The 55,285-nt window shown below is 74.2% G+C and carries 49 protein-coding genes and 1 riboswitch (1 of these 50 only partly in view); of the genes, 16 read left to right on the top strand and 33 right to left on the bottom strand.

Going from position 1 to position 55,285, the window contains the following annotated elements; translation table 11 throughout:
* Nucleotides 1-169: 169 nt before the first annotated feature.
* Together D5H75_RS29165 and D5H75_RS29160 are read right to left on the bottom strand one after the other, a co-directional pair.
* Nucleotides 170-1,093 carry a cation diffusion facilitator family transporter gene (locus D5H75_RS29165; RefSeq protein WP_119929761.1) on the bottom strand — a complete coding sequence of 308 codons (924 nt, stop codon included), beginning with the start codon at nt 1,091-1,093 and terminating at the stop codon, nt 170-172.
* Nucleotides 1,094-1,252: 159 nt separating this feature from the next.
* Nucleotides 1,253-1,843: a TetR/AcrR family transcriptional regulator gene (locus D5H75_RS29160; protein WP_119929760.1), complete on the bottom strand. Its 591-nt coding sequence runs from the start codon at nt 1,841-1,843 to the stop codon at nt 1,253-1,255.
* A 95-nt stretch (nt 1,844-1,938) separates the two neighbouring features.
* On the opposite strand from D5H75_RS29160, the gene D5H75_RS29155 reads away from it, so the two are divergent.
* Nucleotides 1,939-2,706, top strand: coding sequence for an alpha/beta fold hydrolase (locus D5H75_RS29155; RefSeq protein WP_119929759.1), 768 nt, complete (start codon nt 1,939-1,941; stop codon nt 2,704-2,706).
* Nucleotides 2,707-3,175: 469 nt separating this feature from the next.
* On the opposite strand, the gene bluB is transcribed toward D5H75_RS29155, so the two are convergent.
* The 9 genes from bluB to D5H75_RS43555 form a co-directional block, all read right to left on the bottom strand.
* Nucleotides 3,176-3,808, bottom strand: coding sequence for a 5,6-dimethylbenzimidazole synthase (gene bluB, locus D5H75_RS29150; RefSeq protein WP_119929758.1), 633 nt, complete (start codon nt 3,806-3,808; stop codon nt 3,176-3,178).
* A gap of 106 nt (nt 3,809-3,914) precedes the next feature.
* The gene (locus tag D5H75_RS29145) at nt 3,915-5,321 is read right to left on the bottom strand and encodes an NADH-quinone oxidoreductase subunit N (protein ID WP_119929757.1); all 1,407 of its coding nucleotides are present in this window, start codon (nt 5,319-5,321) and stop codon (nt 3,915-3,917) included.
* Between the two features lie 91 nt (nt 5,322-5,412).
* Complete coding sequence (locus D5H75_RS29140) at nt 5,413-6,897, bottom strand: complex I subunit 4 family protein (protein WP_119929756.1); 1,485 nt, start codon at nt 6,895-6,897, stop codon at nt 5,413-5,415.
* Nucleotides 6,885-8,969 carry a proton-conducting transporter transmembrane domain-containing protein gene (locus tag D5H75_RS29135; protein WP_119929755.1) on the bottom strand — a complete coding sequence of 695 codons (2,085 nt, stop codon included), beginning with the start codon at nt 8,967-8,969 and terminating at the stop codon, nt 6,885-6,887. Before D5H75_RS29135 ends, D5H75_RS29140 begins: the two co-directional genes overlap by 13 nt.
* Nucleotides 8,966-9,271, bottom strand: a complete 306-nt coding sequence (gene nuoK / locus D5H75_RS29130) for an NADH-quinone oxidoreductase subunit NuoK (RefSeq protein ID WP_119929754.1) — start codon at nt 9,269-9,271, stop codon at nt 8,966-8,968. The genes D5H75_RS29135 and nuoK overlap by 4 nt, the downstream gene beginning before the upstream one ends.
* A 4-nt stretch (nt 9,272-9,275) precedes the next feature.
* Nucleotides 9,276-9,803 (bottom strand): NADH-quinone oxidoreductase subunit J, encoded by a 528-nt coding sequence (locus tag D5H75_RS29125; RefSeq protein WP_119929753.1) that lies wholly within the window; start codon nt 9,801-9,803, stop codon nt 9,276-9,278.
* Entirely contained in the window at nt 9,796-10,710 is a 915-nt protein-coding gene (locus D5H75_RS29120) for a complex I subunit 1 family protein (protein WP_202638602.1), read from the bottom strand. Before D5H75_RS29120 ends, D5H75_RS29125 begins: the two co-directional genes overlap by 8 nt.
* Nucleotides 10,703-12,433, bottom strand: a complete 1,731-nt coding sequence (locus D5H75_RS44315) for a hypothetical protein (protein WP_277949979.1) — start codon at nt 12,431-12,433, stop codon at nt 10,703-10,705. The genes D5H75_RS29120 and D5H75_RS44315 overlap by 8 nt, the downstream gene beginning before the upstream one ends.
* A complete protein-coding gene (locus tag D5H75_RS43555; RefSeq protein ID WP_242454591.1) occupies nt 12,424-12,609 on the bottom strand; it encodes an NADH-quinone oxidoreductase subunit A in 186 nt (61 codons plus the stop codon). The genes D5H75_RS44315 and D5H75_RS43555 overlap by 10 nt, the downstream gene beginning before the upstream one ends.
* 339 nt (nt 12,610-12,948) lie before the next feature.
* On the opposite strand from D5H75_RS43555, the gene D5H75_RS29100 reads away from it, so the two are divergent.
* A complete protein-coding gene (locus D5H75_RS29100; protein ID WP_202638601.1) occupies nt 12,949-14,403 on the top strand; it encodes an MFS transporter in 1,455 nt (484 codons plus the stop codon).
* 21 nt (nt 14,404-14,424) lie between these two features.
* A complete protein-coding gene (locus D5H75_RS29095) occupies nt 14,425-15,039 on the top strand; it encodes a TetR/AcrR family transcriptional regulator (protein WP_119929750.1) in 615 nt (204 codons plus the stop codon).
* 190 nt (nt 15,040-15,229) lie between these two features.
* On the opposite strand, the gene D5H75_RS29090 is transcribed toward D5H75_RS29095, so the two are convergent.
* Nucleotides 15,230-16,399: a 4-hydroxybenzoate 3-monooxygenase gene (locus tag D5H75_RS29090; protein WP_119929749.1), complete on the bottom strand. Its 1,170-nt coding sequence runs from the start codon at nt 16,397-16,399 to the stop codon at nt 15,230-15,232.
* 79 nt (nt 16,400-16,478) lie between these two features.
* Here D5H75_RS29090 and D5H75_RS29085 point away from each other — a divergent pair, with 79 nt between their 5' ends.
* On the top strand, nt 16,479-17,225 hold the full coding sequence (locus tag D5H75_RS29085) for an IclR family transcriptional regulator (RefSeq protein ID WP_119929748.1): 747 nt from the start codon (nt 16,479-16,481) through the stop codon (nt 17,223-17,225).
* A gap of 165 nt (nt 17,226-17,390) precedes the next feature.
* Here D5H75_RS29085 and D5H75_RS29080 read toward each other — a convergent pair whose 3' ends face one another.
* The gene (locus tag D5H75_RS29080; RefSeq protein WP_202638600.1) at nt 17,391-19,193 is read right to left on the bottom strand and encodes a serine/threonine-protein kinase; all 1,803 of its coding nucleotides are present in this window, start codon (nt 19,191-19,193) and stop codon (nt 17,391-17,393) included.
* Between the two features lie 225 nt (nt 19,194-19,418).
* On the opposite strand from D5H75_RS29080, the gene D5H75_RS29075 reads away from it, so the two are divergent.
* Both D5H75_RS29075 and D5H75_RS41995 read left to right on the top strand, forming a co-directional pair.
* Nucleotides 19,419-20,039: a mycothiol-dependent nitroreductase Rv2466c family protein gene (locus tag D5H75_RS29075; protein ID WP_119929746.1), complete on the top strand. Its 621-nt coding sequence runs from the start codon at nt 19,419-19,421 to the stop codon at nt 20,037-20,039.
* Nucleotides 20,040-20,334: 295 nt separating this feature from the next.
* A complete protein-coding gene (locus D5H75_RS41995) occupies nt 20,335-20,478 on the top strand; it encodes a hypothetical protein (protein ID WP_202638599.1) in 144 nt (47 codons plus the stop codon).
* Here the strand turns inward: D5H75_RS41995 and D5H75_RS29070 are convergent, their stop codons facing one another.
* The 3 genes from D5H75_RS29070 to thiC form a co-directional block, all read right to left on the bottom strand.
* A complete protein-coding gene (locus D5H75_RS29070; RefSeq protein ID WP_119929745.1) occupies nt 20,479-21,384 on the bottom strand; it encodes a hypothetical protein in 906 nt (301 codons plus the stop codon). It lies immediately after the preceding gene.
* Between the two features lie 291 nt (nt 21,385-21,675).
* Nucleotides 21,676-23,271 (bottom strand): OmpA family protein, encoded by a 1,596-nt coding sequence (locus D5H75_RS29065; protein ID WP_202638598.1) that lies wholly within the window; start codon nt 23,269-23,271, stop codon nt 21,676-21,678.
* Nucleotides 23,272-23,450: 179 nt separating this feature from the next.
* Nucleotides 23,451-25,067, bottom strand: a complete 1,617-nt coding sequence (gene thiC / locus D5H75_RS29060) for a phosphomethylpyrimidine synthase ThiC (RefSeq protein WP_119929743.1) — start codon at nt 25,065-25,067, stop codon at nt 23,451-23,453.
* Nucleotides 25,056-25,172, bottom strand: a riboswitch (TPP riboswitch). It overlaps the preceding gene by 12 nt.
* A gap of 554 nt (nt 25,173-25,726) precedes the next feature.
* Between thiC and D5H75_RS29055 the strand changes: the two genes are divergently transcribed.
* Nucleotides 25,727-26,599, top strand: coding sequence for a hypothetical protein (locus tag D5H75_RS29055; RefSeq protein WP_147425303.1), 873 nt, complete (start codon nt 25,727-25,729; stop codon nt 26,597-26,599).
* A 23-nt stretch (nt 26,600-26,622) separates the two neighbouring features.
* Here the strand turns inward: D5H75_RS29055 and D5H75_RS29050 are convergent, their stop codons facing one another.
* Nucleotides 26,623-28,635: a hypothetical protein gene (locus D5H75_RS29050; protein ID WP_119929741.1), complete on the bottom strand. Its 2,013-nt coding sequence runs from the start codon at nt 28,633-28,635 to the stop codon at nt 26,623-26,625.
* Nucleotides 28,636-28,796: 161 nt separating this feature from the next.
* On the opposite strand from D5H75_RS29050, the gene D5H75_RS29045 reads away from it, so the two are divergent.
* Nucleotides 28,797-29,042, top strand: a complete 246-nt coding sequence (locus D5H75_RS29045) for a hypothetical protein (protein ID WP_119929740.1) — start codon at nt 28,797-28,799, stop codon at nt 29,040-29,042.
* A 296-nt stretch (nt 29,043-29,338) separates the two neighbouring features.
* The gene (locus D5H75_RS40965; protein WP_147425302.1) at nt 29,339-30,337 is read left to right on the top strand and encodes a lactonase family protein; all 999 of its coding nucleotides are present in this window, start codon (nt 29,339-29,341) and stop codon (nt 30,335-30,337) included.
* Here the strand turns inward: D5H75_RS40965 and D5H75_RS41990 are convergent.
* The gene (locus tag D5H75_RS41990) at nt 30,334-32,334 is read right to left on the bottom strand and encodes a hypothetical protein (RefSeq protein WP_202638597.1); all 2,001 of its coding nucleotides are present in this window, start codon (nt 32,332-32,334) and stop codon (nt 30,334-30,336) included. The two genes, D5H75_RS40965 and D5H75_RS41990, sit on opposite strands and share 4 nt — an antisense overlap.
* A gap of 194 nt (nt 32,335-32,528) precedes the next feature.
* On the opposite strand from D5H75_RS41990, the gene D5H75_RS29030 reads away from it, so the two are divergent.
* Nucleotides 32,529-32,774: a hypothetical protein gene (locus D5H75_RS29030; RefSeq protein WP_119929738.1), complete on the top strand. Its 246-nt coding sequence runs from the start codon at nt 32,529-32,531 to the stop codon at nt 32,772-32,774.
* Nucleotides 32,775-32,907: 133 nt separating this feature from the next.
* Here D5H75_RS29030 and D5H75_RS29025 read toward each other — a convergent pair whose 3' ends face one another.
* Both D5H75_RS29025 and D5H75_RS29020 read right to left on the bottom strand, forming a co-directional pair.
* Nucleotides 32,908-34,338, bottom strand: coding sequence for a pyridoxal phosphate-dependent decarboxylase family protein (locus D5H75_RS29025; RefSeq protein ID WP_119929737.1), 1,431 nt, complete (start codon nt 34,336-34,338; stop codon nt 32,908-32,910).
* A 242-nt stretch (nt 34,339-34,580) separates the two neighbouring features.
* Nucleotides 34,581-35,117: a hypothetical protein gene (locus D5H75_RS29020; protein ID WP_119929736.1), complete on the bottom strand. Its 537-nt coding sequence runs from the start codon at nt 35,115-35,117 to the stop codon at nt 34,581-34,583.
* 58 nt (nt 35,118-35,175) lie between these two features.
* On the opposite strand from D5H75_RS29020, the gene D5H75_RS29015 reads away from it, so the two are divergent.
* From D5H75_RS29015 to D5H75_RS29005, 3 genes are all read left to right on the top strand, one after another.
* Nucleotides 35,176-35,622 carry a MarR family winged helix-turn-helix transcriptional regulator gene (locus D5H75_RS29015; protein WP_119929735.1) on the top strand — a complete coding sequence of 149 codons (447 nt, stop codon included), beginning with the start codon at nt 35,176-35,178 and terminating at the stop codon, nt 35,620-35,622.
* 251 nt (nt 35,623-35,873) lie between these two features.
* The gene (locus D5H75_RS29010) at nt 35,874-39,188 is read left to right on the top strand and encodes an RHS repeat-associated core domain-containing protein (protein ID WP_119929734.1); all 3,315 of its coding nucleotides are present in this window, start codon (nt 35,874-35,876) and stop codon (nt 39,186-39,188) included.
* Between the two features lie 34 nt (nt 39,189-39,222).
* Entirely contained in the window at nt 39,223-39,435 is a 213-nt protein-coding gene (locus D5H75_RS29005; protein WP_119929733.1) for a hypothetical protein, read from the top strand.
* Between the two features lie 51 nt (nt 39,436-39,486).
* On the opposite strand, the gene D5H75_RS29000 is transcribed toward D5H75_RS29005, so the two are convergent.
* Entirely contained in the window at nt 39,487-39,765 is a 279-nt protein-coding gene (locus D5H75_RS29000) for a hypothetical protein (protein WP_119929732.1), read from the bottom strand.
* A gap of 89 nt (nt 39,766-39,854) precedes the next feature.
* Between D5H75_RS29000 and D5H75_RS28995 the strand changes: the two genes are divergently transcribed.
* The gene (locus D5H75_RS28995) at nt 39,855-40,034 is read left to right on the top strand and encodes a hypothetical protein (protein WP_119929731.1); all 180 of its coding nucleotides are present in this window, start codon (nt 39,855-39,857) and stop codon (nt 40,032-40,034) included.
* Nucleotides 40,035-40,058: 24 nt separating this feature from the next.
* On the opposite strand, the gene D5H75_RS28990 is transcribed toward D5H75_RS28995, so the two are convergent.
* The 3 genes from D5H75_RS28990 to D5H75_RS28980 form a co-directional block, all read right to left on the bottom strand.
* Complete coding sequence (locus tag D5H75_RS28990; protein WP_242454583.1) at nt 40,059-41,945, bottom strand: helix-turn-helix domain-containing protein; 1,887 nt, start codon at nt 41,943-41,945, stop codon at nt 40,059-40,061.
* On the bottom strand, nt 41,942-42,736 hold the full coding sequence (locus D5H75_RS28985; RefSeq protein ID WP_119929730.1) for a 3-hydroxybutyrate dehydrogenase: 795 nt from the start codon (nt 42,734-42,736) through the stop codon (nt 41,942-41,944). The genes D5H75_RS28990 and D5H75_RS28985 overlap by 4 nt, the downstream gene beginning before the upstream one ends.
* Before the next feature lie 76 nt (nt 42,737-42,812).
* Nucleotides 42,813-44,153 carry an MFS transporter gene (locus D5H75_RS28980; protein WP_119929729.1) on the bottom strand — a complete coding sequence of 447 codons (1,341 nt, stop codon included), beginning with the start codon at nt 44,151-44,153 and terminating at the stop codon, nt 42,813-42,815.
* A gap of 388 nt (nt 44,154-44,541) precedes the next feature.
* Between D5H75_RS28980 and D5H75_RS28975 the strand changes: the two genes are divergently transcribed.
* Nucleotides 44,542-47,004: a Tex family protein gene (locus D5H75_RS28975; protein ID WP_242454582.1), complete on the top strand. Its 2,463-nt coding sequence runs from the start codon at nt 44,542-44,544 to the stop codon at nt 47,002-47,004.
* Nucleotides 47,005-47,079: 75 nt separating this feature from the next.
* Here D5H75_RS28975 and D5H75_RS28970 read toward each other — a convergent pair whose 3' ends face one another.
* A complete protein-coding gene (locus D5H75_RS28970; protein ID WP_119929728.1) occupies nt 47,080-48,066 on the bottom strand; it encodes a GlxA family transcriptional regulator in 987 nt (328 codons plus the stop codon).
* 165 nt (nt 48,067-48,231) lie between these two features.
* On the opposite strand from D5H75_RS28970, the gene D5H75_RS28965 reads away from it, so the two are divergent.
* Complete coding sequence (locus D5H75_RS28965; protein WP_119929727.1) at nt 48,232-48,822, top strand: isochorismatase family protein; 591 nt, start codon at nt 48,232-48,234, stop codon at nt 48,820-48,822.
* 323 nt (nt 48,823-49,145) lie between these two features.
* Here the strand turns inward: D5H75_RS28965 and D5H75_RS28960 are convergent, their stop codons facing one another.
* From D5H75_RS28960 to D5H75_RS28925, 8 genes are all read right to left on the bottom strand, one after another.
* The gene (locus D5H75_RS28960) at nt 49,146-50,351 is read right to left on the bottom strand and encodes a WD40 repeat domain-containing protein (RefSeq protein ID WP_119929726.1); all 1,206 of its coding nucleotides are present in this window, start codon (nt 50,349-50,351) and stop codon (nt 49,146-49,148) included.
* 75 nt (nt 50,352-50,426) lie between these two features.
* Nucleotides 50,427-51,143 carry a maleylpyruvate isomerase family mycothiol-dependent enzyme gene (locus tag D5H75_RS28955; protein ID WP_119929725.1) on the bottom strand — a complete coding sequence of 239 codons (717 nt, stop codon included), beginning with the start codon at nt 51,141-51,143 and terminating at the stop codon, nt 50,427-50,429.
* Nucleotides 51,144-51,204: 61 nt separating this feature from the next.
* The gene (locus tag D5H75_RS28950) at nt 51,205-51,720 is read right to left on the bottom strand and encodes a nitroreductase family protein (RefSeq protein WP_119929724.1); all 516 of its coding nucleotides are present in this window, start codon (nt 51,718-51,720) and stop codon (nt 51,205-51,207) included.
* 113 nt (nt 51,721-51,833) lie between these two features.
* Nucleotides 51,834-52,379: a hypothetical protein gene (locus D5H75_RS28945; protein ID WP_147425301.1), complete on the bottom strand. Its 546-nt coding sequence runs from the start codon at nt 52,377-52,379 to the stop codon at nt 51,834-51,836.
* On the bottom strand, nt 52,376-52,627 hold the full coding sequence (locus D5H75_RS28940) for a helix-turn-helix domain-containing protein (RefSeq protein WP_119929722.1): 252 nt from the start codon (nt 52,625-52,627) through the stop codon (nt 52,376-52,378). The genes D5H75_RS28945 and D5H75_RS28940 overlap by 4 nt, the downstream gene beginning before the upstream one ends.
* A gap of 91 nt (nt 52,628-52,718) precedes the next feature.
* On the bottom strand, nt 52,719-53,372 hold the full coding sequence (locus D5H75_RS28935; protein ID WP_119929721.1) for an esterase: 654 nt from the start codon (nt 53,370-53,372) through the stop codon (nt 52,719-52,721).
* A 342-nt stretch (nt 53,373-53,714) separates the two neighbouring features.
* The gene (locus D5H75_RS28930) at nt 53,715-54,881 is read right to left on the bottom strand and encodes an epoxide hydrolase family protein (protein WP_119929720.1); all 1,167 of its coding nucleotides are present in this window, start codon (nt 54,879-54,881) and stop codon (nt 53,715-53,717) included.
* A gap of 84 nt (nt 54,882-54,965) precedes the next feature.
* Nucleotides 54,966-55,285, bottom strand: partial view of an FAD-dependent oxidoreductase gene (locus D5H75_RS28925; protein WP_119929719.1) — the end only. 1,123 nt of this gene lie beyond the right edge of the window; 320 of the gene's 1,443 nt are visible here — the last part of the coding sequence; its start codon lies off the right edge, out of view; it ends in the stop codon at nt 54,966-54,968.

The following is a 55,285-nucleotide window of genomic DNA, read 5'->3' as shown; positions in this document are numbered from 1 at the left end:
CCCAAGCCCTTCTCCACCGGCGCCTACGCCCACACCAACAGCTGACCCCCCGAGGTCACCCCCCACACACCCGCACGCGAAGGCCCCCGCCACCGGAACCACCCGGCAGCGGGGGCCTTCGCCTGCGCATACCCCGGCACCCACCGCCCCCGGCCGTACCGGAGCCGGGTCAGGCGTGGCGGGCGCCTTCGTGGTGGATGTGGCCCGCGGGTTCCAGTTGGAGGGTGGAGTGCTCGACGTCGAAGTGGCCGGCCAGGCACTGGTGGAGAAGGTCCAGGACCCGGCCGAAGTCGCCGTTCGACAGGCAGCGTTCGTCCACCACCACGTGGGCGGACAGGACGGGGACGCCCGAGGTGATGGTCCAGGCGTGCAGGTCGTGCACGTCGGTGACGGACTCCACCGAGAGGAGGTGGCGGCGGACCTCGTCCAGGTCCACGCCCTTGGGGACGGCTTCGAGGAGGATGTCCACGGCGTCGCGGAGGAGGCGCCAGGCCCGGGGGACGATCAGGAGCGCGATGGCGATGGAGACGGCGGGGTCGGCGTAGGTCCAGCCGGTGAGGGCGATGACGACGGCGGCGGCGATCACGGCGATGGAGCCGAGGAGGTCGCCGAGCACCTCCAGATAGGCGCCGCGCAGGTTCAGGCTCTCGGACTGGCCGCCGTGGAGCAGGGCCAGGCCGACGGCGTTGGCGATCAGGCCGGTGACCGCCGCGGCGAGCATGACGGGGCCGCCGACGGGTTCGGGGTCGAGGAGGCGGCCCGCGGCCTCGTACAGGATGTAGACGCTGAGGCCGAGCAGCACCACCGAGTTGATCGCGGCGGCCAGGATCTCGGCGCGCTGGTAGCCGAAGGTGCGGCGGGCGCTAGCGGGGCGGGCGCCGATCCAGATCGCGAACAGGGCGATGGCGATCCCGGCGGCGTCGGTGGCCATGTGCCCGGCGTCGGCGAGCAGCGCGAGGCTGCCCGACACCAGGGCGCCCACGACCTCGACCACCAGGACGACGCAGGTCAGGGCGAGGACGATCGCGAGGCGGGCGCGGTGCCGCCCGGCGGCGGTCACCCCGGCCTGGCCGTGGCCGTGGCCGTGTCCCATGCGCCTCGCCTCCCCCGCGCCAGGCCGTGCTCCGGTGATTCCCCCGGACACCTACCGCGTGAACGGGGCCGCGACACGTCCATCGTGCCCGGAACGCCCCCTCTTCGGACCCCACCCGCCCCCGATCCGGCCCCGGCGCACCCCGGGAACGACCCCGCCTCAGGCGGGCCAGGCGCGCATCGCCAGGTCCGCGACCTGTTCCAGTTCCTCGCGGGTGGCGCCGTCGCATGACTGGGTGGACATGCCCTGCACCACGGCGGCGTAGTACGTGGCCAGGGCGTGGGCGTCGGTGTCCGGGGGGAGGCGGCCCGCGTCGACGTCCGCCTGGATCTTCTGCTCGAAGGCCCGCTTGCTCGCGGCGCGGCCTTCCCGGAGTTCGGCCTTGACCTCCTCCGACGTGACGTTCACGGCGGCGGTGATCACCAGGCAGCCGGGCGGGTGCGAGGGGTCGGAGTAGACACGGGCGGCCTCACGCAGCAGCCGCGCCATCGCGTCCCGCGCGACCGGCTCCTCGGCCAGGGCGCGCACGGTGACCATTCCGTGGGTGCCGGCGTACCGTTCGACGGCCTCGTGGAAGAGCTTGCGCTTGTCGCCGAAGGCGGCGTACAGGCTGGGCGGGTTGATGCCCATGGCCGAGGTGAGCGTGGCGATCGAGGTCGCCTCGTACCCCCGGCTCCAGAACTCGATCATCGCCCGTTCCAGCGCCGCGTCCCGGTCGAACCCCCGCGGCCGGCCCTGCGTCTTCGTCATGGCGCCCATTCTATAGCGGCAGTTACAAAATTGGCGGGAGGTGTGCTACGGTCCTTTTCGTATCGATCACTACAGATCTTTCCCGGAGGGTTCCCATGACCGCCTACGCACGCACCGTTCGCGGCTCCGGTCCCGGCCTGCTCCTCGCCCACGGCGCCGGCGGGGGCGTCGAGGCCAACTTCGGCCCGATCCTGGACGGCCTCGCCCAGGACCACACGGTGGTCGCGATCGACTACCCGGGCACCGGCGCCACGCCCCGGTCCGACCGGCCGCTGGAGCTGGACGATCTGTCCGACCAGCTCGTCGCCGCGGCCGACGCCGAGGGCCTGGACACGTTCGCCATCGCCGGGTACTCCCTGGGCGGCCTGGTCGCGATGCGCACCGCCGCACGCCATCCGGAGCGGGTGACCAGGCTCGTGCTGACCGCCGCCTACCTGCGCCCCGACCACCGGTTCCGGCTCGCCGCCGAGGTCTGGCGCGACCTCTACCGCTCGGGCGACCACGCGACGCTGGCCAGGACCCTCGTCCCCATCAACTTCAGCGCCCCCGCGCTGGACGCCCTGAGCGCCGAGGAGCTGGAGTCCGTCATCGACGGCGCCGCCGCGACCCTGCCGCCCGGCAGCGCCGAGCACGCCGACCTGGCCTCCCGCGCCGACGTCTCCGCCGACGCCCCGGGCATCACCGCCCCCACCCTGGTGATCTCCACGGCCTACGACCGCCTGGTCGAGCCGCACCACCACCGCGCGGTGGCCGCCGCCCTCCCCAACGCCGAGCTGACCGAGATCGCCACCGGCCACCTCCCCTTCATCGAGCGGCCGGACGAGTGGCGCAAGCTCATCAGCGACTTCCTGTCCATAGGCTGACCGGCTCCGGCCGTCTTCATGCGCGGATTGACACGTGTTCGCGCGCGCATCGCCAATCCGGCCGCGGCGCCGCCCGGCAGCATTCGGGGTGTCGGTCCCGCCCCGCCCAAGGAGAAGATCATGCGCCGTCGCTTCGCCGCCGCCATCCTCGCCGTCCTGATGTCCGCCGGTGTCGCCGCCGCCGTCACCGTCACCACGGCCGGTCCCGCCGCCGCCGACAACTCCGACTGCTGCTGACCCACACCCGGCGGATCCCGGAAGGCGGCCCCGCCGAGGCGTTCCTGGAGCCTCGGCGGGGCCGCCTTTCCGCGTCCGGCGGGCGGCGGGCCCCTTTCCGCGTCCGGCGGGCGGTGGGCCCCTTTCCGCGTCTGGCGGGCGGCGGGCCCGCGGCCGTGAGGCGGCGAGCCCGCCGATCCCGTCCGGCGCGGCCGGAGGCCCCGCCGGTCACGTCCGGCGCGGCGGGCGGCCGTCAGGACCACCGTTCGAGCCGGATGTGGTCCTCGACGGCGGACCGCCGCCGCCAGCCGTGCCGTTCCAGGTCCGGCGTCCGCTCCACGTGCGTCACGGGCCCCAGGCAGAGCCAGGCCACGGGCCGCACGTCCGCGGGGATGCCGAGGAGGTCGCGCACGAACTCCTCGCGGTAGAACGACACCCAGCCCACGCCCAGGCCCTCGGCGGTCGCCGCCAGCCACAGGTTCTGCACCGCGAGGCAGACCGAGTACAGGCCGGCGTCGTCGATGGCGTGCCGCCCGAGGACGGCGGGCGCGCCCCGGCCCGCGTCGTACGTCACGACGACGGACAACGTGGACTCCCGGACGCCCTCGATCTTGATGCGCTCGAACAGCGCGGCCCGCTCCCCCTCCAGCGACGCCGCGAACACCCGCCGCTCCCCCTCGACGTGCTCGGCGAACGCCTTCCGGGTGCCCGGATCCCGCACCAGGATGAAGTCCCACGGCTGCGACAGCCCCACGCTGGGCGCGGCGTGCGCGGCGGCGAGCACCCGCCGCAGCGCGTCCTCCGGCACCTCCTCCCCCGTGAACTGCCCCCGCACGTCCCGCCGCCCGAACACCACGTCGTAGAAGTCCCGCATGTCCAGCAGCATGCCGGAAAACCCGGCGCGTCCGAGATCGCCCGCCCGGCATGGTCACGCGAACCCTGGCGGATCGCCGGGCCCGCGTCCGCGTACCGGCCGGCCTTCCCCGGCCCGGCTAGGCGAGGAAGAGCCCGGCCCCGACGCCCAGGAGCACGGAGGCCGCGGCGGCGAGGACGGCCACGCCGTACGGCCCGGCGGCGGGGCGCGGTGAGCGCCCGGGATCCTCCAAGGACCGGGCGGGCCCCGGCGGCGCGGCGGGGGCCGCGCGGAAGGCGGGGGTGAGCCAGCGGAGGTAGTAGAAGAGGCTGGCGACGGTGTTCAGGACGAGGAGGACGGCCAGCCAGGCCAGGCCGGACTCCCAGGCGGAGGCGATGACCAGGACCTTGGCGGCGAAGACGGCGGTGGGCGGGGTGCCGACCAGGCCGAGGAGGCAGACGGCCAGGGCGAGCGCGAGGGCGGGGGCGCGGCGGGCCAGGCCGGCGTGGTCCGCCAGGCGGTCGCGGCCCACGGCGACCACGACCGCGAACGCGCCCACGTTCGTGACGGCGTAGGCCGCCAGGTAGAAGAGCAGGGCGGGGGCCGACAGGGGACCTCCGGCCGCGACCGGGACGAGGATGTACCCGGCCTGGCCGATCGTGGAGTACGCCAGCAGGCGGCGCGCGTCGTCCTGGCGGAACGCCGCCAGGTTGCCCAGCGTCATCGTCGCGGCGGCGACCAGCGCCAGCGCGACCCGCCAGCCCTCGATCCCCGCGAACGGCTCGGCGGCCAGCCGGTACAGCGCGGCGAACGCGCCGATCTTGGGGACGGTGGTGAGGAACGCGGCGACCGGCCGGGACGCGCCCTGCGCCGCGTCGGGCACCCAGAACTGCGCGGGCACGGCCCCGGCCTTCGTGAGCGGCCCCGCGAGCAGGAGCACCAGGCCGCAGCCGACCGCCGCCGCCGGGGCCTGCCCGAGGCGTCCGGCCAGGTCGCGGTAGGCGGTGACGCCGCTCAGGCCGTACAGGAGGGTGACGCCGGCGAGCATGAGGACGCCGAGGAAGGCGCCCATCAGGTAGTACTTCAGCGCGGCCTCGGTGCCCCGCGCGTCCCTCGCGAACCCGGCGAGGGCGTAGCCGGGGACGCCGGCCAGCAGGTACGCCGCGACGAGCACGAGCAGGTCGTCCGCCCCGGCCAGCGCGATCGAGCCCAGCGCGGCGAGCAGGCACAGCGCGTACAGCTCGCTCTCGCGGCGGTTCCCCCGTGCCCACGGGGCGGCGAGGACGAGCACGAGCAGGGTGGACCCGGCCACGACGGCGCGGGCGGTGTGGGTGATCGGGTCCAGCGCGTACGCGCCGAACGCCATGCCGTCGGGACGCCCGGCGGCGAGCCCGGTCGCGGCGAGCGCGGCGGCCAGGGCGAGCCCGCAGATCCAGGCGACGGCCCGCTGCCGCTCGCGGGCCAGGAAGGACCCGGTGAGCAGCCCGGCGACCGCCCCCGCGAGCACGAGCAGCTCGGGCAGCAGATCGAGCGGGTTCTCGGTCACGCCCCGCCCCCGGGCCGTACGGCGGGCGGGGTGCGGCGGCCGGGGCGCGCGGGCGCCGCGCCGGGCCGCCGCGCGGTCTCGGTGGCGGCCATCAGCGGCTCACGAGGGTGACGACGGCGGCGGCGGCCGGCTCCACCAGGTCGAGCAGGGGGCGCGGGGCGATGCCCACCGCCAGGGACAGCGCGAGCAGCGGCGCGACGGCCAGCAGCTCGCGCGGCCGCACGTCGGTGAAGCGCGCGGTCAGCTCGCCGGGGCCGCCCAGGAAGGCCCGCTGGAGCACCCGCAGGAACAGCGCGGCCGTCACCAGCACGCCGGCCACCGCGATCGCGCCCGCCACCGCCGCGCCGGGGATCCCGGTGCCGATCACCCCGGCGAAGATCTGGAACTCGGCGATGAACCCCGACAGTCCCGGCAGCCCGAGCGAGGCGAACGCCGCCACCGCCGTGAGCGCGGTGAGGACCGGCGCGGGCCCGGCCAGCCCGCCCAGCCGGGTCAGGTCGTAGTCGTGCGCCCGGTCCCACACCACGCCCGCGAGCAGGAACAGCGCCCCGGTGACCAGCCCGTGGCTGACCATCTGCGTCACCGCGCCGGTCACCGCCAGGTCCCGCGCCCGTTCGTCCCCGGCGGCGAGCCCGGCCGCGCCGAGGGCGAGCACGATGTACCCCATGTGGTTCACGGAGGTGTAGGCGATCAGCCGCTTCAGGTCCCGCTGCGCCAGCGCCACGAACGCGCCGTAGACCACGCTCACCACGCCGATCGCGATCACCACCCAGGCGTGCCGCTGCCAGGCGCCGGGGAGCACCGGCAGGGCCACGCGCGCCAGGCCGTACGCGCCCATCTTGAGCAGGATCCCGGCCAGGATCGCGGACCCGGCGGCGGGCGCGTCGGTGTGCGCCGGGGGCAGCCACGTGTGCACGGGCACGACCGGCGTCTTCACGGCGAACCCGATCCCGACCGCGAGCAGCACCAGCCCCGCGATCCCCGGCTCGGCCCGGAACGGCGGGCGCGCGGCCAGCTCCACCAGGTCGAACGTGCCGCCGCCGAGGAACAGCCCGATGAACCCGAGCAGCAGCGCGAGCGAGCCGAGGAACGTGTAGAGGAAGAACCGGAGGGCCGACCTCGCCCGGTCGCCGTGCCCCCAGCCGACGATCACGAAGTACATCCCGACGATCGACAGGTCGAAGAACACGAAGAACAGCAGCAGGTCCAGCGCCGCGAACAGCCCCAGCGACACGGCCTCAAGGAACAGGAAGAACGCCGCGTAGGCCGGCATCCGGGGCGTGTCGCGGCCGGTGTAGACGGCGCAGACCAGGAACAGCAGCGCGGTCAGCGCGACCAGCGGCAGGGACATCCCGTCCACGCCCACGTGGTAGCCCGCCCCCAGCGACGGGATCCATCGCAGCCGCTGCTCGTAGGCGACGCCGCCGGGATACCCCGCCCACATCGCCGCCGCCAGCCCGAGGACGGCAGCCGAGACCAGGATCCAGACGGCGCGCGCGGCGGAGGCCCCCAGCCGGGGCAGCGCAGCCAGCACGCACGCCGCCGCCAGCGGCAGGAAGATCGCTACGGAGAGCACGCCGCGCCCACCGCCCCGATGACCACGGCCAGCACGACCAGCGCCACCGCCGCCTGCGCGAAGTAGGTGTGCGCCTGCCCGGTCTGCGGCCGCCGCGCCACCCCGCCCAGCCAGGCCACGCCCCCCGCGACGCCCCGCACCACCCCGTCGAGCACCCCTTCCCCCTCCCGCCCGGACACCCGGGCCACCGCGACCGCCGCGCGGGCCACGCCCCGCACGGCCCCGTCGATCACCCGGTCGTCCACCCAGGCCAGCGCCCGCGCCACCGCCGGCAGCGGGCGCCACGCCACCGCGACCGCCGCCCGCTCCAGCCACAACCACTCCCCCAGCGCCCGCCGCCCATACCGCCCATACCGCCCATACCGCCCGGCCTGCCACCCGCCGCCCGCCGTCCCGCCGCCGGTCCGCCCGCGCCGTACGGCTCCCGCCCGGTCCCCGCGATGCCGCCCGGCCCTCCGCGCGTCGCCGTGCCGTACGGCGTCCGGCCGCGCGTCGCCGTGCCGTACGGCGGGCGGGGCGGCGGGCGCCGGGCGGGCATGACGCCGTACGGCGACGGCGGCGAGGACGGCCAGGGCGAGGACGGCGGAGACGGCGAGCTCGGCGGGCGAGACGAACTCGCCGCGCGGCGGGGAGCCGGTCAGCCGGGACCAGGCGTCCGCCACCGGCGGCAGCGCGACCGCCCCGAACCCGAGCGCCCCCAGCGCCAGCCCCGCCAGGGAGACGCGCCCCGCCGGGGAGATCCCGCGCGCTCTGAGGCGAGGCGGAGACCCGGGGAGCGGTGCCGCCCCGGCCCGCCGGTCGCGGGGCGGGCCCGCCGGCGCGCCCGGGGCGGGCCGCGCCCAGAGGATGAGGAGGGCCCTGGCGGAGTAGGCGGCGGCCGTCAGGGACGCGGCGAGCGCGACGCCGTACAGCGGGAGGGAGAGGGGGGTGACGGCGGTGAGGACGGCGCCCTTGGTGACCCACAGGGCCAGGGGCGGGATCCCGGCGAGGGACAGGGCGCCGGCCGCGAAGGCGAGGCCGGCGAGGCGGTCGCGGCGGGCGGCGCCGCGCAGGGCGGCCAGGGACTCGGTGCCGAGCGTGGCGAGCCAGGCGCCGGCGCAGAGGAAGAGGAGGCTCTTGACGGCGGCGTGGGCGGCCAGGTGGGCGGCTCCGGCCGAGATCGCGGCGGCCCCGGCGGCGAGCACCAGGAAGCCGATCTGGGCGCAGGTCGAGGCGGCGAGCAGTTGCTTCAGGTCGCGCTGGGCCAGGGCGACCAGCCCCAGGGCGAGGGCGGTGAGCGCGCCCGCCCACGCGACCAGGGTGGCGGCCCAGCCGGTGGCGGCGAGGAGGGGCTGGACGCGGAGCAGGAGGTACGCCCCGGCGGCGACCATCGTGGCCGAGTGCAGCAGCGCGGACACCGGGCTGGGGCCGGCCATCGCGCGCGAGAGCCAGAAGGAGAACGGGAGCTGGGCGGACTTGCCCAGCGCGGCCAGCACGATCCCCGCCGCGGCCAGGTCCCGCCACGGGCGCGCGGCCCCGGCGAGCCCGGCGAGCTCCAGCCCCCCGGCCCCGGCGACGGCGAACCCGGCGGCGGCGTACAACCCCAGGTCCCCGGCCCGGGTGGTGACGAAGGCCAGGCCGCCCGCCCGGACGCGCCCGGGGTCGCGCCACCAGAAGCCGATCAGGGCGTACGACATGGCGCCCATGACCTCCCAGCCCATGAGCAGCAGCAGGAGGTCGGTGGCGGTGACCGTGAGCAGCATGGCCGCCGTGAAGATCAGCATGAGGCCGGTGAAGCGGGCCTCGGCGCCCGGGCGGTCCCCGGTGGCGAACAGGAGCACGGCGAACGCGGCCACCGCGACCGTCACCGCCAGCGCCGCCGACAGCCCGTCCACGGCCAGGCCGGACGCGAACCCGCCGACGAGGCGCACGGTTCCGGCGGGCCGGGTCACGGCGGCGGCGACCGCGAGCGCGACGGTCACGGCGGCGGCCAGCGCCCCGAGGGCGGGCGCGGCCCGGTCGGCGCGGCGGCCCGCGACGGCGAGCGCCGCCCCGGCCACCGCCGGGACGCCGGGCAGCAGCCACGCGTTCATCCTTTGAGGTCCCCCGCGTCGTCGGTGGTGTCCACGTCGCGCGCCCGGAAGATCGCGGTGACGACGGCGAAGCCCATCGCCATCTCCAGCGCCATGACGGTGATCACGACGAGCAGCAGCACCTGGCCGTCGGCGGTCCCGGGGGCGAGGAAGTACCAGAAGGCGGCCCCGGCGGCGAGCAGGCCGTTGATCATCAGTTCCAGCCCCATCATCAGCATGACGACGGACTGCTGGGACAGCGCGCCGTACAGCCCGACGGCGAAGAGCGCGGCGGCGAGCAGCAGGTACGCCTCAAGGCCCATGCGCTCACCGGCCCCGGGGGCGGTCGCCGTACCGGTCGTAGCGGCCGCGGTCGGCGGCGAGCACGACGGCGGAGACGATCGTGGCCAGGATCGCCAGGCCGACGACCATCATGACCAGCATCTTCGGTCCCATGATCGACATGCCCAGGTCGCGGGTGGGGTCGGCGGCCGGGACCCCGCGCCGGGCCGGCCACGGAGTCAGGAAGATCCCCGCGACGAGCAGCGCGAACACCGCGCCGGAGATCGCCAGCGCGCCCCGGTGGTTGTGGACCATGGTCATCGGCATGAACCCGGCGGGGTTCATCATGTACATGATCATGAAGACGGCCATGATCATCATTTCCATGACCATCATGAGCACGACCAGAACGCCCAGGTAGGCCAGGTCGATCAGCAGCAGCGCGAGCCCGACGCAGAGGAACGACGCCAGCAGCGCGAACGTCGCCCGCGCCATCGAGTCCACCACGAACACCGCGACGCCGCCCGCCACCGCCGCGACCGCCAGCGCCCAGAAGGCCACCGCCTCAGCCACCGGCCACCACCATGACCGACACGCCCAGCAGTTGCAGCAGCGCCAGCGGGATCAGCGCCAGCCACCCGAACGCCAGGAACCGGTCCACCCGCACCACCGGCAGCCGCCCCCGCGCCCACACCAGCAGCGCCAGCACTGCCGCCGTCTTCACCGGCGACCACGCCCACGCGGGCAGCAGCGGCCCGGCTCCCCCGCCGAGGAACAGCGGCACGGCCATCGCCGCCGCGACGGTGAGCAGCAGGTACCGCCCGGCGAGGAAGACCAGGCGGTCCGGCCCCGACAGCTCCGCCGGGACCCCGCCCGCGACGTCCGCCCCGAGCGGCTGGCCCAGCGGCCCCCAGAAGGCCATGGCCAGCGCCGACACCAGGTAGACGGCGAACGCCACCGGCATCGTCACCGCGAACCACACCCTCTCCTGCGCCGCGACGATCTCCCCCACGCGCAGCGACCCCGCCCCCAGCGCGGGCGCCATCAGCGCGAACATGTGCGGGAGCTCGTAGGCGATCCCCTGCGCCAGGAACCGGTACCCGCCGACCAGCGGATACACCGAGTTCGCGCCCCAGCCGGTCAGCCACAGCGCGGCCCAGCCGCACACCTCCATCGCGTTGAACCACACCACCCCCACGCCGAGGTCCGCGACCGGCTCCCCGCCGAGGGGCACGACCACGCCCGCCAGCGCCGCGACCACCGGCAGCGTGACGATCCCGGCGCGCATCAGCGTCGTGTCCGGCAGCGGCGTCCGCCGCCGCCGCTGGGTGAGCAGCCGCGCCACCTCGCGCAGCGGGCGGGCCGCCTCCCGCCACGGCCGCGCCGCCCCCGCGCCCTCCGGCGAGAGCACCGCCCGCAACGCCGCCGCGCCGTACGCCAGGGCGAGCAGGACGGCCGCGAACGCGAGCACGCTAGACACGCGCCGCCGCCAGTTGCTCCAGGTCCGGGTCCAGGCTCGCCACGATCAGCCGCGCCGCCGCCAGCTCGGCCCCGGTCAGCAGCGCGGGCAGCGCGGCCAGCAGCGCCGCGCTCGGCGCCTCCCCCACCGGCCCCCGGGGGCCGTCCTCGCCCGTCAGCGGCCTCTCGTCCGCCAGCCGCCCCAGCGCGCGGCCGATCCCGTCCAGCCATGTCCCCAGCCGGGCCAGCGCGTCCCCCGGCGTCCCCGCGGGCCCGGTGATCCCGTACGACGCCACGTCCGCGGCCTCGACGACGCCCACCCCGCGGAGCATCCAGCGGAGCACCGCGGACCGCCGCACCCGGCGCGCGAACGCCGCGAACTCCCGGCGCGACCCCGCGCCGCCGCCCCCGCCGCCCCCGCTCCCGCCTCCGCCGCCGCCGCCGAGCAGCGAGTCCCGCATCCGGCGCGCCCGCGACGCCTCCCGCTCCCACCCGGCCACCGCGAGCAGCCGCCCCACCGAGTCCAGATGCGCCGCGGCCCGCCGCCGCTCCCCCTCCCCGACGGTCACGGCCTCCCCCGACCGCGCCCGCAGCCAGGGCTCGTCCCAGTACGACCCCGTGCGGTCCCCGCCGTCGCCGGTTCCGGCTCCGGTTCCGGCCGTGGCCGCGGCGGTGGCCGTGGCCTCCGGCCGTACCGCCGCCTCCTGGACGACGTCCCCCTGCAGCACGAGCTCGACGACCAGCCCCGCCGGCCAGTCCGCCAGCACCGGCCCGAGCGGCACGTGCAGCACGTCCAGCCTCAGCCCATCCCGGTCCCCCGCCCGCCCCGCCATGGGCAGACCCCCCGGCGCCATCCCCGCCATATGCCCCTCATGCCCCTCATGCCCCTCATGCCCCTCATGCCCGCCGTGGCCTCCGTGGCCTCCGTGGCCTCCGTGGCCTCCGTGGCCTCCGTGGCCCCCGTGGCCCCCGTGGCCCCCGTGGCCCCCGTGGCCCCCGTGGCCCCCGTGGCCTTCGTGCTCCTCGTGGCCTCCGTGGGCATCGTGGGTCTCGTGGGCTTCGTCGCCCGGGTGGTCACGGCGGCCCGCATGGTCGCTGTGGCCGTCGCGGCCTTCAGGGTCTCCATCGTCTTCGTGATCGCCATGGTCTCGGTGATCGCCGTGGCGGGTGGGGCCCTCGTGATCGGTGCGACTGTGGCGACGAGGATGGTCGTGACCGGCATGGCCGTCGTGAGCGGCGGCGGCGTTGGCGGGGCTTGTGTGCTGGCCCTGCGGGGCGTCCTGGCGGGGGTGGCCGCCGGGCCAGGAGTGCGGGTGATGCCCTTCGGCCTCGTCCGAGGCCGGGCGGCCGTGGTGGTGCTGGGGGCGTTCGTCGCGGGGAAGGCCGGGGCCGTCAGGGGCGGCGCCGCCGGAGCGGGCGTCGGCGCCGGGGTGGGTCAGGTGGGTGGCGGCGGCGTCGAGGGCGGCGGTGATGTCGTCGGCGGTGGCGGTGGCGGGGAGGGCGGCGCGGGCGCGGGGGCCGGGGAGCTGGTTCCAGACGCGAGAGAGGGCGTCGGCCAGGTCCGGGGCGGGGTCGCCACAGGTGAGGAGGACGCTCGCGGCGGCGGGCGACAGGGCGGCGGGCCAGCGGCGGCGGGCCAGCTCGGCCTCGGCGAGGACGCGCGCGCGAGTCCCTCCGGGGGCCGTCACGAGCAGCACGTGGGGCCGCCGCGCGCCCTGGCGGAGGAGGAACCGCGTCAGGCCCACTCGAACGCCCCCTCCCGCCAGGCGTACACGACCCCGACCATGAGCAGCGCGAGGAAGACGAACATCTCGACCACCGCGGCCACGCCCATCTCCGCGACGACGAGCACCCACGGGTACATGAACACCATCTCCATGTCGAAGGCGAGGAAGACCAGCGTCGCGACGTACCACCGCACGTGAAACCGCGACAGGGCGTGCTCCCGGGCCCGCTCCCCCGAGAGGAAGGCCCCACCCCCGCCAAGGCCGCGAGGGGCGAGCAACGCGCCCAAGGCGTACACCCCCGCGACCACCGCGCCCACCCCCAGCCCCACCGCCGGCACGCTCACCCAACCCCCCACCCAGCGCCTCCTCCCGCGTCTGCCCCCGCTGCTATCCCCCACCCACCCCCCTAAACCCCACAGGGCGGTGAGCCGCGCCGGGCTGGCGTGCGGTGGCGTTCGCTCAAGCCGTACATACCTGTTCGGATTCCTGTGTTACCTTAACGCGAACATCAGTGTTCGAGTTAAGGAGTGGGGATGATGACGGGTCATTCCGGGGGGCACCACCAGCACCCGCACGGGGAAGCGGCGGCCGTGGGGGCGGGGCGGTGGTGGGTGCTGGGGTTGCTGTGCCTGGCGCAGTTCATGGTGATCCTGGACGTCACCGTGGTGAACATCGCGTTGCCCGCCATCGGGGCGGATCTTGCGCTCGGGCGGGAGGCGGTGACCTGGGTGGTGACCGCGTACACGCTGCTCTTCGGGGGGCTGCTGATGTTCGGCGGGCGGCTGGCCGACCTGCTGGGGCGGCGGCGGGTGTTCCTCGCCGGGCTCGTGCTGTTCACCGCCGCGTCGCTCGCCGCCGGGGTCGCCGGGTCCGGCGCCGGCCTGATCGCCGCGCGAGCCGTACAGGGCGTGGGCGCGGCGCTGCTCTCCCCGGCGGCGCTGTCCATCGTGACCACGACGTTCCACGGCGCGGAGCGGCACCGCGCGCTCGGCGTGTGGGCGGCGATCGGCGGCGGCGGGGCGGCCGCCGGGGTGCTCCTCGGCGGCGTGCTCACCTCCGGGCCCGGCTGGTCGTGGGCGTTCTTCGTGAACGTGCCCGTCGGGGCGCTGGTGGCCGGCCTCGTGCCGGTGTTCGTGCGCCGCGACGCCGCGCGGCCCGGGCGGCCCGGGCGGCGCGGCATCGACCTGCCGGGGGCGCTCCTCGTGACCGGGGCCACCGCGCTGGTCATCTACGGGCTCGTCCGCGCGGGTGACGGCGGCTGGGCGTCCGCCGCCGTGCCGCTGCTCGCCGGGATCGCGGTGGCCGGGGTGTTCGTGCTGGTGGAGCGGCGTACGGCGGAGCCGCTGGTACGGCTCGCGCTGCTCGCCCGACGGCCGGTGGTCGCGGGGAACCTGGTCATGCTGGGCGCGTCCGCGCTGCTGTTGTCGGCGTTCTTCCTGACCTCGCAGTACCTCCAGCACACGGCGGGGCTGAGCGCGCTCGGCACCGGGTTCGCGTTCCTGCCCGTCGCCGTCGCCACCGTGGCCGGGGCGCACCTCGCGGGGCGGCTGATCCCGCGGACCGGCGCGCGTCCGGTCGCCGCCGCCGGGTTCCTGCTGGCGGCGGCGGGGCTGTGGCTGCTGTCGCGGCTGCCCGCCGCACCGGACGTGCTCGCCGACGTGGAGCCGGGGTTCACGCTCACCGGGCTCGGGCTGGGGGCGGCCTTCGTCACCGCGACCACCACGGCGATGTCGCACGTGTCGCACGAGGAGGCGGGCCTGGCCTCCGGGCTGATCAACACCGGGCACGAGCTGGGGGCGAGCCTGGGCGTGGCGATCATGTCCACGGCCGCCGCCCCGGCCGTCGCCACCGCCGCCGCGCCGGCGTCCGCGTTCGGCGACGCCTACCTCGCCGCCGCCGTGATCGCCGCCGCCGTCACGCTCGCCGCGTCCGTCCTGCTGCCCAAGGGCCGCCCGCCCGCGCACGACGGCCCGATCTTCGCCCACTGAACAGGCCATATCGTTCTGTCCATGGCCAACGACAGCGCCCCCCGCCGCTCCGCCGCCCGTACGGCCGAGCGGCGGCGGCGGGCGGACGCCGAGCGGAGCATCGCGGCGATCCTGGACGCCGCGCTGGACGCCGTGAGCGAGCGCGGCGACGTGAACATGAGCGAGCTGGCGCGGGCGGCGGGGGTCGGCCGGGTCACCCTCTACACCCACTTCCCGGGCAAGGAGGACCTGCTCGACGCGGTCATGACCCGCGCGATCGAGGACGCGAACGCCGTGCTCGCGGAGGCGGAGCCCCCGGGCGGCCTCCCGGCCCGCGACGCCCTCGCCCAGGTCATCCGCCGCGCGTGGCCCGTCCTCGACCGGTACCGCCGCCTCCACACGGCCGCCGCCCGCGTCCTCGGCGCCGAGCGCATGCGCGCCCACCACGACGCGCCGATGCGCCTGGTCGCCGGCCTCATCGACCGGGGCCGCGAGGAGGGCGGCATCCGCGCCGACCTCCCCCGCGACTGGCTCATCACCGTCGTCTACAGCACCCTCCACGCCGCCGCCCTGGAGGTCGACGCCGGCCGCCTCACTCCCGCCGAGGCTCCCGAAATCCTGGTCGCCACCCTCCTCCCGGCCCTCTCCCCCACCTGACCCCGGCCCCCTCCGAAGGACGCCTCCCCACCCCCGGGGCCTCCCGCCTCCGCCCCGCGCCCTGTGCCCTGCGCCCCGTCCCCTCCCGCCCGTGATCTCGCGATTCCGCCGCCACGCCGGCACCACGCCAGGCTCCGGCCGGGGAGGGGCCGGGCGGAAACGCACGATCACGGGATGGGTGGGGGCAGGGTCACGGCCTGTCGAAGGGGAGGCCCACGTAGTTCTCGGCGAGGGTGGTGGCGGCGGCGCGGGAGGAGGTGACGTAGTCGAGGTGGGAGCGCTGGAGACGGCGGCCGTAGGCGTCGTCGGAGTCGAACGTGTGCAGGAGGGTCGTCATCCACCAGGAGAAGTGCTGGGCCCGCCAGACCCGCGACAGGCACGTCTCCGAGTAGCCGTCGAGGAGGTCCGTCGTGCCGTCCTCGTAGAAGCGGGCCAGCGCCTCCGTCAGGACTCGCACGTCGGCGACCGCCAGGTTCAGCCCCTTCGCGCCGGTCGGGGGCACGATGTGCGCGGCGTCCCCGGCGAGGTACAGCCTGCCGTACTGCATGGGCTCGGCCACGTAGCTCCGCATCGGGGTGACGCCGCGCTCGATGATCTCGCCGGTGGCCAGCGTGAACCCCGGCACGGTCTCCAGCCGGGCCTTCAGCTCCGCCCAGACGCGCTCGTCCGGCCACTCCTCCAGCCGCTCGTCGGGGCCGACCTGGAGGTAGAAGCGGCTGATCTCCGGCGACCGCATGCTGTGCAGCGCGAACCCCCGGTCGTCGCGCGCGTAGATCAGCTCCTCCGAGGACGGCTTGACCCGCGCCAGGATGCCCAGCCACGCGAACGGGTAGTCGCGCTCATACTCCGTCAGGACCCCCTCGGGTATGGCCCGCCTGGAGATCCCGTGGAACCCGTCACAGCCCGCCAGGAAGTCGCAGTCCAGCCGCTCGTCCCCGAAGGTGATGTACGGCGAGGCGGTGCCGATGTCGTGGACCGCCACGTCCTCCACCTCGAACCGGATGTCGCCGCCGTACGACAGCCGCGCCGCGATCAGGTCCTTGACCACCTCCTGCTGGCCGTACACCGTGATCGCCCGGCCGGGCACCAGGTCCTCGAAGGCGACGCGGTGCCCGGCCCCGCCGTACCGCAGCTCGATGCCGTGGTGCCGCAGGCCCTCCCGCAGCAGCCGGTCCGCCACGCCCGCCTCGACCAGCGTGTCCACCGTGCCCTGCTCCAGCACGCCCGCGCGCACGCGGCGCTCGACGTACTCCCGGCTCCGCAGCTCCAGCACCACGGAGGAGACGCCGCGCAGGTGCAGCAGGTGCGCCAGCAGGAGCCCCGCGGGCCCGGCGCCGATGATTCCGACCTGAGTTCGCATGGCCCCAGCATTCCGCGTACGGCGGGGCGCGGCGGAGGGCCCGCTTCCACTGGACGGAAGAGTCCCCCATAATCCCGCTATGTCCGGCGGTTCGCGCGAACCGGGGCGGTCGGTGACGTCCCGCGTCCTCGCCATCCTCAGCGCCTTCGACGGCGACCACCGCCGCCTCACCCTGACCGAGATCGCCCGGCGCTCCGGGCTGGCCCTGAGCACCGCCCACCGTCTCGTGGCGGAACTGGAGGCCGGGCGGGCGCTGCGCCGTACCTCCGACGGATCCTTCTGCGTCGGGCCGCGCCTGTGGGAGCTCGGCCAGCTCGCCCCGGGCAGGCTCCAGCGGGCCGCCCATCCCTGGCTGCTCGAACTCTTCTCCGCCACCGGCGAGAACGTCCACCTCGCGGTCCGCGACGGCATGGAGGTCCTCTACCTGGACAAGGTGTACGGCCGCCGGGCCGTCCCCATCGTCTCCCGCCCCGGGGGCCGCCTCCCCATGCATCCGACCGGGGTGGGACGCGCCCTGCTGGCGTACGAGCAGGACTGGTTCATCGCCTCCTACCTGTCCCGGACCCTGGAGCGGCCCACGCCCCACACCGTCACCGAGCCGGGCCGCCTGTCCCGCGAGCTGGCGGCGATCCGCGCGCAGGGCTACGCCCTCACGTACGAGGAGATGACCGTCGGCTCCTGCTCGGCGGCGGCCCCGATCCTCGTCGAGGGCCACCCCGTGGCCGCCGTCGGCGTGGTCCTGTCCAGCCACCGGTCCCGGGAGCTCCCCCGCCTGGTCAGCCCGCTCCTGAGCACGGCCAGGAACATCGCCGCCGCCCTGGCCTGACCCCCGGCGCGATCGCCCCGCCCCCGGCCCCGCCCCGCACGGGTCCCGCGCCCGGCCGTCCGGCCACCGGGGCCGCCAGAGCCACGCTGAGCCAGGGCCGCGTTGAGCCGCCATGGCCGCGTTGAGCGGCCAGAGCCGCCGGGACGCCGGCCGCCGGGACGCCGATCAGAGGAAGCCGAAGGAGCCCCCCACCGCGTCGGCGAGGGCCTGGAACCTCTTCTCCTGCTCGCGCCCGACCCCCGTCGCGGTGAGGGCGACGACGATCCGCCGCTCCGTCGCCTCGCTGACGAGCATGCGGGCGAAGACGAACCTGCGGCCGCCGTCCTTGAGCGTGTAGGTCGCGTGCCAGTCCGCCCGGGTCCAGCCCGGCGGCATGTCCGACTCCACCAGGGACTCCTCCGCGGGCCGCCGGCCGCCGGGCGCGGGCAGGTGCTCCTTCCGCCACCGCTCCAGCTCGGAGAAGGCCGTGCCCCCGGCGCGCTCCAGGTCGCCGGACTGCGCCTCCAGCCGCCAGTCGCCCGCCTCGGCGCCCTCGTCGTCGAAGAACACGTGGACGCCGTCCGTGTCCCGCACCTCGACGCTGCCCCACTCCCTGGGCACCTTGAGGGTGAACTCCCGGTCGTCGTCCCGGTACGCCGTGAGCTCCGGCAGGCTCCGCGTCGCGCCCCGGTCGCCGCCCGTCTTGCCGCCCGAACCGGGCAGGCGGGAGGCGTCCGCCCCCGCCGCGCTCCCCCTCGGCCGCTCGCCCGCCGGCGGGGCGGCCGTCGCGGACGGCCCGGCCTTCGCGCCGTCCCCGGGGTCCTCGTCGCCGCCCAGGGTCAGCCCGGCCAGGCCGGCCGCCGCGAGCACGAGGACGGTCGCCACGCTGCCCAGCACCACGCCGCGCCGGGACCGTTCCGGGTCGCGCCGCCGCCTCCGGCCCCCGGGCACCCGACCGGCGCGCGCGGCCCGTACGGCCCGCCCGGGGCGCGCTCGCGCTCCCGGAGCCGCCTCCGCGGGCTCTTCGCCCGCCGCGGCCGTCCCATCGGGAGGGGTGGGGGCATCCGTCCCGGCCGCGGCCCCGGCGGCGGAGGTGGGCCGGGCGCTCGCGAGGTGCGGCACGCCGTCCACGACGGCCAGGACGGGCGCGCCCGGCAGGTGCGGCACGGCCTGGAGATGCGGAGACCCCGCCGCGTCGTTGGCGGCCACGAAGCGGCGCAGCTCCTCCGCGGCGGCCTCGGCCGTGAGGCGGAGCGCCGGGTCCGGATGCAGCAGCCCCCCGATGACCGGGCGCAGGCCGGCCGCGCGCGAGAACGTGAGGGGCTCGGCGTTGACGATCGCCGCGAGCGTCGCGGGCAGGCTCTCCCGCTGGAACGGCGGGACGCCCTCGACCGCCGCGTACAACGTCGCGCCCACCGACCACAGGTCGGCGGCGGCGGTGGCCGGGCGCCCGCGCAGCCGTTCGGGCGACATGTAGGCGGGCGAGCCGAGCATCTGCCCGGTGGCCGTGAGACTCGGATCCTCCTCGGCCACCGCGATCCCGAAGTCGGTCAGCACCACGCGGGAATCGCTGAGCAGGATGTTCGCGGGCTTGATGTCGCGGTGCAGCACGCCGGCCCGGTGCGCGGCCTCCAGCGCGTCCAGCACCTTCAGGACGATCTTGGCCGCCTGCGTCTCCGAGCGGGGGATCACCGCCTCCAGGGCGTGCCCGTCCACCAGCTCCATCACGATCCACGGCCGCCCGCTCGACTCCACCACGTCGTGCACCGTGATGATCCCGGGGTGGTTCAGCCGCGCCGCCGACCGCGCCTCGCGCAGGGTCCGCTCGACGGACTCCGAGGACAGCGCCGCGCCCGGCGGCAGCCGTACCTCCTTGACCGCCACCTGCCGCCCCAGCAGCTCGTCCCGGGCACGCCACACCGAGCCCATCCCGCCCGCGCCGACGACGTCGAGCAGGCGGTAGCGACCCACCAGGAGCGATTCCGACATATCGCTGTTATATACAGCAAAGATCAGAAGACAGTCCACGCGCGCACATCCCCTCCCACCGCTCAGGCTCATGCCGTACGGCGAATGCCGGACCAGGCTCATGCCGTACGGCCCGCGGGGCTTCCCCGGCGCGGGCCGTACCGGGGGCTCATGGCGTACGCGGGCTCAGGCCGTACGGCGGGCGCGGGCTTTGTGGCGCGGGGGCGGAGGAAGGATCATGGGGGGATGAGCGCGGAGCGGCGGTGGACGGCGGACTTCTGGTTCGATCCCTCGTGCCCGTACACCTGGCTGGTGTCGCGGTGGCTGGTCGAGGCGGCCGGGGCGCGCGGGGCCGAGGTGCGGTGGCACGTGATGAGCCTGTCGGTGCTGAACGAGGGGCGGGACGACGACCCCGAGGGGGACCCGGAGGGTTACCTGTGGGTGCCGGTGCGGATCTGCGCCGCCGTGCGGGAGCGGTACGGGCAGGAGGCGCTCGGGAGGTTCTACACCGCGCTGTGGACCGTCGGCCGGTCCGGCGACTGGCTCGGGGACCTGGAGGGCTCGCTGGAGCACGCCGGGCTGCCGCGCGAGCTGGCCGCCGCCGGGATGAGCGAGGAGTACGACGGGGTCGTGCGGGCGTCGCACGCCGAGGCGATGGCGCTGCTGCCGGGGTCGGGGACGCCGGTGACGGCGGTGACCGGCCCGGACGGGACGCGGGCGGCGTTCTTCGGGCCGGTGGTTTCACGGGTGCCGCGCGGGGAAGAGGCCGGTCGGCTGTGGGACGCGGCGGTGGCGATGGCCTCGGTGCCGGGGTTCCACGAGTTCCGGGGACAGCCGCACGCCGAGCCGGTGTTCGAGGAGGGGTGACCGGGCCCGGGACCGGCGCGGGCCCTGCGGACCCGCGGCCCCGATCCGGGTCAGGCCCCTGCCAACCCGGATGGATGCCGCTTGGAGGTATGAATCCGGACCTTCCGGGGATTTAGCAACCATCTACCCTCAACCGCCTCCGGCCGGGGTTATAGAAACCTTCCGTTTTAGCTACCTATAACGTGCTGACCTGCGGGAATGTACCGAGCCTCACATTCCCCGCGTTGCTCGCACATCCTTCCGAGGAGGGAGTGCCAGGCGACCTCCGGGGGATCGGACACGGGGGGAGGCCACAGTGCCGCCAACGGGGTTCAGCGACCAGGGATTCAGCGACCAGGAGTCGCGTTACTGGAAGATCAGAACCGTTCTCGAATGGGCGAAGTTCGGCCTGCACATCGGGTTCACGGTCCTGAAGGAGTGGTGGAGGCCCCGGGACTGATCACCGGTTCACGTCGTCGGAGCCGAACGTGATCGGATCGGTGATCTCGACCGGGAACGCCTCCAGGCGCGGGTCGGCCAGCAGGTCCTCGACCAGCGCGGCCGGCCCGCCCAGGTAGGCGGAGTCCAGGTCGATCTCCACATTCACGCACCACGCCCGGTCGTCCGGCCAGAACAGGTTCGGCGCCTGGGACCAGATCTCGTCCCAGTCCGGCTCGCGGACGGCGTCGAGCGGCCCCTCCAGCAGGATGTACTCCCGGCCGGGCAGCTCCACCTTGGGCCCGTTCAGCACCTCCGGCGGGAACGGGGCGTCACCGGGCTCGCGCGGCTCGCCCGCCGGGCCGCCGGCCGAGCCCGAGTCCGAGCCCGCGCCCTCGCCCTCGTCCTCGTCCGGGGGGGCGAGCGAGGCCGTCAGTTCCAGGGAGTCCCCGGCGTCGGGCCCCGCCGACCATTCGCCGGGCTTCTCCTCCGTCATGAACGCCACGATCGAGCCCCACGCGGACGGCTGCAGGAAGGCGTACCCGTCCCACAGGCAGATCCAGCACCGCTCCGCCGTACGCGTGTGCCGGGCGAGCACCTCGCACAACGCGGTCAGGAGCTCCGGCCGCGGGTCCCCGGCCCCCGGGGGCTCGTCGAAGGGCGGGTCGCCGGTCCCCGCGCCCGGGGCGGGCCGGCTGATCGAGGCGAACTGCGCGCGCGGATGCAGCGTCCGCCCCGCCCAGGCGGCCACGTCCGCCCACCGCACCGGCCGGTCGTCGTCCCGCGTCGCGGGGTACAGGATCCGGGCGTACCGCTCGAATCCGGCGGGCACGAGCGCGCCCACCCCGGCTCCGAAGTCGCCGACCCCGTCCACGACCCACCGCGCCGGGGTCAGGTCGAACACGGGCCGCATCCGAGAAGAGGTCATGCCCCCACTCTCCCGGACCCGCCCGCCTCCCCGCCACGACCCGCCCCCGATCACCCCCATGTGTCGCCCCCGTTCGCCCCCCGAGGCCCCATTCGAGCGCTTCCCGCACGGCGAAGCCACCGGCCGGTTCCGTACGGCGGCTCCGTACGGCGGGCGCGGGGCGCGGACCCGTCCCGCAGGGCGGAGCGCGGGCCGGTCCGGTAGGGCTGGGCGCGCGCCGGTCCGGCCCGGCGGGCGGCGGCCGAGCCGGTGCGCGCCGGGTGCGCGCGCCCCGCCGTACCCGGTCGGCCCTCAGCGGACGATCGGGATCGTGCGGCGGCCCAGCCCGGCCACGTCCAGGTCGATGGACGTGCGGTCGTCCGGCGGCGCGGGGAAGTAGACGTAGGCGCGCGTCGTCTCGCCCGGGTCCAGCGCGCCCACCACGTTCTCGACGAAGGAACCGCCCGCCTTGACCGGGTGGTAGCGCGCCCGCGTCGCCGGGTCCAGCAGGGTGAACGCCCGCAGGCTCGCCCCGTTCGAGAAGTCGTGGCTCCCCTTCGCGAACGGCTGCGGCTGAGCGAGGCTGAAGCCGTCCCCGTACTTGTTGGTGACGTCGAAGCACGCCACCAGGTACGCCCCGTCGCGGTAGAACGGCAGCACGTCCACGCGCAGCTCCCGCTCCCTGACCGGCGCCCAGTCGAACGACGCCACCGGCGCGCCCGGCGTGGCCCGGAAGCGCGCGGGGCCCAGTGTGGACCCGCGGATCCGGCCGGTGACCGCCGGCTCCGTCGTGGTCGTGCCCGCGCCGTGCCGCCTGATGGTGTACGACACGTCCACGCGGCGGTTCCGCGCCCGGCCCTCGGGATTGTCGGAGCCGTCCGGCCGCCGGTTCGCGGCGATCGGCGCGGTCTCGCCCTTGCCCTCGGGGCTGTACCGGTACTCCGTGCCGAGGCGGGCCGCCAGGTGGCCCCTGACGGCCTGGGCCCGCCTGAGCGACAGGGCCAGGTTGTAGGAGTCGCCGCCCTTGTCGTCGGTGTGGCCCACGATGCGGATCGGCGGTCTGGCCGGGTCCGCGCGCCGCCGCGTCTCCTCGGCCACCTCGTCGAGCACGGCCGCCGCCTCCGGGCTCAGCGTCGCCTTGTCGAACGCGAACAACACGTCGGTCCGCAGCCCCACGGTCTCGGTCGCGCCCTCCTGGGTGGTGGTCTTCCGCGGGGTCTCCACCAGCTCGGTCAGGTCGGCCGCCCACGACCAGACCTTCCCCGACGGCGGTACCACCGGCCACTGGAACGCCTCGCCGGCCTTCGGCTCCGCCGTACCGCGCGGCCTGGCCACCGGGGCGGCCCCGCCGTCCTTGACCGGGACGCCCGTGATCGGGGGGAAGCCCATGCCGGGCGCGACCGTGACGGCCCTCGCCTCGGGCGGCAGCGGCGGGAAGTACACCTCGGCCGGGTACCGCACCCCCGGCGCGAAGTCCTCGGGGAACCCCGTCCCCGCGAGCGTGTGCCGGGTGCCGAACGCCAGGCCGTTCCAGTCGTTCTCGCGCAGCGTGTGGTAGATCTTCCGGCCGACGGGATCGAGCAGCCGGAACGCCGAGAAGTCGCTGGGCGAGCCGCCCGCGCCGAAATGCCCTCGCGCGTCCCCGCCGCCCGTGTTCGTGATCTCCATCCGCAGCACGGTGACGCCGGGCCCGCGCTCCACCGCCTTCACGTCGATCCTGAACGGCTCCGCGACGTAGAACCCGGCCATCCCCCGCACCGTGTACGCCACGGGCGCGGCCCCCGGGGCCGGGGACCCGGCACGCGTCGCCGCCGGCCGTACGCGCTCCGGGGGCGGGTCCCCGGAGCCGCAGGCGGCGCCGGCCAGCGTCACCGTCATCAGCAGGGCGACAGCACGAAGGGCGCGCATCCGGACACAACCTCCCATCCGCCGATCAACCGCGCCCCACCGTAGTTCCGGCCCTTGCACCCCGCTTGCAACTCCCTGATCACCCCGGGCCGCGGGGGCGGTCCGGGGTGGGGTGACGGCGTGCCGGATATATACGTATAAATCCGGGCAGCAGGCACGGCGCCGGTGACGAGAACCGTCTAGGCGGGGTCCAGTGGGAGGTAGACGCGGCCGCCCCGGTCCGCGAACTCCGCGGACTTCTCCCGCATGCCCTCCGCGATGGCGTCCTCCGCGGCCGGCCCCCGCGCCTCGGCGTACGCCCGCACGTCCTGCGTGATCTTCATGGCGCAGAAGTGGGGGCCGCACATCGAGCAGAAATGGGCGGTCTTGGCCGGGGCCGCAGGCAGCGTCTCGTCGTGGTAGGCGCGGGCCGTGTCCGGGTCGAGGGCCAGGTTGAACTGGTCCTCCCAGCGGAACTCGAACCGCGCGTCCGACAGCGCGTCGTCCCACGCCTGCGCGCCCGGATGGCCCTTGGCCAGGTCCGCCGCGTGCGCCGCGATCTTGTACGCGATCACGCCCGCCTTCACGTCGTCCTTGTCCGGCAGGCCGAGGTGTTCCTTCGGCGTGACGTAACAGAGCATCGCGGTGCCGTACCAGCCGATCATCGCCGCGCCGATGGCCGAGGTGATGTGGTCGTACCCGGGCGCGATGTCCGTGGTCAGCGGGCCGAGCGTGTAGAAGGGGGCCTCGCCGCAGAGCTCCTGCTGCAGCCGGACGTTCTCCTCGATCTTGTGCATCGGGACGTGCCCGGGGCCCTCGACCATGACCTGGCAGTCGTGCTCCCACGCGATCCGCGTCAGCTCGCCCAGCGTGCGCAGCTCGGCGAACTGCGCCTCGTCGTTCGCGTCGTGGATCGACCCCGGCCGCAGCCCGTCGCCGAGCGAGAACGTCACGTCGTACTCGGCGAAGATCTCGCACAGCTCCGCGAAGTTCGTGTAGATGAAGTTCTCCTCGTGATGCGCCAGGCACCACGCGGCCATCAGCGACCCGCCCCGGCTCACGATCCCGGTCTTCCGCCTCGCGGTGAGCGGCACGTACGGCAGGCGCACGCCGGGGTGGACGGTCATGTAGTCGACGCCCTGCTCGCACTGCTCGACCACGGTGTCGCGGAACACCTCCCACGACAGCCTGGCCGGGTCGCCCTTCACCTTCTCCAGCGCCTGGTAGATCGGCACGGTCCCGATCGGCACCGGCGAGTTCCGCAGGATCCACTCCCGCGTCTCGTGGATGCGCCTGCCGGTGGACAGGTCCATCACCGTGTCCGCGCCCCACCGGATGGCCCACCGCATCTTGTCCACCTCCTCCTCCAGCGAGGACGTGGTGGCCGAGTTCCCGATGTTCGCGTTGATCTTCACCAGGAACCGCCTGCCGATGATCATCGGCTCGGTCTCGGGGTGCCTGCGGCCGGCCGGCAGCACGGCCCGCCCCGCCGCGATCTCCTCGCGCACGACCTCGGGCTCGACCCCTTCGCGGATCGCCACGAACTCCATCTCCGGCGTGATCACCCCCCGCCGCGCGAGCCCCCGCTGCGTCTCCCCCGGCCGCCGCGCCGCGATCCACGGCTCCCGCAGCCTCGGCAGCCCCCTCTCCAGATCGACCACGTGCTCCGGATCGGTGTACGGCCCCGACGTGTCGTACAGCACGACGACCCCGCCGTCGGTCAGCGGCACCTCCCGCATCGGCACCCGGACCCCGGCCCTCCCCCCGGCCAGATACGTCTTGCGAGCAGGCAGAACAGACCCATCAAAGACGGTCATCCGAAATACTCCCTACGCCGGCATTACCCGGTCAGGTTCCAGCGGTCGGCAGCGCCTACATCTGCCCTCTCAGCCCGGTTGCCCCGGGCTCCCGCGACGGTCGATGCACGACACCGGGAGTCACCCCAGCTCGCGCACCACCCCATGATGCCCCACACCCCGCCCCCGATCCAGAGCCGAATGCGCGACCGGGGCCAGGCCCGCGTCCACGCACGTCCAGCCGCGTGCGTGGCGGCAGCCGCACTTCCCGGCTGGCCACTCGCACATCACGCAGGTGGCCTTTGACCTGCATCGGAACCCTCGCCCAAGGCCGAAGCGGCCTCATCGGTCAGGTTCCAGCGGTCGGCGCCCCGAGGTCCACCGCCCCCTCAGCCCGGTACGGCCAGGCCCCGCGCTCCGCCCACCCGCCCGGAACCCCATCTCCCGGCCTCGGGCAACCACCCCACCCCCTCGCCCGCCCGGACACCAGACCGAACACCCATTTCTGAGTTAAGGTCGATCAACCGGGAACACGCCGTCCCCCGAGGTCATCTATGCGTCGAGAAGTCCTGTATCTGGCCCTGGCCTTCGCCCTCGCGGGCACAGCCTCCTCGTGCACGGGAAATACCTCACAGCACCCACGCCACAGTTCGCATGCCAAGCCCGGCCAGTACGTCACGATGCTGGGCGTAGGCCCGAACGGCGGCAAAGGCGCGATTCAGTCCCCTGTCGACCTCATCGAGGCGCCGGGAAACGCGCTCTTCTACCTGGGAGAATCCGGAGCGGTTTTTCGTCTCGGACCCGACGGACACGCCACTCGATATGCGACAGGCCCGGTCCGGGAGAGCGCGGACGAGGTCCTCACCCCGCTCAGCATCGCCCTGGCACCCGACGGGTCAATACTCCTGGCGGCCATCAGCGAGGCGGACCTCCTGACCATTTATAGGCTGACCCCGGGCAACCCGGCCGAACGCCTTACTACTGCAGGTAAGGCGAAGAGTCCGAACAACGTACATTTGGTGACCGACTCTGCCGGCGAGGTGCTCCTCCTAAAGGACGGATGGCTCTCGAAGACGAGCGGATCAGGAGGGCTCGAGTCCCTTCCACGTCCGACCGGCCTGCCAGGCTCCGCCGAGGTGCTAGCCGCAGCCAAGGACGGTCAAGACCTTCTTCTGGCCCTCACCGACGAGTTGCTCTGGATCCGAGACGGCCATATCGCTCGCCGTGTACGACTGCGCGGGACGATCAACGCGGCAGATGGAGTCACGCTGGCCCCCGACGGCCAGGGCGGCGCCTATTATGCGAACCGCTCGTCCCACATCTCCCGCTTCCACGCGAACGGCGGGCAGGGCATTCTGGTGACAGGTCGCGGCATCGCGAGCACGGCCTGCTCGGACGGCATTGTGAGCGGCCCGACCGGCGACGGACGGATTCAGGAGTTCGGGGAGATCACCGGGCTCGTTCGACGCGGAGACCAGCTAGCGGTCGCAGACAAGGCCTGTAGCCGCCTACTCGCCATCGGCCTGCCGGCCAAAGAGTCTCCTTGGAAGTGAGACGGCCTCCACCCGCATGCGATCTACTTGCTGTGGAATCGGAAGGCGTCCGAGGCCTCGGTATAAGGCTCCTGAAGGTTCTTGTCGAGCAGCGCGAACCAACGGATGAACTTGCTGACTTCCTCGCCGTCATCCAGCACGATGCGCCCACCCCTGAGAATCTCAGGCGGAATCGCGTGACCGGCGGAGAGAACGATCTCTTTCTCGTTGATCAGCTCTGCCAAGGCCTGCGCGACCGGTAGCTGCAGATTCTGAATCGCCCTCTCTCTGTCCTTTTCATTGATCAACTGGGCTCGTGCCCCGTTCCCCGTGTCGAACACCGTGTTCTGAAGTACCCCGGTCGTCTGCTCGATGCCGAACTTCACCCAATCCGCGGCCGGCTTCTGCGCTTCAGGCACCTCAGGAAGCACACCTGGTAGCCCGGCCACTTTCGGGGCCAGCGTGAGCACCCAGATCGCACGAGCGTTGGCCTCGTCCCGGGCCTTGGCAGCCGAGTAGCGCTGATTCGCCATCTCCTGCCACGCGACTCCCGCGAGAGCCCCGAGTTGGCGGATTTCCGCATCCCCCTTCCCGCGCGTGCTGTCCGTCTTCGCCATCAACAGATCTTCCTTGGCGGCACGGGCGAGTTCCCTGTCGATCCCACCCCGGAAGATTCCCAGGGCGGTCGGGTCCTTCGCCAACGCGCCCAGATACCCCTTCAGACTGTCGGCGTTGAGAATCACCCTTGAGCCGTCGATTGTGGGATCCCCGGTCGCGTTCGGGACCGCCAGCTTCAGGTCGCCGATGTATCCGACCCCCATCGTGGCAAGTGCGCGCGTCAGGGACGGGGTGAGTTCCTCCCGCTGAGGCAACGCATGAGGCCAGCGTGCCTCTTTGGAAAGGAACTTCTGATGTTCGACGGTGGCCTGGAATACGTTCAGTGCCGCCTGGTATGAGAGCTTCGACGCAGGCTGAACCCTGCTGGCGGTCGCGGTGACGATCACCTTTCCCGCCGGGTCCGAAAAATCGACGACCTTACCGGGCGTCACCGGACTGGCGACGGTCCAGTCGTTCTGGATCAGATCCTTCGCCGCCTGCGGATCCGCGACCAGTAGCCGGGCGGCCTGAGGGTTCTGGCTGACCTTGCTGAGGACATTGGCCGTGGGATCGAAGTCTGCGATGAGTTTCTCCACGGCGTCCTTCTCCTCTTTGGCGAACGGGCGCCGGAGTTCTGGAACCGCTTCTGACCACCACTCGGCGGGGTTGGGGCGAGGATCCCGCGCCACTCCGGGAATCACCGGCCGGATGGGGTTCTCGCGGCGCCAGGTGAGGGTGGATTTGGCCAGGTCGGAGAGGAGGGTGGGGTCCCAGTATTTGCCGGTGGGGCCGTGCTTGATCAGCATGGCGTGGGAGAACTTGTCGCCCTTGGGGTTCTGTAGTTCCTTTTTGAGGGCGGCGGGGATCTGGTCCTTCCTGGTTCGGGAGAGGCCGGCGAGGGCCGTGCCGAAACCGGCCAGGATGGCGGCGTCGCCGGCGCTGAAGATCTCGCCGGGTTTGCGGGCCGGGCGGTGGGGGTCCACGGGGGTGGAGGGGTTGGCGGCGAGCCAGCGGGCGAGGCGGGCGACCTCGGGGGCGGTCTGCCGCAGGAGTCGCTGGGTGTACTCGGGCTCGTTCGCGTGGAGGGCGGCCAGGCGGGCCTGGACGGCGAGGATCTCGCGGCCGCGGTTCGGCCCGTGCTTGGCGATGGCGTCTTTGATCTTGGCCGCGTCGGCGTCGGCCTGAGCCCGCAACTGCTCCGGCGTGAGTCGCTGGTCGGGCGCGACGAGGACACCGGCACCCAGGCCTGTCAGCCCGATCGTGGCCGGGTCCCACCCGCCGTCGTCCCTCTCGATCGCGGCGGCGCGTCTTCTGAGATCGGCGGCGGCGTCCTGGCTCCAGTCGGCGAAGGCGCGGAGGGCGGCCGTGGGGATCCGGACTCCGGCGGCGCTCGCGGCCTGTTCGGTTCCGGATATGAGACCGGACAATTCCGCCTTTGCGGTCTGGTAGCCCTGGGCCACACTTCGCAGACGAGCCGGGTTGATACCCGAATAACCAGCGGGTACTGGAGCCACGGCATTCGCTCCATTCAATTCCACACGTCCACCGACGGAGATATCGTACGGGGCACAGCCCATCGCGAACAGGGACCACGGGAAGCCGGGCAGCGACAGGAGCCACCATGTCCGACGCGGCACGCGAGCAGCGAATTCAGCAATTACAGGCGTTGTTGCGAAGAATCGACGAGCTCGACCGGCCGCTGCGGACCGTGCCCCACCCCATGCCCGCCGATGCCTGGTCCGGACAGGCCGCCGACCGGCACTCCGCCGACCATCAAGGCCGCCTCCAAGCCGCCCGCCAGGAGATATCCACCGCCCGACACACCGTCCAGCAAGAACTGACCCGCCTCCAGAACGAGCGGGACTGACGCCCCCAGAAGGGGACCCATCCCACCGAGGCCGCGCCTTTCCCTGATTCTCCCGCAGGCAGCTATCCCACCAGCCCGACACAATCCGCGTAAACCACCCGGTCAGCTCCGCGGAGACGTAATGGCTATTCGGTGGGGTCGGATTGGACGCTGCCGCGCAGAGAACCGATAAGCGTCCCCGCGCTCCGCCCGGAACCCGCACGCCGCGCAACAGCAACAGCCCGATCCGCGCCGCCCCCGCCCCACCCTGAGTTAAGGTCGATCAACCGGGTACAAGCCGCCCCCCGAGGTCACCGATGCGCCGCACGCCCCTGGTCCTGACCCTCACACTCACCCTCACCCTCACCGCGAGCCTCACGGCCTGCACACGCACCGAAACCCCCCAGACCACAACAAAAGCCCAACCCGGCCACTACATCACCCTCGCCGGCAACGGCCCCGACGGCGGCCCCGGCAGCATCGAACCCCCCATAGACCTCATCGAAGCCCCCGGAAACACCATCCTCTTCCTAGGCGAATCCGGCACCGTCTTCCGCCTCACCCCCGACGGCCGCGTCTCCCAATACGCCGGAGGCCCCAACCTCGGCAACCCCACCCCACCCAACGGCCCTCTCTCCATCGCCCTCGACGCCAATGGCGCCGTGCTTCTGGCCGTCGCCACCTCGAGCGGTGTCGTCGATCTCTACAAGCTCGCCCCCGGCGCCCCTCCGGAAAGGGTCGCCTCGGTCGGGAAAACGGTGAATCCTCTCAGCGTTCACCTCGTCCGAACGCCTTCCGACGAAGTATGGCTGCTCAAGGACGGCTGGTTCCTCCAGGAAACCGCCCCCGGCGTCTTCGAGCCCGTTCCACATCCCAAGGGCCTGCCGAAATCCGGTAAGGTCCTCGCGGCCGCCCGCGACGGTGAAGCCCTCCTTCTCGCCCTCTCCAGAGAGTTCGTCTGGCTCCAGGACGGCAAAGTCAGTCGGCGGGTGCACCAGCGCGGAATCCTCCACGAAACACAGGGCGCCTCGATCGCGCCGGACGGCAAAGGCGGCGCTTACGCCGCGAATCACGGTGCATATGTTGACATGCGTCTTCCCGATGGTTCCCATGGCTCGATCATGGATGGCCATAGCGGTCGAGTGCCGTGCACAACAATGCCCTCAAGCGGAATCACAGGCAGCGGTGACACCGCGAATCTCAGCAAGGCCGCTCAGTTGCTGCGGCGCGAGGACCAGCTTCTGGTCGCCGATTCCGGATGTGCTCGCATCCTCGCCATCGGCCTACCGACCAAGACTTTCTCCTGGGCCGATTAGGCATACCACGACACCTTGTGCTTGGTGGTCGCCTCTTCGAAGCCCGCTCTCGCCTTGCTGTACGGATCGATCAGGCGGCTGGGTAGACGCCCGAACCAGTAGTTGAACCGACTCACCATCGCGTCGTCGGTCAGCGAGAGCCGGGCGTTGTCATCGCGGAACACCCCTTCGGGCACTGGCGGAACATCACTCCCGGAGGCGCTCTCGATCTCAGTGCTTCCCCATTTGATCTTTCCCTCATTGGCGAGATCGACCATGGCCTGTGCGACCGGCATGCGCATGTTCGCCAGGGCCACCTCATAGTCGCGCTCACTCGCCATGGCCGCTCGCGCGCCGTTCCCGGTGTCGAACAGGGGAGCCTTGAGCTCGGTCACCCCCTTCTCAGCGGCGAAGTTCAGCCAAGCGGCGGCCGGGTTCTCCTCCTTGACCTGCAGGACGCCGGCCAGCTTGCCGACGTTCCAGGCCAGGTCGAACAGGACCATGGCCCGCGCGTTCGCCTCATCCCGCGACTTCGCCGACGTGTACTGCTCATTCGACGCGGCAAGCGCCACCATGCCCGCGAGGTGGCCGACCTGCTTCATCGTCTCGTACTCGGCGCCTCCTGGCAGGAGGTCCTCCTTGGCCGCCTTGTACAGCTCTCGATCCACCCCTCCGCGGAATATGCCGAGCGCTGTCGGGTCTTTGGCCAGTGTGGTGAGGTAGGCGGCCATATCGCCCTTCTTGAGCAGTACCGTGTCGCCGCTCTCCAGAACGCTTTCGCCGTCGTTCGTGAACGCGTGCTTCAGGGCTGGAATGTGCTGCAGTCCCATGGTCGCCAGGCCGCGCGTCAGCGAGGGCGCCACGTCATGAGAGATCGCACCGCTCGCGACCAGTTCGCGATGTTCGAACGTCGCCTTGAAGAGGTTGAAGGCGGCTTGTGAGGAGAGTTCGCGTTCGGAGCCGGTGCGGTCGGCGGTGGCCGCGACGACCACCTTACCGGCGGGCTCCGACAGGTCCAGGTGTTTGGTGGGGTCCACCGGGTTCTCCACGGTCCAGTCGGTCATCACCAGATCTCGCGCCGCCTTCTGGTCGGAGGCGAGGAGGCGGGCGGACTCGAGGTTCTGGCTGACCTTGGTCAGGACGGAGGCGGCGGGGTCGTGGTCCATGAGGGCCTTGCCGATGGCGTCCTTCTCGGCGGCGTTGAACCGCTGTGTGTGGTCTATCGCGCCGCCCATCCAGTGGTCGAAAGAGGCGGACCACCACTGCCGCTTGCCCACGCCTGTGCCGGGCTGGAACGGGCGCTCCCGGCGCCATACCAAAGTGGCCTTGGCGATCTCGGACAGGAACCGCGGATCCCAGTGCTTTCCCTCGGGGCCGTGTTTCACCAGCATCGCGTGGGAGAACTTGTCGCCCTTGGGGTCCTGCAGCTCCTTCTTGAGCGCCGCTGGAACGGACTTGTTGCGGGACGCGGCGGCGATGGCCGTACCGAAGGCGCCCAGGATGGCGGCGTCGCCAGGGGCGAGGATCTGGCCCGGCGGGAGGGACGGGCGATCGGGGCGGCCTTCGGCAGGGGGACGGACGGCGAACCAGCGCCCCAGGCGGGCTATTTCGGGGCCGGCTTGGGTGAGGAGGTGGTGGGCGTAGGTGGGGTCCAGGGAGCGGAGGGCCATCAGGCGGGCCTGGTCGCGGAGGGCGTGGGGGGTGTTCGCGGCGGACTCGTTGGCCATGACGATCTTGAGCATGCGGGCGTCGGAGTCGGCCATGAGGCGCTGCTGCTCGGGGGTCAGGCGCTGGTCGGCGACCACCCGGGTGCCCTGGGGGACGCCGGCGAGGGCGGCGGCCAGGGCGGGATCCCAGGGCGCGGCCTCGCGTTCGATGGCGGCGGCGCGCCTCTTCAGGTCGGTCGAGGCGTGCCAGCTGAAGTCGGCGAAGCGGCGGAGCGCGTTCAGCGAGACGCGCACGCCCGCTCCCCCGGCGGCCTGTTCGACGCCGGATATCAGCCCGAACAATTCCGTCATTGCGGACTGGTAGCTCTGGGCGACCGTCCGCAGGCGGGCCGGGTTGATGCCCGAGAATCCCGGGGGCACTGGAGCCACGGCATTCGCTCCATTCAATTCCACAAGGCGACCACCGGGGATATCGTACGGGGCACAGACCATCGCGAACAGGGGCCCGCGGGGACCCGGGAGAACGGGGATCGACAGGAGGCGTGATGGCCGATCCGGCGCGCGAGCAGCGAATTCGGCAATTACAGGCGTTGTTGCGAAGAATCGACGAGCTCGACCGGCCACTGCGGACCGTGCCCCACCCCATGCCCGCCGACGCCTGGTCCGGACAGGCCGCCGACCGGCACTCCGCCGACCACCAAGGCCGCCTCCAAGCCGCCCGCCAGGAGATATCCACCGCCCGACACACCGTCCAGCAAGAACTGACCCGCCTCCAGAACGAGCGGGACTGACGCCCCCCGGAAACCCGATTCGGGGCGCTCATCGGACGAACGAGCCGTTCCGCGATTTCGCGCCGAGGCCGTGCCCGGCGTTCTCCGTGCAATCCGGGTAAACCGCGCGGTCAGCTCCGTCAAGGCGTTATGGCTATTCGGCGGGGTGGGATTGGGCGAGGGATTCCAGGTGGGCGAGGGTCGCGGTGACGTCGCCGGGGGTGGTCTCGGGGTTGATGGCGCAGAGGCGGAGCACCGGGCGGCCGGCCAGTTCGGTGGTGAGGACCAGGGCGAAGCCCGCCTCGTGGCAGCGTACGGCGATCGCGCGGGTCAGGGCGTCCAGGGCGGCGGGCGGGAGACCGGGGCGGCGCGGGCGGAAGGTGACGATGCCGAGGCGGGCCGGGGTGACGACCTCCCAGGCGGGGCGGGCGGACAGCTCGGCCTCGGCGTGCCGGGCGAGGGCGATCCCGTGCGCGATCGCGTCGCGGAAGGCCGCCACGCCGTACACCCGCAGGGACATCCACAGTTTCAGGGCGCGGAAGCCCCGGGACAGCTCCGGGCCGTGGTCGTAGAGGTTGACCGGGCCGTCGCCGAGGCGCGTCTCGCGCAGGTACTCGGCGTTCAGCGCGTACGCCGCCGGAAGCGCGCGCTCGTCGCGGACCAGCAGGCAGCCGGACTCGTACGGCTGGAAGAGCCACTTGTGCGGGTCGAGCGCGATGGAGTCGGCGCGGTCCAGCCCGGCCAGTTCCGGGGCGCCGGCGAGGGCGGCGGCCGCGCCGTACGCGCCGTCCACGTGCAGCCACGAGCCGGCCCGCTCGCACAGGCCGGCGATCTCCTCCAGCGGGTCCACCGCCCCGGTGCTCGTCGTCCCGGCCGTGGCGATCACGCAGCAGGGCGTACGGCCGGCGGCCCGGTCCCGCTCCAGCGCGCGGGCGAGCGCGCGCGGGTCCATCCGGTGGTCCGCGTCGAGCCCCACCCACCTGACCCGGGACTCGGCGAAACCGAGGAACCGCAGCCCGCGCCGTATCGCCGCGTGTGTCTGGGCCGTGACGTAGACGACCTGCGCGGGTCCGGGCCGGGCGACCCGGGCGGCGTGCACCGCGACCAGGCTCGCCATGGTCCCGCCGCTCAGCAGCAGCCCGCCGCCGCCCTCCGGCAGCCCGCACACCTCGCGCAGCCACCCGACGACCCGCCGCTCGACGACCGCCGCGCCGGGACCGAGCACCCACGTGCACGCGTGCACGTTCAGTCCCGCCGCGACGAACTCCGCCAGGGCCGAGACATAGTTGGAGGGGCCCGGCACGTACGCGAAGAAGCGCGGGTGGTCCGTGCGCGTGTTGGTGTCCCTGGCCTGGGCGAACACGGTCGCGAGGACCTCCCCGGGGTCTCCCGGCCCCTCGGGGAACGGCGTCGCGAACATCCGCTCCAGCTCCGCCCGCCCGCAGGGCCGCGCGACCGCCGCCTCGCGCAGCCCCGCCAGGTGCCCCACGAGCTCGTCCACGGCCCGGTACCCCAGGCCCCGCATCTCCCCGGGCGTCATCCGCAGCGGCGCGAGCGCGCCCCGGTCCGCCTGCCGATCGCTCATGCCCCGCACGCTAGAACCGCGATCCGGCGGGCGAGAGGTCCACTCGGCCCCGCGGAACCCGGTCCACCCGCGATCATCCGGCCGTACGGCGGGGCGCTCCACCGCGCGGCGCGTCCGCAGAACGGCGGGGCCGGGTGGCCGTACGGCGGGCGCCCTGCCGTACGGCGGGGCGTGCCGTGCGGCGGGGCGTGCCGTGCGGCGGGCGGGGTGGCGTGCGGGCGGGTGGGTGGAGGGGGTGGTGGTCAGGGGACGGTCTTGCGGGGGTGGGGGGCGGGGGACGGGGCGGACAGGGCGAGGAGGCGGGCGACGCCGACCATCCACAGCAGGGTGAGGGCGATGACCGTGGGGTTCTTGAGGGCGACGACCAGGGCCTCGGCGAGGGCGCGGGACCCGGGCGGGACCAGCGTCGCCGCGGCGAGGTCGGGCAGGTGGCCCACGGCGAAGGCCGCGGCCAGGACGGGGACCTGGGCGTACAGGTCGCCCTTGCGCCGGTCCACGCCGGCGCCGAGGCGGCGCAGCAGGGCGGCGCGGTCCAGGCTCCCCAGCTCGGGGTCGCGGGCGAACGCCAGCCGGACGACGAGGTAGACGAGCGCGACGCGGGCGGCCATGGCGATCAGCTCGCCCGGGACACCGCCGAGGATGCCCCACCGCAGCGAGGCCAAGCGCTGGGCGGCGGGAACGAGGGACAGCCCGGCCACGAGCCAGGGATGACGCGCGTAGAACCGGAGTGCCCAGGCCGCGGCGCCGCCGGCCAGCCCGAGCGCGGATCGAGGTGTCATGCGCGCTAAGATATTTCAACATAGTGGATTATTCAATGGATTGAAATAAAGGAGCGCCATGGACGACACCGACCTCGGCTGGGAGCTGAGCACCGCCGTCGTGCTCTTCCACGAGGCCGTGGCGCGGCGCCTCGGCCTGAGCGCGGTGGACCACAAGGCCCTCGGCGTGATCACCCGCCGCGGCCCGCTGACCGCCGGCGCGCTCGCCGCCGAGCTGGGCATGAACGCCAGCGCGGTGACCGCCCTCGTGGACCGCCTCGAACGCGCCGGCCACGCCCGCCGCGCCCCCGACCCGGCGGACCGCCGCCGCGTCCTCGTCCACCCCGCGGGCACGCCCGCCCTGGGCGACGTCTTCGCCGCCCTGACCCGCGAGATGACCGCGATGATGAGCAAGTACGACGAGCGCGAGACGGCGGCGATCCTCGACTACATCCGGAACACCATCGCCGTCCTCCGCGCCCAGACCGCCGCCCTCACCGCGGCCGGGGAACGGCCCCGCCCGTGATCTCGCGCTTCCGCTCCGCCCCCCGCCGGACCTTCACCCGCCCCCCGGTGGAGCGGAAGCGCGGAATCACGGGGAAAAGGGGGGCCTCTCCGTCGGGCTGGGTGGGGTGGGTGGGGCGGGGAAACGGTGGAGTGTCTTACCAAATGGTGTCACTCTCCTTAACTCGGGAGTTTTGGGTCCAGGTAGGCGATTGACGCAGGGTTATGGGAGGACGAGCGTCTGGGGCGTTTTCGGACCTCTGTGGAGGCGTCATGGCCCGCCGTCCTGTCCCGTTCCTCACCGCGATCGCCGTCGCCGCCGCCGCGTCCGTGACCGCGATCGCGCCCCCAGCGCACCCCGCGCGCGCCGCCGTGCCGCGCGCCGGGGCCGCGCCGCCCGCTCAGGCCGTACGGCATCTGCCCGCGGACGCGGCGCCGCAGGCCGCGCGGCCGGTGCTGGGACCGGCGCGGGGGACGGTGACGCGGGCGGCCGGGGTGGACATCCCGGTCGGGACCGGGCCGACGCGGAATGGAACGTTCCTGACGTTCCGGCTCGCCGGCGACCTGGAGCTGAAGGTCAACGTCGGCTCGGGGAACGCCCTGGCCAGGACCACGGACCTGGTCCAGCCCGCGATGAGCCGGAACGCGGGCCTGGGCGTGGCCTACAACAGCCTGCTCGTGGGGACCGGCGCCGAGCTGGGCGTCCACGGGTACGGCTGGCGCGCCCGCGAGGGCGGCGACGTGCAGCTCCACGAGGACTCCGGGGACGGGTCGGTGACGTACGTCGGGCCCGACGGGGTGTCGGGGCGATTCACGCGCAGGTCGGGCTCGGCCACGGCCTACAACACGCCTAGGGAGTTCAAGGGCGACCTGACGAGGATCTCCGGCGGGTGGCGGTTCCGCGCGCACGAGGACGGGCGCGAGCTGGACTTCGACGGCGACGGGCGGCTGGTGAAGAACCGGGACCGCAACGGGAACCTGACCGAGTTCGCCTACTCCGGCGGGCGGCTGCAGTACGTCGACTACGTGCCGCGCGGCGGCCAGCCGTGCGGGGCGTGCGGCACGGTGTACACCGGGTTCGGCGGCGACGGCCTGCTGGCGGAGTACGGGCAGTCGGACTCCCCCGGCGTGATCGCGTCGTACGGCCGGGCGGCCGGTGCGGCGGTGACGCGGCACGTGCGGTACGCCTACACGGCCGCCAGGGACCTCGCGTCCATCACGTATCCCGACGGGGCCGTGGTGCGGTTCGGGTACGGCGGCGGCCACCTGCTGACCTCGATCAGGAACGGGCTCGGGCACGAGACGAGGATCACGTACGACGGGTCGCGGCGGGTCACGTCGGTGACCCAGGTGACGGACGCGGCGGCGGGGACCGGCTCGACCACCCGGCTGGCGTACACCTCCTCGACCGAGACGCTGGTGGCGGACCCGAACACGGACCTGTCGCGGCCGGTGGCGGAGGTGCCGCACACGCGGTACACCCTCAACGCGAGCGAGCGCGTCACCGAGGTCGAGGACCCGGGCGGGCACGTCCGCAAGCGCACCTACACCCCCTTCCACGACGTCGCCACGGCGACGAACGCGATGGGCGGCACGACCGCCAACTCCTACGGGGCCAACAACGGCGAGTCGCTGACGACCTCGCGCTCGGCCAGCGGCGCGTCGATCGGGTTCGCGTACGCCAACCCGCCGACGGAGACGAACCCGACGGCGAACTTCCAGCCCTCGTCGGTGACGGACGCGCAGAAGAACACGACCGCGTTCACCTACACCGGGGCGGGCAACCTGGCCTCGGGCACGGACGCGCTGGCCGCCAAGGCCAAGGTCGAGTACAACGACGACGGCACCGTGAAGTCCTCGACCGATCCGGCGAACGGCTCCAACGCCACGCGGTACGCCTACGGCGGCGACTTCCGGCAGCTCGTCAGGATCACCCCGCCGACCGGGAACGCGCTGGGCGAGCGGCGGTTCACCTACGACGGGTTCGGCCGCCTTGCGACGGCGACCGACGGCGCCGGCCGTACGACGAGCTACCAGTACGACCTGCGCGACCGGACGGTCCGGGTGAGCTACTCCGACGGCACCCCCGCGGTGGTCTTCGACCACGACGCGGCCGGGAACCTGACCCGGCGCACCGACGCCTCGGGCACCACCACCTGGGCGTACAACGCGCGGAACCAGGTCACCCGGCGGACCGCGACCTCCGGCGGCGGCGACCTGGGCTACTCCTACGACCTGGCCGGGAACCTGCTCACGCTGACCGACGGGCGCGGCACGACCCGGTACACCTACACGCGGCGCAACCTGACGCAGGAGATGACCGACGCGTCCGGGCGGCGGTGGCGCTTCCACTACGACGAGGACGGGCGGCGCATCTACACCTGGTTCGGGTACGCCTCGGACACGTCCTGGACCATGCGCACCAAGACCGACTACGACAAGGACGGCCGGGTCGTGCGGGTGGCCACGGCGCGCGGCTCGGACCCCGCGGACCTCGTGTCCGACATCTCGTACTGCTACGCGCCGCACGCCTCGGGCCAGCCCTGCTCCACCGATCCGGCCAAGGCGACCAACCTGCGCCAGTGGCTCCGCGACAACCGGACCGGCACGGTGAGCGTCCTGTCCCATGACAGGGCGAACCGCCTGACGAAGGCCACCAACATGCCCGGCGGCACCTACGAGTACACCTACGACGCCAACGCCAACCGCACCACCGAGAAGATCGGCGGCGTCCTCAACCAGTCGCTGACCTTCGACTCCGCCAACCACGTCACCAGCGGCGGCTTCTCCTACGACGGGGCCGGCAACCAGACCGCGGCCCCCTCGACCGGCGCGATGACCTACAACGCGGCGGGCCAGATGACCGGCGTGACCCCGGCGGGCGGCGCCCGCGTGGCCTACACGTACGCCGGCCCCGACCAGGTGGAGCTGGTGTCCGCCGGCGACACCCGGTTCGTGTACGGCCTGGCCGACCAGTTCGGCCTGCCGTGGGTCCAGTCGGTGACCCGGGCCGGGGCGACGAGCTACGTCGAGCGCGACGGGCACGGCACCCCGCTGGGACTGAACATCGCGGGCGAGACCCACGCCTACGCCCTCGACGGCCTCGGCTCGGTGGTGGCCATGGTGGACTCCGCGGGCGGCGTGACCGCGTCGTACGCCTACCGGCCGTACGGCCCCACGGCGAGCGAGTCCGGCCCGGCGGCGGGGATCAACCCGGTCCAGTACACCGGCGGCCTGAAGGACCAGGCCACCCGGTTCACCAAGCTCGGGCACCGCTACCTGTCCGGCGGCCTGGGCCGCTTCACCCAGCCCGACAGGTTCACGACCCTGGCCGACCCGGGCAACGCCAACCGCTACGCCTACGCCGCCTGCAACCCCGCCACGAACACCGACCCGACCGGCCAGATCTGCATCCCGGCGGTGCTCGCCGGGGTCTTCGGCCTCGCCGCGGCGGTGGCCGGGGCCGTGGTGTTCTTCGGCCCGGCGGCGGGGCTGAGCGCCGCGGTCATCCAGGCGGCCGGCGCCACCGGGGTGCTCACCAGCCTGCTGGCCGGGGTCGAGGGCGTGATCGCCCTGGTCATCTGCTGATCCACCGTCCACCGACCGGTCTGCCGAGGTGAACATGAGTCCGACAGTCAAAGCGCTCCTGGCCGTTCTCCTGGTCGTCGGGGCGGTGCTGGGCGTCGCCGGAGGGGTCCGCGTGCTCTCGGCGGGCCGGGGCGAGACCTCCGGCGGGCCGGTCGCGGCGGGCCGCCGCAGGACGGGGGCGCTGCTGCTGATGTCCGGCGCGGCCCTGATCGTGGCCGCCGCGGTCGCCGTCCTCGTCCTCACCTGAGCCCGGCGCGGAACCCCGCGGCGTAACCCGGCGGGCGGGGGCCGCCGGGGCTCAGAACTCGAAGCAGTTGGAGAAGGAGACGAGGAAGGCGATGTAGGCGACGGCGGCGGCGAGTACGGCGACGCCGGCGACCGCCAGGAGGGACAGGACGACGCCCGGCCGCAGGCCCGCGACCAGCCCGGCCGCGATGAGGACGGCGCCGGCGACGTACGCGGCGGCCAGGTAGGGGAAGAGGCCGAAGGCGTCACAGCGGGCCAGGTAGAGGGCCACCGCGACGGCGCACAGCAGCAGGCCGCCCAGTCCCAGGGCGAGTGGTACGGGTCGTCGCATCGGGCCCCCCGCGCAGGTACGCCGCGTTCGTCCGCTCCGAGCCCGATTGTGACACGCGCCGCGCCCGGGGCGCGACAGGAAGGGAGGCGGTGCCGGCCTTGAGGTACCTGCTCCTGGGGATGGTCGCCGTCCAGCTCGCCGTCGCCGCCCTCGCGCGGATGTTCCGGAGCCCGGAGCGGCGGGTGTCGCGGCCGGTCGTCCTGGCGCTGGTCGTCGTCGACCTGGCCGCGGTGGCCGTACTGGGCGCGTGGGTGGCGCCGGGGATGTGAGACGCGGGCGCCGTGCCGGGGGCGTCAGGGGGAGGTGCGGAGGTGGTGGAGGCGGAGGGCCAGGTGGAGTTCCAGGGCGCGGTGGGGGTGGTGCCAGTCCGCGCCCAGGAGGCTGGCCACGCGGTCCAGGCGCTGGCTGACGGTGTTGACGTGGATGTGGAGGGCCTGGGCGGTCTTCCCGAGGTTGCCGCCCTGGTCGAAGTAGGCGGAGAGGGTGCGGACGAGGGCGGTCCCCCGGCGGGCGTCGTAGTCGGCCAGCGGGCCCAGGGTCGTCCGCAGGAAGGTCTCCACGTCCCGGCCGTCGCCGATCAGGAGGCCCATGAAGCCCAGCTCGGCCGCGCTGGCGCCGTGGCCGGTGCGGCCCAGGGACTCCAGGGCCCGGGCGCAGCGGCGGGCTTCGTGGTAGGCGGGGGCGACCTCGGCGGGGGCGTGGACCGGGCCGGCCGCGCCCGCGGTCACCTCGGAGCCGAGTGAGGCGCGCAGGTCGGCGGCGACCCGGCGGGCCGCCTCGCCGGGGGCGTCGCCTTCGAGGAGGAGGACGACCTCGCCGGGGCGGGAGGCGGCCAGGCCCCGGCCCAGGGCGGCCTGGGACGAGGCCCAGAAGGCGGCGCGCTCGCGGGAGCCGGTGTGCCGGGCGGCGACGACCACGTGGGGGGTGTCGAGGTCCACGCCGAGCCGGCGGGCCCGGTCGCGGAGGGACTCGGGGTTCTCGGCCGCCCGGTTGATCAGGTCGTCGATCAGCTCGCCGCGCACCCGGTCCTCGGCCTCGGCGACGCTGCGGCGGAACAGCAGCAGCAGGGCCGTGACCAGCGCGGCCCGCTCCAGGATGCGCTGGTCGGTGTCGGGGACCTCGCCCTCGCGCCGCAGGACGAGCGTGCACAGCGGCTCGCCGCCCACGTCCACCGAGGCCACGAGCAGCCCGTCGCGCTGCACCGTGCGCCCGAGGAGCCGCGACATCCGGGCGGCGTCGAACGTCTCGGGGCCGACCTCGCCCACCTCGCCGACCGTGGCCAGCGGGCGGTGGGCGGAGTCGAGGACGAGCAGGGAACCGCCGAGGACCTCGGTGACCTCGGTCGCGACGTCGTCGAAGCCGCCGCCGCGCAGGACGAGGCCGGTCATGCGGTCGTGGGCGACGGCGGCGCGCTCCACGGCCTCGCTGTGGCTGCGCAGGAGCGTGTTCGCCGTGCTCAGCTCGTCCAGGGCGGCCCGGGTCTCCTGGAGCAGGCGGGCGTTCTCGATCGCGATGGCGGCGTGCGCGGCGAGCGAGCCCAGCAGCGCGATCTCCTCCTGGGTGAACGGCCGCGCGGCCCGGTCGGCGGCGAGCAGGACCCCGATGACCTGCGACGCGACCCGCAGCGGCACGCCGAGGATGGCGATCAGGCCCTCCTCGCGGACCGCCGCGTCGATCTCCGCGCCGTGCCGGAACCGGTCGTCGGCGAAGTAGTCCCCCGTGGCGTACGGCACGGCGGTCTGCGCGACGAGACCGGCCAGGCCGGCGCCCATGGACAGGCGCAGGCGGCGGAAGCGGGCCGAGACGGTGCCGTCGGTGACCCGCATGTAGGTGTCGCCGCGCTCGGGGTCGAGCAGGGTCAGGTAGGCGACCTCGGTGCCGAGGAGCTGGCGGGCGCGCCGGACGATGGCCTCCAGCACGGCGTCCAGGTCGTGCAGGGCGGACAGGTCGCGGGCGGTGTCGAAGAGCGCGGACAGCTCGGTCTCGCGGCGGGCGCGGCGGCGCAGCGTCCCGCGCACGCGAAGCGCGGTCCGCTTGGCCAGCTCCAGCCGTTCGAGGGCCGCCGCCGGCATCCCGGCCGCCCGGGCGCGCAGCACCGGCCCCTCGAACTCGATCTCGGACGCCTCGCGCTCCAGGAGTTCCAGGAAGTCGTGGGCGCCCGGCTCGCCGGCGTCGGTCACCGCGCGGTCCACCCGCCGTCCAGGACCAGGGAGGTCCCGGTGACGAAGGCCGCCTCGTCCGAGCAGAGGTAGGCGACGGCCGCCGCGACCTCCTCGGGCTCGATCAGCCGTTTGATCGCCGCCGGGGCCAGCATGACGCGTTCGACGACCTCGGCCTCCCCGATCCCGTGCGCGGCGGCCTGGCCGGCGATCTGGTCCTCGACCAGCGGGGTCCTGACGTATCCGGGGTTGACGCAGTTGGAGGTCACGCCGTGCGGCCCGCCCTCCAGCGCGATCACCTTCGACAACCCCTCCAGCGCGTGCTTCGCCGTGACATAGGCGGATTTGTACGGCGAGGCGCGCAGGCCGTGCACCGAGGACACGTTCACCACGCGGCCCCAGCCCCGGGCGTACATGCCCGGCAGGAGCAGCCGCGCGAGGCGGAACGGCGCCTCGACCATGAGCCGCGTCATCAGCGCGAACGTCTCCGGCGGGAACTCGTGCACCGGGGCGACGTGCTGGAACCCGGCGTTGTTGACCAGGATGTCGGCGTCGAGACCGGTGAGCCCGTCGAGCGCGCCGGGGTCGGACAGGTCGGCGGCGACCGCCTCGCCGCCCAGCTCCGCGGCCAGCGCCCGGGCCTCCTCGGCGCGCACGTCCACCACGGTGACGTGCGCGCCCAGCTCGGCCAGCCGCCGCGCGCAGGCCCGGCCGATGCCGCTCGCCCCGCCGGTGACCAGGGCCCGGCGGCCGGAGAGCCCGGGGCGCCCGGAGGGCCCGGCCGCGGGGGCAGGGTGGATCGGGGTCGTCATGAGGTGACTCTAAGGTCCTTTCCGGGTGCCCTCCATGTGGTCCGCCCACATGAAGAGGTACGACAGGTGTGGGTGATCAGACCGTGACGCGCTCCGGCCCGACCTCGGCCAGGTCCCGCCCGCGAGTCTCGCGCGCCATCGCCACCGCCACGATGGTGACCAGCGCGGTCGCCGCGACGTACAGCGCGATCGGCAGCGCCGAGCCGTACGCCCGCAGGAGCGCGGTGGCGATCAGCGGCGCGAGCCCGCCGGCCACGATGGAGGCGATCTGCGAGCCCATCGACGCGCCGGTGTAGCGGACGCGGGTGGAGAACAGCTCGGAGATGAACGCGGCCTGCGGGCCGTACATCGCGCCGTGCAGCACCAGGCCGACGGTCACCGCCAGCGTGACCAGCGCGAACGACCTGGTGTCGATGAGGGCGAAGAACGCGAACGCCCACAGGCCCACGCCGGCCGCGCCGAGCAGGTAGACGGGCCGGCGGCCGATCCGGTCCGACAGCGCGCCCCACAGCGGGATCGTGGCGAAGTGCACGACCGAGCCGATCAGCACGGCGTTCAGCACGGTGCCCTTCGGCAGCCCGGCCTCCGCCGTGGCGTACACCAGGACGAACGCGGTGAGCACGTAGTAGGAGACGTTCTCGGCGAAGCGCGCGCCCATCGCGATCAGCACGTCGCGCCAGTGGTCGCGCAGCGCGCCGACGATCGGGGCGGCCTCCGCGCCGGCCTCGGCGCGCGCCCTCGCGGCCTCGAACACCGGGGACTCGCTGATCGCCAGGCGGATCCACAGGCCGATCAGCACGAGCACGCCGGAGAGCAGGAACGGCACGCGCCAGCCCCAGGCCTGGAACGCCTCCTCCGGCTGGACGGCGGCCAGGATCGCCAGCACGGCCGTGGCCAGCAGGTTCCCGCCGGGCGCGCCCGCCTGGGGCCAGGACGCCCAGAAGCCGCGGCGGCGCGGGTCGCCGTGCTCGGACACGAGGAGCACCGCGCCGCCCCACTCGCCGCCGAGCGCGAAGCCCTGGACCAGGCGGAGCGCGGTGAGCAGCAGCGGCGCGGCGACGCCGATGGACTCGTAGGTGGGCAGGACGCCGATCAGGACGGTCGCGCCGCCCATCAGCAGCAGGCTCAGGACGAGCAGGCGCTTGCGGCCGATCCGGTCGCCGAAGTGCCCGAACACCAGCCCGCCGATCGGCCGCGCGCCGAACCCGACGGCGTACGTCAGGAAGGCCAGGAGGGTGCCGGTCAGCGGGTCGGAGGTGGGGAAGAAGAGCGTGTTGAAGACGAGGGCGGCGGCCGAGCCGTACAGGAAGAAGTCGTACCACTCGATGGTGGTGCCGACCAGGCTGGCCGCGACGATCCGGCCGATCGTCGCACGGGTGGGGACGCTCTGAGCCGGGGTCGGGGGAACAGTGCTCATGCCGCCACACCGTAGGCGCGTCCCCCGCCCCCGCCCCATATGGCCGCCCCACACACTTTCCCGCGCCCGGATGTCGGCGGGATCCCCCAGCCGCGCGCGCCCGCCCGGTCGGGGCCCGCCGGATCACGGCCGGCCGGGCGCGCCGGTGAGGGACGGCGACGATCCGGCCGGAGCGCGGCGCGGACGAGGGCCCGGCGCCGCGCCCCGGCGCGTTCCCCGGGTCGTCACCACGGCGCGGGCGGCGCGTACGGCTGCGCGTACGGCGGGCGTGCGCGGCCGTGCGCCGGGCCGCCGGGCCTCCGGGCCGTACCGGCTTGGGGCGGCGGGAGGGGGTCCGGGGCTGTCAGAATTGGCGTTGCTCAATGTCAGGGAGAAGGCGGATCAAATCGTGACGACGTCCATATCGACGCAGCCCGAGCCCGGGGCGGGGATTCCTCGGCGGATCGCCGAGGAGCTGGGGGTCCGGGAGCGGCAGGTCGCCGCGGCGGTCGAGTTGCTCGACGGCGGGGCCACCGTGCCGTTCATCGCGCGATACCGGAAGGAGGCGACCGGGGCGCTCGACGACGCGCAGCTCCGCACGCTGGAGGAGCGGCTGCGCTACCTCCGGGAGATGGAGGAGCGCCGGGGGGCGATCCTGGACTCGATCCGGTCGCAGGGCAGGCTCGACGCCGAGCTGGAGGCGCGCATCCTGGCCGCCGACACCAAGGCCCGGCTGGAGGACATCTACCTGCCGTTCAAGCCCAAGCGGCGCACGAAGGCGCAGATCGCGCGGGAGGCCGGGCTGGAGCCGCTGGCCGACCTGCTGATCTCCGACCCCTCGAACGACCCCTACGAGTCGGCGCTGGCCTACGTCGACGACGACAAGGGCGTGGCCGACGCGGGCGCGGCGCTGGAGGGGGCGCGGGCGATCCTGGTGGAGCGGTTCGCCGAGGACGCCGACCTGATCGGGGAGCTGCGCGAGCGCATGTGGGCGCGCGGGCGGCTGGTGTCGGCCGTGCGCGAGGGCAAGGAGGAGGAGGGCGCCAAGTTCAGCGACTACTTCGACTTCGCCGAGCCGTACGGCAAGCTGCCCTCGCACCGCATCCTCGCCATGTTCCGCGGCGAGAAGGAGGAGGTGCTGAGCCTGACCTTCGCTCCCGACGCCGGGGACGAGGAGGAGGGGCCCAGCTCCTACGAGCGGGCGATCGCGGCGCGGTTCGGCGTGGCCGACCGGGGCCGCCCGGCGGACCGCTGGCTGGCCGACACCGTGCGGTGGGCCTGGCGCACGCGCGTCCTGGTGCACCTCGGGCTCGACCTGCGGATGCGGCTGTGGCAGGAGGCCGAGGACGAGGCCGTGCGCGTGTTCGCGGCCAACCTCAAGGACCTGCTGCTCGCCGCCCCCGCCGGGACCCGGGCGACGATGGGCCTGGACCCCGGCTACCGCACGGGCGTGAAGGTGGCCGTCGTGGACCCGACCGGCAAGGTGGTCGCCACCACGGCGATCTACCCGCACGTGCCGCAGCAGCGCTGGGACGAGTCGATCGACGTCCTCGCGAAGCTGGCGAAGGCCCATTCGGTCGAGCTGGTCGCGATCGGCAACGGCACGGCCTCCCGCGAGACCGACAAGCTCGCCGCCGACCTGATCAAGCGCCACCCCGAGCTGGGGCTCACGAAGATCGTGGTCTCCGAGGCCGGGGCGTCGGTCTACTCCGCGTCGCCGTACGCCTCGCAGGAGCTCCCCGACCTGGACGTGTCGCTGCGCGGCGCGGTGTCGATCGCCCGGCGGCTCCAGGACCCGCTGGCCGAGCTGGTCAAGATCGACCCGAAGTCGATCGGCGTGGGGCAGTACCAGCACGACCTGTCGGAGTTCAAGCTGTCGCGCTCGCTGGACGCCGTGGTCGAGGACGCGGTGAACGCGGTCGGCGTGGACGTCAACACCGCGTCCGCGCCGCTGCTCACGCGGGTGTCGGGCATCGGCTCGGGTCTGGCGGAGAACATCGTGCTCCACCGGGACACGCACGGCCCGTTCCGGTCCCGCAAGGCGCTGAAGGAGGTGCCGCGGCTGGGCCCGAAGGCGTTCGAGCAGTGCGCGGGCTTCCTGCGCATCCCCGACGGCGACGACCCGCTCGACGCGTCGGCGGTGCACCCCGAGGCGTACCCCGTGGTCCGCCGCATCCTGGACTCGGCCGGCACCGACATCAAGTCGCTGATCGGCAACGGCACGGTGCTGCGCGCGCTGCGGCCGCAGGACTTCGCCGACGACCGGTTCGGCGTCCCGACGGTCACCGACATCCTGCGCGAGCTGGAGAAGCCCGGGCGGGACCCGCGGCCGGCGTTCAAGACCGCGACCTTCAAGGAGGGCGTGGACAAGCTCTCCGACCTGAAGCCGGGCATGATCCTCGAGGGGGTCGTCACCAACGTCGCGGCCTTCGGGGCGTTCGTGGACGTGGGCGTGCACCAGGACGGCCTCGTCCACGTCTCGGCGATGTCGTACGACTTCGTGAGCGACCCCCGGGACGTCGCCAAGCCCGGTGACGTGGTCCGCGTGAAGGTCCAGGAGGTGGACATCCCGCGCAAGCGCATCTCCCTGACGATGCGCCTCGACGACGACCAGGAGTCCCGTCCCCGCGACCGCGCCCAGGGCGGCGGCCGCGGCCAGTCCGGCGGGCGCGGCGGCCAGCCGGGCGGCCGGGGCGGCTCGGGCCGCGGCGGGGGCCAGGGCGGGGCCGGCCGCGCCGGTTCCGGGGGCCGTGCCGACCGCGGCGGCGACCGCGGCCGGGCCGCGGAGCAGGCCGGCGGCGCCATGGCCGACGCCCTCCGCCGCGCCGGCCTCCTCGGGGACGGCGACCAGAAGCGCGGCAGGAAGCGCTGACGATCCCGCGCCCGGTCCCGGGCCCCGCCCGGCCTGGTCCGGCGGGAGCCCGGGAGCGGGGCGGGTCCCGCCGGGTCAGGTCAGGCGGAAGCGCCTGCGGTATTCCATCGGGGTCGTGTTGAGCTGGCGGCGGAAGGCCCGGGTCAGCGTGTCCGTGGTGTTGAAGCCGCAGGTGGAGGCGATGCGGTCGAGGGTGTCGTCGGTGGTCTCCAGGCGGTTGCGGGCCGCCTCCACGCGGGCGGACTCGATGTAGGCGGCGGGGGTCATGCCGAGCTCGCTCTTGAAGACGCGGGTGAGCTGGCGTTCGCTCACGTGGGCGTATTCGGCCAGGGCGGGGACGGTGAGGGGGGCCGCGAGGTTGCGCGCGATGTGGTGGCGGAGGTCGTCGATGCGCCGCGTGGTCGAGATGGGCTCCAGGGAGACGCTGAACTGGCTCTGACCGCTCGGCCGCTTCAGGAACATGACGAGCTGCCGGGCGACGCGCAGCGCCAGGGCCTCGCCGAAGTCGTCGGCGACGAGGGCGAGCGACAGGTCCAGGCAGGCGGTGAGCCCGGCGCCGGTCCACACGTCGCCGTCCCGGATGAAGATCGGGTCGGCGTCGACCTCGATCGAGGGGTGGTCGGCGGCGAGCTGCTGCGCGGTGGACCAGTGGGTGGTGGCCCGCCGTCCCTCCAGCAGCCCGGCGTCCGCGAGGATGTGCGCCCCCACGCACACCGAGGCGACCCGCCGCGTCTTCCCCGCCAGCGTCCGCACCCAGCCGACCACCGCCGGGTCGCAGACCGCGCGCACCCGGCCGTGCGCGTCGGTCTCGACCGCGCCGGGCACCACGAGCGTGTCGATGCTCCGCGCGGCGACCTCTTCGAAGGTCGCGTCGGGCAGGACGCGCACCCCGGCGGAGGTGGTGACCGGGTCCATGGTCTCGGCCGCCAGGACGACCTGGTAGCCCGTCGGCTCGTCCATCTCCCGCTGGAGCAGCGAGAACACCTCGGGCGGCCCGGTGACGTCCAGCAGGTCCACGCGGTCGAAGAGGACGACGACGACGCGGCGTTCGATCACTCCCAACGGGGGCTCCGTTCGATAGGCCGGCGGCGGACGGGACAGCGGACCCGGACACCGCATGTCGGAATCTGCATGTTACGCGACATTGCCGACATATAGGGCGTGCGCCTAGCGTGGCAGAGGGTCACCGGAACGGTGGCCGGATCGTGCGACACGAAGGAAAGACCCATGGCTGCGACCACTCTGCGTGAACTCAACGGTTTCGATCAGACTCCGGCCTCCCTGGCCGACTCCACGCTGATCCTGGTCGACTACCAGAACACCTACACCCGCGGCGTGATGGAGCTGACCGGCTGGGAGGAGGCCCTCGGCGCGGCGGCCGAGCTGCTCGCGAAGGCCCGCGCCGCCGGCGCGACGGTCATCCACGTCATCAACGACGGCGGCGAGGGCACGCCGTACGACATCAGGGCCGAGATCGGGCAGATCCACCCGAGCGTGGCCCCCGTCGAGGGCGAGGCCGTCGTCGTCAAGACCAAGCCGAACGGGTTCATCGACACCGACCTCGGCGAGCACGTGGACGCCGCCGGGCACAAGAACGTGATCATCGCCGGGTTCATGACCCACATGTGCGTGACCTTCACGACCGAGGGCGCGTTCCTGCGCGGCAACCAGCCCACCGTCGTCGCCGACGCGTGCGCGACGCGGCCGCTGGCGAGCGCGGTCGCCGAGGTGTCCGCGCGGCAGCTCCACGACAGCGCCCTCGCCACGATCGCCGACCTCTACGGCGTCGTCGTCCCCTCCGCGTCCGCGCTGTCCTGACCCGCCACGGCCGGGCCGCCCGGCGGCGCTCGCCGTACCGTCCTGCGGGAAGCACGGCGGGAAGCACGGCGGGAGGCCCGGTGGGAAGCACGGTGGGAGGCCCGGTGGGAAGCACGGTGGGAGGCCCGGTGGGGCCCCGCCCTCGCCCGTGCTCGGGCGGGCGGGGCCGGGACCCCACCGGACCGCCGTGCCGTACGGCCGGCGCCGGCGGCCCGCGCGAGCCCGCACCGCCGGCGCCGGGACCCGAGAGCCCGTGCGGCCGGCGCCGGGGCCGTTCCCCGTGCGGGCGGCGGGGGCGGGCCGTGCGGGGGGACGGGGCGGGGTCAGTCCTCGCAGCCGCGTGGCTTGGGCGCGGCGATCGCGTCCGCCGCCACGGTGGCGCGGGTGGCCGCGTAGCCGCCGACGGAGAGTTCGTCGAGGTAGACGGTCTCCGGGGTGGTGAGCTTGGCCATCAGGGTGGCCTGGCCGGTGGTGACGTCCAGGGCGTAGACGTACGCGCCCAGCGGCGAGTCCGGGGTCTCGCCCGGCCGCTCGCGGGCGGCGGCGACGACGATCTCGTCCCGGTCGAGCCAGTCGAGGGGGACGGCGTGGTTGACGTCCGCGGGAAGGCCGGGCCGGACCTTGGTCATGGCCCCGGTGCGGGTGTCGAACGTGGTGAGCCAGACCGGGGTCATGTCGGGCCCGCAGGCCGGGGGCTCCTTGGGGACGAGGTTGGCGGCGCGGCCGTCGCGCGCGGCGAACTCTCCCCAGATCAGGTGGTCGCCGGCCTTCGCGGGAATCGGCGCGGTGGTCTTCCGGCCGCCGTCGGCGGTGACGAACCTCCCGCCGCCGCCGAAGCCGGGCTCGCCGCTCAGCAGGGTGACGCGGCCCGTGGCGGGGTCGAGGTCGAGGAGCCTCCCGTCGGCGGGCATGCGCCGTACGGCCCCGCTCTCGACGTCGGCCAGCCAGGCGCGGCCGGGCACCCCGGCCGTGTCCGGGGTGATCGCCAGGTGGCGGCCGTCGCGCACGAACGCCAGCTCGACGGGGGTGCCGATCGCGTCCCGGGGCAGGGGGTAGGCGATGGGCAGGATCCGGCCCGTGGTCAGGTCCCGGACCACGAGCCGGTCGTCGCCGGCCCGCTGGTAGGCGATCCGCGCGCCGTCGGGGCTGATCGCGAGCGCGCCGGGAGAGCCCGCGCCCTCACCGTCCTCCTCCCAGGCCAGCGCGTCGGGCACGTGGAAGATCCGCCCGTTCTTGGCCGCCAGCCGCCAGCGGGCGCACGTCCCCGTGGGCATGCCGTCCTCGTCCCGCGGGTTCGCGCACAGGTAGCCGAAGGCGGCGGGCCCGGCCCCGGTGGCCGGAAGGGCGGGCGGCATCGCCGTCCCCGCCCCCTGGCCCGCGGGCGCCGCCCTGGCCGGGACGGACTGGGGTGGTACGGCTCGCGCGGCGGCCGGCCTCTCCGGGGCGGTCGGGCCGGGCGCCGCGGAGCCGTACGCGGCGAGCGGCAGCACCGCGATCGCCGCTGCGGCCCTGAGGCGGCTGATCTTCATGGTCTCCCCCGTGGCGGTTGGGTCGTGCCCTCTTAGATTCCCCCGCGCGCCTCCGGGTTCGCCCCGGCTTCAGGATTACAGCCAGCCGGGAAGGGTGGGCACGGGCCCGTCCGGGCTCGCGACGCCCGAGATGTCGCGTCCGGTGAGCGCGGCGGCCAGGGCGGCGGCGGTGCCGGTGACGGTGACGGGGGCGGCGCCCGCGGGCCCGGTGCGGCGGTCCCACGGCCGGTCGGACGGGGCGACGACCAGCGCGGGCGGGTTCCCCCAGCCGGAGATCACGTCGTCGATCAGGGCGTCCAGCAGGTCCGGCGGGAGGTCGGCGAAGGTCGCCCCGCCGCCCAGGTCCACCGCGTGGATCCAGACCTCGCGGGTGCGCATCCAGGGCACGGCGGCGGCCGGGACCGGGATCCCGGTGCGCGTCCTGACCCCGTTCGCCCAGGCCGCCTCCGGCAGGTCGCGTACGGCGGCCGCCAGGTCCCCGGCGGTCTCCGCGACCAGGCGGCGCAGGGCGGGGGCGCCGAGGCGGGCCCCCTCCTCGATCTCACGGTCGCGGGCGTCGCCCGGCGGGTACATCGGGGTCTCCTCGCCGGTGCGCGCCCAGTGCAGCAGCCGGCCGAGGGCCCGCGCGTTGAAGGCGACGTGCGCGGCGACGTGACGGCGCGACCAGCCGGGGAGCAGGGACGGCGCGTCGAGGGCGGCGTCGGGGAGCGCTCTCAGGCACCCCTCGAAGAAGGCCGTCCCGCGCTCGCACCACTCCAGGTTCCGGCCGAGCGTGGCCAGCGGATCGCCCATGAGCCCCCCATTCCCGTCTTCACTCGCGTTCGGCACGCGAAGACGGTAGCAAGGAGGACGATCACCAGCGGCCGCGGTGCACGACCTCCGCGAAGGGGCGCCGGTCCGGCCGCCGGATCGGCGCGAGCGGCCGGTCCTTCGGGTACCCCAGCACGAGCAGGTACGGCGCGAACCGGTCGGCGGGCAGCCCGAGCAGCTCGCGCGCCCCGCCCTGATCGGTGATCGAGGCGTGCCCGGAGCCGATCCCCAGCGCGGCGGCGGCCAGTTCCATGCTCATCGCCGCCTGCCCGAGGTCGAACTGCGCCCAGTCCCGGTGCATGTCGTCCCGCGCGACCGGCGCCACCAGCACGATCGCGGCCGCCGCCCCCGGCACGTGCTTCATGTACGCCCCGGTGGCGCTCAGCCGTGTGAGTTCCTCGCGCCCGGTCACGACCACGAAGTCCCAGGGCTGCCAGTTCATCGAGGAGGGCGCCCGGCGCCCCGCCTCCAGGATCCGGTCCAGGTCCTCGTCGCCGATCTCGCGCCCCGAGAACTCCCGCACGTCCCGCCGCGAGACGATCGTCTCCCAAGTGTCCACGCCCCCCGCCTACCCCGGCGGCCGCCGTACTCACCCGGGAACGGGCGGCGGAATCCCGGCGACCCGCGGGGAGCGGAGGGGCGGGCGGCTTCGGGCAGGGCGTCGGCCGGGCGCTAGGCGGCGTGGGGGTCGTTGAGGTGGCGCCAGAGCCGGGCGGGGTTGACGCCTTCGGCTCGCAGGTGGGTCAGGGACTCGTCGCGGGCGTCGGCCAGGAGGCCGCGGAGGAGGTCTGACTGCTCCACGAGGGCACCGCGGCGGCGGGCGTGGTGCTGGGCGACCTCGATGACCTTGCGGGCGCCGCCCGCCAGCGGGACGAGGACGCCGGGGCCCGCGACCTCGACGCGCAGGGGGCGGAACGGGGAGCGGGTCATCCGCCAGAGGGAGGCGGAGGCCCCCGCGCGGCGGCGCACCTCGTCCAGGTCGATGCCCAGGGTCGCGAGCAGGTCGCGGTCCCCCGGGCCGGCGCCGAGGCGGCGGCGGAGGGCCGCGGGGTCGAGGGCCAGGCTCGCCGGGACCGTCTCGTCGCGGGTCTCGGCGAGCGCCAGCAGCAGGTGCCCCGTGGTGAGGCGGGGCGCCGGCGGGCGGGCCCCGGCGGCGAGACGGGCGGCGTGCGCCACGGTCTCCCGCGCCGCGTCGGTGAACCTCGCGAACATGCTCACGTTCCCCTCCGATCCCCCGCCGCGATCCGGCGGGCGTGCTTCTTGTGCGCGGACTGCCGTTTCACTCCCAGCGCGGCCGCGATGGCCTCCCACGACCATCCGCGCCGCCGCGCCGCCTCGACGTGCACGGCCTCCAGTTCCTCCAGCAGCCGCCGCAGCGCGGCCACCGCGGCCAGCCCCGTGGCGGGATCCTCGCCCCCCGCCTCCGCGGCCAGGTCCACCACCGACCGCCCCTCCCCTGCCTCCATGTCGTCAGCCTAAGCTGACACCCACCCCGCGTGTCAACCCGGACTGACAGCCCAGGCCGTACGGCGGCGCGCGGCCGTTTCCCGGCAGGGGTCAGCAGAAGCGGGGGAGGTGGTGGGCGAGCTGGGCGCGCCAGGTGGGCCAGGCGGGGCGGGTGTCGTGGGGCCAGATCTCCAGGGTGTGGGGGATGGCGGCGCGGGCGAGGAGCTCGGCGAAGTGGACGGTGCTCCGGGAGGAGGCGGGCTCCTGGGGGGCGCAGAGCAGGAGGAGGTGGACGCGGCGGCGCAGCCAGTCGAGGCTGGGGCCGTTGCGGGAGCCCAGGTCGGGCACCGGGTCGTAGACGCCGGACAGGCAGATGGCCTGCGGGAACAGGTCCGGCCTGGCCAGGGCGCGGGCGGCGGCGAGCGGGGCCCCGGCGGCGCAGCCGAGGGCGACGATCTCCAGGGGGCCGGCGCAGTCGTTGTGGATCCAGGGGACGACCTGGTCGAGGAGCCAGCCGGCGTACGGCTCGTCCTCGGGCGTCTTCGGCCAGGACGCGGCCTCCGGGCCGTCCACGCAGTACAGCTTGAGGCGGCCCGCGTCGATCAGCCACGAGACGGCGCCGACGAGCCCGTTGTCCTCGAAGTCCCACGCCCGCCCCTGCCCGGCGGGGAAGGCGAGCACCGGGCGGCCCCAGTGACCGTACGCGACGAGCGCCCCCGCCGCCCCGATGGAGGGCGACCACAGTTCGACCACATCGCGTCTCACCGGCACACCTCCCGGGCGTAGGCGCCGCCGATCGCCTGTCCATGCTCTCTCCCCCGGGATGACGATGACAACGCGAGGGAGGTTCGGTGAGGTCGTTGTCACCACGGCACGGCGAGTCCCGCTCACGTTCCCCTCCCCGCCGGGAACGCCGCCCCCGCCCCCCGCATCCGCCCCGTCAGGCCCCGCCCGTCAGGCCCCGCCCGTCAGGCGCCGCTCCACCAGGCGCCGCTCCACCAGGCGCCGCCCATCAGGCGCCGCTCCATCAGGCCCCGCCCGTCAGACGCCGCCCGGCCGGGCCGCCCCTGCCGGCGGGCTCCGGTCGCGCGCGGAACGGCGGCGGTCTCAGCGGAGGGGGCGGAAGAAGGTCCGCACGTCCTCGACCAGCAGGTCGGGGGCCTCCATGGCGGCGAAGTGGCCGCCGCGGTCGTACTCGGTCCAGTGGGCGAGCTCGTGCTTGGGGTCGTACAGCTTGCGGATGATCTCGTCGCGGCCCCCGAACATGGCCCAGCCCTGCGGCACGACCGCCGGGGAGCCCCAGTCGCGGGTGTGCGCGGTCTCGTAGAGGAAGTGGGCGGCCGACGCGCCGGAGCGGGTGAACCAGTAGAGGCTGACGATCGCCAGGAGCAGGTCGACGTCCACCGCGTCCTCGGGCAGCTCCGCGGCGGGGTCCGTCCACTCCTTGAACTTCTCGGCGATCCAGGCGAGCTGGCCGACGGGAGAGTCGGTCAGGGCGAACGCGACCGCCTGCGGCCGGGTGGTCTGGATCTGCAGGTACCCCTTGCCCTCGGCGGTCACCGCCTTGAGCGCGTCGAGTCGCCCGCGCTCCTCCTCGGTCAGCGTGCCCATGTCCACCGGCACCGGGTCCCCCGCCAGCCACGCCGCGCCGAGCAGGTCGCTGTTGAGGTGGATGCCCACGACGTGCCCGGCGTCGATCGCGCCGAGGGTCCCGGACACCGCCGAGCCGACGTCGCCGCCCTGCGCGCCGTACCGGTCGTATCCGAGGCGGCGCATCAGCTCGGCGAACGCCCGCGAGGTGCGCGCCACGTCCCAGCCCGCCTCGCGCACGGGCGTGGAGAACGCGAAGCCGGGGATCGACGGCGCGACCACGTGGAACGCGTCGGCCGGGTCGCCCCCGTGCGAGCGCGGGTCGGACAGCGGCCCCGCGATGTCGCGGAACTCGGCGAACGACCCCGGGTACCCGTGGGTGATCAGCAGCGGCAGCGCGCCGGGCTCCGGCGAGCGCACGTGCGCGAAGTGGACGCGCTGCCCGTCGATGCCGGTGACGAACTGCGGCATCTCGTTCAGCCGCGCCTCCTGCGCTCGCCAGTCGAAGACGGTGAGCCAGCGGTCGGCGAGACCGCGCAGGTAGGCCGAGGGGATGCCCCTCCCCCAGCCCTGTTCGGGCGGTTCGTACGGCCATCGCGTGCGCGCGACGCGTTCCCGCAGCTCGTCCACGTCCGCCTGCGGGATCTCGATGCGGAACGGCCTGATTTCGACGTTGTCCTCCATGTCCGGACCGTACGCCCGTTCCCGCCCCGGCCCCACCCCCCGATAGCGGTACGGCATCGCCCGCCCCCTCGGGCGCGGGGCGGTTCAGGGAGTGGGGGCGGGGGCGCCGGGGAGGTCCGGGAGGCCGGGGCGGAGGATGGCGCCCTGGGCGAGGAGGTGGCGCTGGACCTCGGCGGCGGGGACGCCGCGCGGCGGGCGGCCGGCGCGGGCGGCCAGCGCGGCGCAGACCCCGGCGGCGTGGCCGGTCGCCATGGCGATGGGCATGACGCGGTAGGAGGAGAGGGCGACATGGCTGCCCGAGATGCAGCGCCCCGCGACGAGGAGGTGGTCCACCCCGCGCGGCAGCAGGCAGCGCAGCGGGATGTCGTACGCCGAGCCGGTCGGGACGCGGCGCAGGAGGGTGC

Origin of the sequence: Bailinhaonella thermotolerans, from assembly GCF_003594875.1 — a bacterium.
In the GTDB taxonomy this organism is placed as follows: domain Bacteria; phylum Actinomycetota; class Actinomycetes; order Streptosporangiales; family Streptosporangiaceae; genus Bailinhaonella; species Bailinhaonella thermotolerans.
This window is presented reverse-complemented; position numbering and strand designations above follow the sequence as displayed.

Excerpts from the sequence above, each read along its gene's own strand:
- D5H75_RS29165 (WP_119929761.1), bottom strand. The coding sequence starts at position 1,093 with ATGGGACACGGCCACGGCCACGGCCAGGCCGGGGTGACCGCCGCCGGG.
- D5H75_RS29160 (WP_119929760.1), bottom strand. The coding sequence starts at position 1,843 with ATGACGAAGACGCAGGGCCGGCCGCGGGGGTTCGACCGGGACGCGGCG.
- D5H75_RS29155 (WP_119929759.1), top strand. The coding sequence starts at position 1,939 with ATGACCGCCTACGCACGCACCGTTCGCGGCTCCGGTCCCGGCCTGCTC.
- bluB (WP_119929758.1), bottom strand. The coding sequence starts at position 3,808 with ATGCTGCTGGACATGCGGGACTTCTACGACGTGGTGTTCGGGCGGCGG.
- D5H75_RS29135 (WP_119929755.1), bottom strand. The coding sequence starts at position 8,969 with ATGAACGCGTGGCTGCTGCCCGGCGTCCCGGCGGTGGCCGGGGCGGCG.
- nuoK (WP_119929754.1), bottom strand. The coding sequence starts at position 9,271 with ATGGGCCTTGAGGCGTACCTGCTGCTCGCCGCCGCGCTCTTCGCCGTC.
- D5H75_RS29100 (WP_202638601.1), top strand. The coding sequence starts at position 12,949 with ATGATGACGGGTCATTCCGGGGGGCACCACCAGCACCCGCACGGGGAA.
- D5H75_RS29095 (WP_119929750.1), top strand. The coding sequence starts at position 14,425 with ATGGCCAACGACAGCGCCCCCCGCCGCTCCGCCGCCCGTACGGCCGAG.
- D5H75_RS29090 (WP_119929749.1), bottom strand. The coding sequence starts at position 16,399 with ATGCGAACTCAGGTCGGAATCATCGGCGCCGGGCCCGCGGGGCTCCTG.
- D5H75_RS29085 (WP_119929748.1), top strand. The coding sequence starts at position 16,479 with ATGTCCGGCGGTTCGCGCGAACCGGGGCGGTCGGTGACGTCCCGCGTC.
- D5H75_RS29080 (WP_202638600.1), bottom strand. The coding sequence starts at position 19,193 with ATGTCGGAATCGCTCCTGGTGGGTCGCTACCGCCTGCTCGACGTCGTC.
- D5H75_RS29075 (WP_119929746.1), top strand. The coding sequence starts at position 19,419 with ATGAGCGCGGAGCGGCGGTGGACGGCGGACTTCTGGTTCGATCCCTCG.
- D5H75_RS29070 (WP_119929745.1), bottom strand. The coding sequence starts at position 21,384 with ATGACCTCTTCTCGGATGCGGCCCGTGTTCGACCTGACCCCGGCGCGG.
- D5H75_RS29065 (WP_202638598.1), bottom strand. The coding sequence starts at position 23,271 with ATGCGCGCCCTTCGTGCTGTCGCCCTGCTGATGACGGTGACGCTGGCC.
- thiC (WP_119929743.1), bottom strand. The coding sequence starts at position 25,067 with ATGACCGTCTTTGATGGGTCTGTTCTGCCTGCTCGCAAGACGTATCTG.
- D5H75_RS29055 (WP_147425303.1), top strand. The coding sequence starts at position 25,727 with ATGCTGGGCGTAGGCCCGAACGGCGGCAAAGGCGCGATTCAGTCCCCT.
- D5H75_RS29045 (WP_119929740.1), top strand. The coding sequence starts at position 28,797 with ATGTCCGACGCGGCACGCGAGCAGCGAATTCAGCAATTACAGGCGTTG.
- D5H75_RS40965 (WP_147425302.1), top strand. The coding sequence starts at position 29,339 with ATGCGCCGCACGCCCCTGGTCCTGACCCTCACACTCACCCTCACCCTC.
- D5H75_RS41990 (WP_202638597.1), bottom strand. The coding sequence starts at position 32,334 with ATGACGGAATTGTTCGGGCTGATATCCGGCGTCGAACAGGCCGCCGGG.
- D5H75_RS29030 (WP_119929738.1), top strand. The coding sequence starts at position 32,529 with ATGGCCGATCCGGCGCGCGAGCAGCGAATTCGGCAATTACAGGCGTTG.
- D5H75_RS29025 (WP_119929737.1), bottom strand. The coding sequence starts at position 34,338 with ATGAGCGATCGGCAGGCGGACCGGGGCGCGCTCGCGCCGCTGCGGATG.
- D5H75_RS29020 (WP_119929736.1), bottom strand. The coding sequence starts at position 35,117 with ATGACACCTCGATCCGCGCTCGGGCTGGCCGGCGGCGCCGCGGCCTGG.
- D5H75_RS29015 (WP_119929735.1), top strand. The coding sequence starts at position 35,176 with ATGGACGACACCGACCTCGGCTGGGAGCTGAGCACCGCCGTCGTGCTC.
- D5H75_RS29010 (WP_119929734.1), top strand. The coding sequence starts at position 35,874 with ATGGCCCGCCGTCCTGTCCCGTTCCTCACCGCGATCGCCGTCGCCGCC.
- D5H75_RS29005 (WP_119929733.1), top strand. The coding sequence starts at position 39,223 with ATGAGTCCGACAGTCAAAGCGCTCCTGGCCGTTCTCCTGGTCGTCGGG.
- D5H75_RS29000 (WP_119929732.1), bottom strand. The coding sequence starts at position 39,765 with ATGCGACGACCCGTACCACTCGCCCTGGGACTGGGCGGCCTGCTGCTG.
- D5H75_RS28985 (WP_119929730.1), bottom strand. The coding sequence starts at position 42,736 with ATGACGACCCCGATCCACCCTGCCCCCGCGGCCGGGCCCTCCGGGCGC.
- D5H75_RS28980 (WP_119929729.1), bottom strand. The coding sequence starts at position 44,153 with ATGAGCACTGTTCCCCCGACCCCGGCTCAGAGCGTCCCCACCCGTGCG.
- D5H75_RS28965 (WP_119929727.1), top strand. The coding sequence starts at position 48,232 with ATGGCTGCGACCACTCTGCGTGAACTCAACGGTTTCGATCAGACTCCG.
- D5H75_RS28960 (WP_119929726.1), bottom strand. The coding sequence starts at position 50,351 with ATGAAGATCAGCCGCCTCAGGGCCGCAGCGGCGATCGCGGTGCTGCCG.
- D5H75_RS28955 (WP_119929725.1), bottom strand. The coding sequence starts at position 51,143 with ATGGGCGATCCGCTGGCCACGCTCGGCCGGAACCTGGAGTGGTGCGAG.
- D5H75_RS28940 (WP_119929722.1), bottom strand. The coding sequence starts at position 52,627 with ATGGAGGCAGGGGAGGGGCGGTCGGTGGTGGACCTGGCCGCGGAGGCG.
- D5H75_RS28930 (WP_119929720.1), bottom strand. The coding sequence starts at position 54,881 with ATGGAGGACAACGTCGAAATCAGGCCGTTCCGCATCGAGATCCCGCAG.